The sequence below is a fragment of the Pseudomonas paeninsulae genome (assembly GCF_035621475.1).
Lineage (GTDB): Bacteria > Pseudomonadota > Gammaproteobacteria > Pseudomonadales > Pseudomonadaceae > Aquipseudomonas > Aquipseudomonas paeninsulae.
The window spans coordinates 5,177,709-5,232,742 of sequence record NZ_CP141799.1 but is presented as its reverse complement, the minus strand read 5'-3'; the positions used below and the strand labels follow the sequence as shown (position 1 = coordinate 5,232,742).

Genomic DNA, 55,034 nt, shown 5'->3' with positions numbered 1-55,034 from the left:
GAGAAAGAACGTTTCGTCGGCCTCGACAATGCCGCTTTCACGCGCATCGTGATGCGCCGCCACATCATGCAAAAACCGATGTCGCCAGCGAAATGAAGTGTTCTTGCTGACGCTGCAGTGTCGGGCCGCCGCTCTCACGGTCAATCCAGCAATGAGGGCTTGGGCATAATCCAGCCAGCAGTCCTTTTTGCGTAGGCGCGCCAAGGGTGTTCCAGTCAATGCATTGCACGTGCGCCGACAGACCTTGCAGCGATAGCGCTGCAAGCCACCACTGCGGCCCCATGAGGCCAGTTGCGCGGCGTCGGCGGCACAGTGCGGGCAGGCTTTCAGATCAGGGATGAGCTCTTCAAAGCCATCTCGCTGCACGTTGATCTGGAGAAAATGCTGAACGATGGACTTCTGTTTGATCGTGAGGCGATCAAGCCGAGCCAGTAGGTGTTGAAAGGGTTGGGCATCCATAACGGCACTCCTTGATGAGCACACGTCTTCAGTCTAGGCCTTGCAACAGTTAACGAGTACATAGCCAATAAAAAACGGGCCCCCACAGGTGCCCGAAAGTCCACACTCAACTTCTGCTTAGCCTTGCTTAGCGCTGATAAAGCGCTCCAGCAAGCGGTTCAGCTGGTCGGGCTGATCCAACGGCGTGGCATGCCCCGAATCGGTCACCACCTGCAGCTCAGCATTGCGCAACTGGGCGACGTAGGCCTGCTTGTAGCTCAAGGGGGTGTAGTCGCGATCACCCGCCACGATCAACATTGGCGTATCGACGCAGTTGACCGCCGGCAGGGCCGACCAACCGAGAGTCGCGCGAATGGCATGTAGGTAGGACACCGGGTCATTGGCACCGATGCGCATGGCGGTGCGCCGACGCAACTCACCCTGCTCGGCGTGGGGAAACAACGTGCGCGCCAATAGCCGCCCCATGGCCTTGAGGCCCAGCAGGCGGATCAGTGTCAGCCGCAGCAACACCTTGCCGCGTAGCGCCCAGGAGTCCAGGAGAAAGCTCGGCGCGCTGTTGATCGCCACCAACCGCCCGACCAGCTCCGGCTGCTGCGCCAGCAACTGGAAAGCGACCATGCCGCCCATGGAAATACCCACCAGCACGCAACCCTGGATACCCTGGGCACGAATGAACTCGGCCACATCATCGGCCAGTTCCCCCACGCTGACCGGGGCGCGCAAGGGTTCGCTGGCGCCATGACCCCGTAGGTCGAGGGCAAACACTTCGGCAAAGCGCGACAGCGCATCGATTTGCGGCTGCCAGTCCTGCCAGGATGAACCGAGGCCATGCAACAACACTACCGGTATGCCTTGGCCCTTGCGGATATAGGCGCAGCGGCCACTGTTCAATTGAATATAGAGCACAAATAAACCCTCTTTAATAATAACTATGAAGCACTACTGAACCTGCCCTCCTGGTCCGTCTCGGTTATCAGGAAGCAACTATTAATATATTGTATTTGCCAACTTAGTTATTAAGTTGATGTTTGCCTTATCTTGCCGAAAAAACTAGAATCGACCTGCTTGGTATAGAGAATTCATTCATGTATAGCATTTCCAGCCCGACTCAGGCCCGCAGTAAAAAAGCCTTAGAACGCTTCCTCAACGTGGCTGCCGAACTGCTTGCGGACAATCGCTTCGAAGACACCGGCATTTCCCAGGTTGCACAACTGGCCGAATCCTCGGTCGGCACCTTCTATCGCCTGCTGGGCGACAAGGACGTACTGCTCTACGCCGTGCATGAGCGCTTCGTCGAGCAAAGTCGCAGTGCCATCGATGCACTGGTCGCAGACCTTAGCCACAGCGAGCTGTCGCTGGCGGCACAGATCGAGGTATTCATCCAGGGCATGATCAATCTGTTCGCGGGCCACGAGGGCCTGCTCCGTGCCCTGATTCGCCGCAGCTCGGCCGACCTGCAGTTTCGCCAGCGCTTCCACCAACTCAATGCCTACATCGGCCAGACCTTCTGCGCCATTGTGCTGGCCAGGCGCAACGAACTGGGCCACCTACACCCGCAGCAGGCCGCCGATCTTTCTGCGCATATGCTGCTGGCCAGCATGAATTACTTAACCATGGTCGGTACACTGGGCGAAACGCCCCGGGAAGTGATTCCCGGAGAACTTTCCAAGTTGATCTGCAATTATCTGGAAATTGCCAAGCATTAACGGCGACTGTCCCGACGTAATTGGGCCGGGGTAAAGTCGGACGGTTTCAAGGCAATATCAAACTGATTGGCCGGTTCTTCATTGGACAATACGCCGATGACATAGCGGCCGCCGATCAAGTCATATACCGCATCGCCCTTGGTCCAGATCAATGGCTGGTCATACAGGTTGATGGTGTAAGACTCGCCAACTCGCCACAGGGTGTCGCGGTTGTCGTAGTGATCGACCACCAGCAGCTGATAGCTGTCCTCATCGAAATACATGTCGCGTTGCTTGTACTGGTGGCGCATGCCGGCCTTCAGCGTGGCCCGCACATGCCAGACCCGATGCAATTCATAGCGCAACAGCTCGGGGTTGATATGCCCGCGCTGGACGATGTCGCTGTACTTGTTGCTCTTGGCCGCCAGGCGATAGCTGTTGTAGGGCACATAGAGTTCCTGCTTGCCCAGCAGTTGCCAGTCGTACTTGTCCGGGGCGCCAGAGAACATGTCGAAGTTGTCGGTGGTGCGCATGCCATCCGATGAAGTGCCCGGCGAGTCGTAGGCTACATTGGGCGCACGTCGTACACGGCGCTGACCGGAGGCGTAGAGCCAGGCTAGGCGCGGCTCCTTAACCTGGTTGACCGTCTCATGCACCAGCAGCTCGGTGCCCGCCAGGCGCGCCGGGGCCAGGACCGACTGACGAAAGTAGAAGAGGATATTACCGTTACTCTGGTTGTAGTCGCCGGCTGCTTCGTTGAACAGGAACAGGTCTTCGATCTTGGTTATGAAGTAGTCACCGCTCGCCTGAGGTACGGCCTGTGCGTAGTAGCGCTTGACGCTGTCACCGCGGTAGCGCACCAGATGATTCCACAGCACCTCGAGCCCAGATTGTGGAAGCGGGAAGGGCGTGGCCAGCTTGAAGTCGGCGATGCCGTTGCCATTCTCGATCAGCTTGGCCGTGCGCGCATTGTGCTTGGCCGCGGCGTACACCTTGTCGGGGTAGGAAGCCGAACGGTGGGTTGGGTAGACGTTCAATTTCCAGCTGCCGCTGAAGCGCCTGAGCATGGCCAGTTGGCCGGGACTGAGCTGCTCGCGGTACTGCGCAGCATTCGCCGCGGTAATGCTGAACAGTGGTTGGTCTGCGCCATAGGGATCGCGATAACCCAGAGCGGGATCGAAGGCGCTGGCATCGCGGGCCAGGCCACCCTCCCAGGGCGGGATGGTGCCGGCGGCATTGCCGGCTTTTTCGGCACCGATTGGGGTCAGATCCTGACCGAGGCGCGCGGTCTTGGCCGCATCCACCTGGGCCTGCGCCAGACCGGCACTCAGCAGCAAAGTGCCGAACAAGCTGGCGCGCAACAATCCTGAAGTCTTCATGGTCTTCCCTTCCTAGAAACTGTATTTGATGTTGAGGCTGAGGTAGTCGCGATCACTGCTCTTGTTGGCCAGGCCAGCACCGCTGTAACCGACGTACTTGACGCCGAAGGTCAGGGCTTCCTGATAGATGGCATCGACACCCAGCGAGTAACTTTTGCGCTCTTCCAGCAGACCGTTGGTCAATTGCGGCGCAACGCCATTGATGCCGTATTGATAGCTGACACTGGGCACCAGATTGACCACGTTGAACACGTTGCTGTAGGTCAGCGCCAGGCTGCTCTGAGCCCCCCAGGCACTGGAGGTGGCCCCGTAATAGTCGATATCCGACTCGAGGCCCTGCACCCGGCTGCCCACTACCTCGGTCAGCAGCGTGGCCGCATTGGCTCCAAGCAGGTTGTTGAAGCTGTAAATACCCACCAACGAGGCTTGCCACATGGCCTTCTCGCGATAGCCATCGAGGCGCGTACCAGGCGCAATACCTTGGGCGCTACCCAATAGCGCAGTCGGCAGGTACTCAGCCAATCCCAGGGCAATAGGTGCATTGGGCCGATAGCTCAGCTCGCCGGCCAGAGACAAACCATTCAGCCAGCTGTCACCCCCAATACTGGTGTTGAAGCTGAGGCCATAGAGGTGACGTTTTTCCAGGTATTCGGCGTAATACTGCGAGGTGCTGGCGTTCGGTTGCGCACCGAGCACCGGGAGTACAATCGGCTGCGCAACGGTCAGGCCGATCATCGGCACATTCAGGTTGTATCGCAGGTAGTAGAAACCCAGTTCGCTGTCGTTCAGCTCCGGCACCATCCAGCGCAAGGCCACACCGTATTGCGCAGCATCATCGGCTTTAATGTCTCTGCCACGGGGTATGAAGGTGGTGGGCAGGTAAGCGCGGATCAGATCATTGACGAAGCCTGGGCCCAAACTGTTGGCATAGGCCTGGGCCGCCGCTGGATTGTCGAATCCCAGCCCCCCGGGTAAAACCTCCTGGAGCGGTGCTACCGAGAGATAGTCGCAGCCACCGCCCAGCGCATCCAGGGTGGAGAAATAGGTACCACAGGGGTCGATCTTGGTTTCTTCCCAGGCGCTGCCAGGCTGCCAGTAGCCCTCGATGGACAGGCCGTCGCTCAGCTCGAACGAGGCATAACCCATCAGGGTCGGCAGATAGGCTTCTTTCAACTCGGAGCCTGGCGCGCGTAGCGCGTTGAGGTCCACCGGGTTGGTCGCACCGATACCGTTCTGATAGAACAACCCTTCGCCCCAGTTGATCACCTGCCGCCCAAGGCGGGCGTTGAGGGCGCGGTCGGCCACCGTCCAGCTGCCATAAACGAAGGCATCCAGCAAGTCGATACTGGAACCGGCATCGTCCAGCCCCTTGTTGGGTATTTCACGGTGCCGACGATCATCGTCCTTCAACTCGAAATCGTAGAAACCACGGGCGCGCAGAAAGATGCCGTAATCGTCCTGAAAGTTCAGGTCCATTTCGGTGACCACCTTGGCCACCTCGGAGAACAGCTCGCCTTTCTTGAAGTTGAGGTTACCGTCGTCGGAGTTGATCAGCGCCCCGTTGTCGCCCTTGCCGCCATTGGCTCGGGCAATCAGCCGGCGGTCCTGGTTTTCCATGCGGTAATTGACCCCGTAGGACAGGGTGGTATCCAAAGACAGCGCCCAATCGTCCCCCGGGCGCACCTGAAAGGCATCTGCCTGACTGACCGCCAGCAGTGCCAAGCAACCTGCCGTCCATGCTGATCTCTGTGCTGCCACGACGATCTCCTGCTATGTTGTTTTTATCGGAACCGGAACATCGGTTCCGATAAAGTAGTAACACCATCGTCATTTGGCAAGCCCGGCAAAGATTTTTTCTGGCGACAGTGGCCGGCGCTAGAGAGGTCGCGGCGCTGTAGCGCCCAGATTGCGTGGCCTTACTTATTTGACGGAATCGGAATTTGGGTTTCTATTTGGCTATGTACTCGTTAACTGTTGCAAGGCCTAGACTGAAGACGTGTGCTCATCAAGGAGTGCCGTTATGGATGCCCAACCCTTTCAACACCTACTGGCTCGGCTTGATCGCCTCACGATCAAACAGAAGTCCATCGTTCAGCATTTTCTCCAGATCAACGTGCAGCGAGATGGCTTTGAAGAGCTCATCCCTGATCTGAAAGCCTGCCCGCACTGTGCCGCCGACGCCGCGCAACTGGCCTCATGGGGCCGCAGTGGTGGCTTGCAGCGCTATCGCTGCAAGGTCTGTCGGCGCACGTGCAATGCATTGACTGGAACACCCTTGGCGCGCCTACGCAAAAAGGACTGCTGGCTGGATTATGCCCAAGCCCTCATTGCTGGATTGACCGTGAGAGCGGCGGCCCGACACTGCAGCATCAGCAAGAACACTTCATTTCGCTGGCGACATCGGTTTTTGCATGATGTGGCGGCGCATCACGATGCGCGTGAAAGCGGCATTGTCGAGGCCGACGAAACGTTCTTTCTCGAGTCATTCAAAGGTCAGCGCGAGATGCCGCGCCCACCCCGTAAACGCGGGGGTGTGGGCAAGACACGCGGAACGGGGCCGGATCAGATACCCGTTTTGGTTGTTCGCGACCGTGAAGGACATACCGCTGACTTTCAGTTGGAGAAGCTCGACGCCGCCCATGTAAGTGCCGCGCTAAGGCCTTTGGTGGATAAAGCGTCGGTGCTCTGTACTGATGGCGCAGCAATCTATGCGGCATTTGCACGCCGCAACGGGATCACCCACAAGGTGGTGTATGCGAGGCCGGGGTTACGCGTCCAGGAAGCGGCTTTTCATATCCAGAACGTCAACGCTTATCACAGCCGGCTGAAGGGCTGGATGGCGCGCTTTCATGGGGTTGCGACCAAGTACCTCGTTAACTACCTAGGTTGGCGCCGCATGTTGGAGCGGTACACAAAGCGCATTCAGCCAGAGTTTTGTCTGCAGGAGGCGGTGGGCCGGCCCATGCAACAGTTAAAGGGTACATAGCCTTCTATTTAGCCCGTAGTGCCAGGGACTCCGCTACCCCTGTCAGGCGGGCAGCCCTTATAAAATTAATAATAATCGGAGAACCGTCATGCTAATCACTGCCAAACCAAGTATCCGCTGGCTGGGCTTGATCGCCCTGTTGGCGTGCTGTTTCACGACCCCGAGCTGGGCCGACTCGCCTTGTAGCGAGCGCAAGGAATCCCTGCTGCTGCCTGGCAAAATCAGCTGCAACCATCAATCGACCTGGATTGCTTCAGGACCACTGAGCACGCGCAAGGTGATCTACCAGAGACCGGTCGGCCCCCCACCGCCAGGCGGTTGGCCGGTGGTACTGTTCTACCAGGGCTCGTTCTTTGCCCTGGACGACTTCGTCTATTACAGCAACGTCTGGCTGGGCAAGCTGTACAACGAGGGCAAGACCATCAAGACCCTGCTCGAGCATGGCTATGCGGTGATTGCCCCCAGCGCGCCGGCCGACCTGTTCTGGCACACCAATATCCCCGGCTTGTCGGGCAGCCTTTACCAGACCAGCAGCGACTTCACCTTTCTGAGCAACCTGTTTCAGGCCATCGACAACGGCCATTTCGGCCCACTAAACGGCCAGCGCAAGTACGCCACCGGCATCTCCAGCGGTGGCTATAACACCAGCCGCATGGCGGTGTCCTTCCCCGGTCAGTTTAAGGCGCTGGTGGTGCATTCCGGCTCCTATGCCAGCTGCAGCGGACCACTCTGCACGGTGCCGGATACGCTCCCGGCCGATCACCCGCCGACCTACTTCATCCATGGTTTCCTCGACGCGGTAGTCCCTTGGTGGAGCATGGACCTGTACTACGACCGCCTGCTCCATCAGGGTATCCCCTCCGGTCGTTATACCGAGCCGCTGGGCCAGCACGAATGGTTCAGCACGTCACCGGGCAAGGTGCTCGCCTGGTTTAACGCCTACCCCTGACAACCGCGCGCAGGCAGCCGAACAGCAGGCTGACTAATCGGCAAGCAGGCAGTGCCGGAAAGCCGCCTGCAGGGCGGCGACATCCTGCGCCTCGGCAAAGATCAGCTCCAGGCGCGAATCCTTGCGCCATTCGCTGCTCTGCCAGTGCAGCGCCTGGCCCTCCAGGGCGTTGGCCGAGAGCCAGCCGGCGTTGGTCTGCAGCACCAGCTTGGCGCGGCGCCAGGGCAAACTCGCGAGCCAGAGCTGCACCTGCATCAGCTCGAAACACTGGCTGGGGTGCCAGCGCCAGCCGATGCTCCAGCCTTCAGGTTGCGCCTGAACCTGGCAGATCGGCTCGGCCGGCGTGCGCCAGACTTGTGGCATGGCTGCGGCGGCGCTGCGGGGCAGCTCATCCAGGCTCGTACCTGCTTCGGCCCGGGCGGCGAAACCGGGTAGTTGCGCCAGGGGCAAGGCCGCCTGAGTCGTCCACAATAGTGGCCGCGCTGGCAGTTGCGTCTGAATCCGCCCCTTTGCCGCATCGTCCAGGTGCTCGGCCTTGTTCAGCAGTAGCAAACCGGCACTGTTCAAGGTGGCCTGCTGGCTATCGGGCAAGCGTGCGCCGGCGGCCAGGGCGGCGGCGTCCAGCACCAGTACCGTCGGTTGCACGGCCAACACGCCCTCCCAGGGGGGCTCGCGCAATTGGCGCAACAACTCTAGCGGATGGCCCAGGCCGGACGGTTCGATCAGCAGGCGATCCGGCCTGGCCTTGCGCAACAGTCGGCTCAGGCCGACCTGGAAGGGCACGCCGTTGACGCAGCACAGGCAGCCGCCCGCGACCTCGGCCATGACGATGCCGTCGGCGTCGCTGCTGAGCAGGGCCGCGTCCAGGCCGATCAAGCCGAACTCGTTGATCAGCACCGCCCAACGCTCAGCGGCCGGACGCTGCGCCAGCAGTTGGCGGATCAGGCTGGTCTTGCCAGCACCCAGGGGGCCGGCGATCAGGTGGGTAGGGATATTTTTCAGCATGGGCCTATGGTGCGGTTGTGCAAGCGATAGGGGAAGGGCCTGTAGGAGGCGCGACGGTCCGACTCGGCGCCACGCAGACGTGAAAAAAGCGGCATGGTAGAGTCGCCAGCATATTCGTTTTTGGGGTAAATCGATGCGTGTTGTTCTGCTGCTGGGCATGCTCGCCCTATCCGGTCTGGCCTGGGGCGAAGCCTGCGTGATTCACAGTCAGGCCGAGCGCCTGGACATCAAGGTCTGCCAGCAGAATCGCAGCATTCCACCGAACCTGTTTCGCAGCGGTTTCTGCCAACCACAATTGAAAGGCCAGAAGGTCGAAGTAGCCTTCGTCGAGCAATGCCCGATCGGCGCCTACGGCGTCTGTCGCAACGCTCAGGTGGGCGGCATGCCCTACCAGCAGGACATTCACTATTACGGCGTGGCCAGCGACGCCGCTTACCTCAAGCCGTTCTGCGAACGGCAGAGCAAGGGCGTATGGATGGCGCGGTAGGGCGAACTCAGGAACGCAGCGAACAGTCCGCCACACGCCGCCGTCGCCGCACTGCGCCTTACGCCAACCAATCTAGAGTCAGCAATAACCGTCGCTCGCCGGCTGGCGGCTGTGGCGAGCGGTGGATCAGCCCACCACCTTCGTTGCCGGTCCATTTCTCGCCCTTGGCCAGCAGCACATGGCCGGCCGCCGCGCGTTCGATCAGAGCTGCATCCTCGGGCTCTGCGGCCGGGTCGCCGAGGCGACGGCGGGCCATCACGCCCTCGCGCAACCACTGGCTGCCGACCCCGGCATAGCTGGTGATCAAGCGCAGCGGCACATGGTCGACATGAAAACGCGGGCACATGGCCTTGTCCAACGCGCGCACGCGTAAGCCGATGCGCCTGCCATCGACCAGGCAAGCAAAGGCGCCGACCAGCCAGCCGACATCGGCGACAAAGGCCGCGTGGCCGGGCAGCTCCTGGTAACCGGCCAGCAGGCTACTCAGGTCCGGTTCGGTATCGGCGCCTGGCAGCTCCAGGGTCAGGGTTTGCGCCAGAGGCTCGTCCAGCGCCAGCAACTGGGTCGCAAAATCGGTGATCGCAGGCGGCAACCGACGCTGCCAGACCGCCAGATTTACCTGGTCGTTGAGCACTTCACAGAACACCTCAACCTGTTCGCCAGCCATCTGCGCCAGCGGTTGTCTGAGGATGGGCGTGAGCATCAGGCTGCCGCCTCTTCGACCCAGGGGCCGAACGGGTCGGGCAGCGCCCGCCAGGCGTCCATGCCCTGGGCCATTTCCGCGTCATCCAGCAGGCAGGCGTCCAGCTCTGCGGTGAGCTGGGCGAAGTCGATATTCTGGCCAATAAATACCAGCTCCTGACGGCAGTCGCCGCTCTGCGCCTCCCAGTTCTGCATGATCGCCTGCAGACCTTCGGCGTCCTCAGGCCACTGAGCTTTCGGTACAAAGCGCCACCAGCGCCCGGCAAAGCCATGACGCATCAGGCCGCCAGCCTGGGACCAACTGCCGGCTTCCTGGTATTTGCTGGCCAGCCAGAAGAAACCCTTGGAGCGCAGCAAGCGGCCGTTAGTCCACTCGCGATTGATGAAGCTGAAGAAGCGCTCGGGATGAAAGGGCCGCCGCGCACGGTAGGCGCTGGAGGCGATACCGTACTCCTCGGTCTCCGCGATGTGCTCGCCGCGCAACTCCTTGAGCCAACCCGGCGCCTCGGCCGCGCGGGCGAAGTCGAAGCGACCGGTGTCGAGGATCTTGGCCAGCGGCACCACGCCCATGGCCATGGGCAGAATCTCGGCATGGCTGTTGAGACCACGCAGGATGGCAATCAACTCTTCGCGCTCATGGCTGCTGATCAGATCGATCTTGCTGACCAAGATCACATCGGCGAACTCCACCTGCTCGATCAGTAGGTCGGTAATGCTGCGCTCGTCGTCCTCACCGAGGGTTTCGCCACGGCTGGCCAGGCTCTCGGCCTCGTGAAAATCGCGGAGGAAGTTGACCCCATCGACCACCGTAACCATGGTGTCCAAGCGTGCCAGATCAGCCAGGCTCTGGCCCTGTTCATCGCGGAAGGTAAAGGTCTCGGCCACCGGCAGCGGCTCGGAAATGCCGGTGGACTCGATCAGCAGGTAATCGAAGCGACCTTCGCGGGCCAGGCGGCCGACCTCTTCCAGCAAGTCTTCGCGCAGGGTGCAGCAGATGCAGCCGTTGCTCATCTCGATGAGTTTTTCTTCGGCGCGGTTGAGGCTGACATCGCGCTGGACTTCGCTGCCATCGATATTGATCTCGCTCATATCGTTGACGATCACCGCGACCTTGAGGCCCTCGCGGTTCTTCAGGATGTAGTTGAGCAGGGTGCTCTTGCCGGCACCGAGAAAGCCGGACAGTACGGTTACGGGAAGACGATTGGGCATGGTTTTAGGCTCCATCAGGGTTCGGCATGACGCAGATGCTTTTCGCGTTGTTCTTGGCGTTCTTTGGCCTCAATGCACAGGCTGGCGGTGGGCCGCAGCAGCAGACGCTTGAGGCCGATCGGCTCGCCAGTTTCACGGCACCAGCCGTATTCGCCACGGGCCAGGTGATCGACGGCTGCGTCGATCTTGTCGAGCAGTTTCTTTTCCCGTTCGAGCTGGCGCAGTTGCCACTGCCGCTGTTCTTCGGCGCTGCCGATATCGGCCGGGTCGCTGCTGGTTTCGTGCTCGCGCAGGGTTTCGAACTCCTCGGCGATGCGCGTCTGCAGATCGCCGCGCTGGCTCAGCAGCAAGGCACGGAAAAACTGCTGTTGGGCGTCGTTCATATAATCATCGGCCGGCTGGGCAAGCAGCTCGGTTGCGGTGAGCAGGGTCAAGCTCATGGTACGAATTCACTGGCATGCTGTTTGGATTGATATAACATAACATTTATCACTACTGCCTACTGCTGGATTTTTGATGCATGCCCTGACTCTGCCGGATATTGCCGCCCAAGCGACTCACTACCCACAAACCCTGGATTGGGTCGGCATGGGCGAAGTCGCCTTACCGCTGTTGTTTGCCAAGCAACGGATCAACGCCCGTGCCGATGCCGGGGTCAGCCTGGACGCTGGCAGCGTGCGCGGCATTCATATGTCGCGCCTGTACCTAGCGCTGCAGGCCCTGGAGGCCGAGGACCTCAGGCCACAGTTGTTAGAGCAGCTGCTGGGCGAGTTTCTCGACAGCCATCAAGGCCTGTCGCAGCAGGCCTATATCACCCTGCGCGGCGAGGCCTTGCTCAGCCGTCCGGCGTTGGTCAGTCCGCTATCGGGCTGGAAGGACTACCCCTTCGAAGTACGTGCACGCCAGGATTCATCGGGGTTCCACGTGGAACTGCAGGTTCAGATTGACTATTCCTCGACCTGCCCCTGTTCCGCTGCCCTGGCCCGGCAGCTGATCCAGCAGCGCTTTATCGAGGACTTCGCCGACCAGCCCCTCGACCATCAGCAACTGCTGAGCTGGCTCGGCTCGACCCAGGGCATTCTGGCCACACCACACAGCCAGCGCAGCACTGCCACTCTGCAGATACGCCTGAGCCCGCAAGCCAATGAGCTGCCGCTGATCGAGCTGATCGACTGCGCCGAACAGGCCCTCGGCACCGCCGTGCAGACCGCAGTCAAGCGTGCCGACGAGCAGGCCTTCGCCCTAGCCAACGGGCAGAATCTGATGTTCTGCGAAGACGCTGCGCGCCGCCTGCACAGTGCCCTGTTGCTGCAACCAGAGCTGAGCGCCTTCAGCCTGCGCGTGGTGCATGCGGAAAGCCTGCACGCCCACGATGCGGTGGCCGCGAGCAGCTGGAACTGGAGCCTGGCATGATCCGCTGCCGGCACCTGCAGTGGGGCCCAGGTGGCCAGCCGCTGACCCCGCCGTTGGATCTGCAGCTGCTCAGCGGCAGCCTGACGGGGTTGATCGGCGGCAACGGTTGTGGCAAAAGCAGCCTGCTCAAGGTGATTGCCGGCCTGCAACAACCACTGCGTGGGCGCCTCGAACTGGGCGTGCCGCGCCTGGGTGGTGTGGCCTATCTGATACAGCAGCAGGCCCTCGACCGGCAGTTTCCGATCAGCCTGCAAAGCCTGGTCAGTACGGGGTTCTGGCGCAGCCCGCTGAACCGTCGCGAACGCCAGGTTCGCCTGTGCCAAGTGTTGGACGACTGGGGCCTATATGGGTTACCGCACCAGTCGCTACAGGCGCTCTCCGGCGGCGAGCTGCAGCGCGCGCTGCTGGCGCGCCTGAGCCTGACCGATGCCAGAGTGTTGCTGCTGGATGAGCCCGAAGCCGCCCTGGACGATCATGGCCAGACGCTGCTCTGGCAACATATCCAGCGCTGGCAGGCCGAGGGTCGCACCCAGTTGCTGGTCAGCCATGACCTCACCAGCCTTAACCAGCGCCTGGACAACGCCCTGCAGCTGTCGCGCAATGCTTGCCTATTCGCGCCGATCAGCCAGCTGATCGGCCAGCGCCAGACATTGGAACAGGTGGCCTAGGGTGGAGCTGCTATGGGCGCCTTTCGTCGAATTCGCATTTATGCGCCGCGCCCTGCTCGGCGGCGTGGTGTTGGCGTTGAGCGCCGCACCGCTGGGGGTGTTTCTGATCCTGCGCCGCCTGAGCCTGATCGGCGACGCCATCGCTCACGGCATCCTGCCCGGTGCGGCCGTCGGCTTCTGGCTATTTGGCCTGAGCCTGCCGGCCCTGACCCTCGGCGGTTTGGTCGCCGGACTCGGCATGGCCGGCCTAGCCGCCTGGATCACCCGCCGCACCGGCCTGCGCGAAGATGCCAGCCTGGCGGCGATCTACCCGATTTCCCTGGCCAGCGGCGTACTGTTGCTGGGCCTGGCCGGGCGCAAGCTGGATCTGCTGCACCTGCTGTTCGGCTCGGTATTAGCCGTCGATCAGAGCACGCTCAACGGCATGCTGCTGGTGTCGCTCGGCAGCCTACTGGTCCTGGCGCTGATCTACCGCTGGCTGCTGCTGGACAGCCTCGATCCGCTGTTTCTTGCCAGCGTCAGCCGCTTCGGCCCGCTGGCCTATGGCCTGTTTCTGACCCTGGTGGTGCTCAATCTGGTGATCGGCTTCCAGGCCATCGGCGCGTTGATGGTGGTCGGACTGATGATGCTGCCGGCCGCCGCCGCACGTTTCTGGAGCCGCCATCTACCCAGCCTGCTACTGCTCGCCGCACTGACCGGTGCGACCTGCGTCTGGCTCGGCCTGCTGCTGTCCTACCACGCCAACCTGCCCAGCGGCCCCTGCATCGTGTTGCTGGCTGGCCTGGCCTATGCCCTTTCCGTGCTGTTCGGGCCGCTCAATGGTCTGCTGCGCACTACTTGCCCCTTACCTTCACCCTGAGGAACGCGCCATGCGTGTGTTGATCGCCCTATTCGCCCTGCTCGCGTCGCTGCCCTTGAACGCAGCAGAGAAGCTCAAAGTCGTCACCAGTTTCAGTATTTTGGCCGACATTACCCAACAAATAGCCGGAGATAAGCTCGAGTTGTACAATCTTGTCGGTGCTGATGCCGACGCTCATGTCTACCAGCCGAGCGCCGACGATGCCAAGGCGGTGCTCAACGCCGACCTAATCATCGCCAACGGTCTGGGTTTCGAGCCCTGGCTGCGGCGTCTGATCGCCAGCAGTGAAGCCCCCGGCAGACGGCTCGACGCCAGCGCCGGGGTGCTGCCGCTGATGCTTGATGAAGACGGCGAAAAGGTGCCCGACCCGCATGCCTGGCAGAACCTGGCCAATGCCGAGATCTATGTACAGAATATCGCCAAGACACTGAGCCAGGCCGACCCGGCCAACGCCGCCTACTACGGCAGCCGCCGCGATGCCTACCTGGCCGAAATCCGCGCCCTGCTCGTTGAGGCGCACCAGGGGCTCGGCCAGCTGCCACCGGCCCAGCGCACCATCATCACCAGCCACGATGCCTTCGCTTACCTGGGCCAGGCTTATGGCCTGAGCTTTATCGCGCCCCAGGGGCTAAGCACCGAGGACGAGCCTTCGGCCGCCGCAGTGGCGGCGCTGATCCGGCAGATCCGCGCCGACGGCGTGCGCGCGGTGTTCGTCGAAAACATCCGCGACCCACGACTGATCCAACAGATCGCCAACGAGGCCGGGGCCAAGGTCGGCGGCACCCTGTATTCCGACGCCCTGGCCAGGACCGGCCCGGCGAGCACTTACCTGGGCATGTTCAAGCACAACTGCGACACCCTGCTGGCTGCGTTGCGGCCATGAAGCCGTGGAGCCCATTGCTAATGGCGCGTCAGATCTTGCTGACGAACGTACGGGCTTGGTAGAGCGCGAAACCACTCAAGGCGATGATCACCACCACCGCCAGGATATCGGCCCCTGGATAACCCCAAAAATCAGACATGTTATTTCCCCTTCAGGCAGTTGCCTGCGTAGTGAGCGTATGGGTTTTGCTCAGATCAGCGCGGTATCGCGCATACGTTGCCGACCGAAATCGCTCAGACGAAATTTGAACAGCACCTTGCCGAGGCCGAAGTATTCCTGCTCATCCAGCTGCTCCTCGACACTTTCGATAATGCCGCTGGAATAGAGGTCGGTCAGGGTCACCCGCGTGGTGCCCCGCCAGTACGGGCCGGAAATGGCGTATTCGCGCTCAAGAATGTCCGATACCTGCCAATCCCATAATCCTTGCTCCAGCTGATCGTTGATCAACTGCAGGATACGGCCCTTCATATGCAGCTTTTTCATGAGCGGACCTCCTCTGCTTTGGTCTTGGACACGGCGCGCACCACTTCCAGCACCTCGTCGCTCTCGGTGTACATCACGAAACCACCGATGACGAACAGGGCAAGCCCGGCGAGGAAGTTCCACTCAGGAAACTCCAGGGTAAAGGCGGCCAGAAAGATCACCGCAAAAAGTCCGTACAAGGCAGCAATAGCCTGCCCGCGGCCCACGCCGATCAGAGGAAAGGACTTGTACCAGGACACATAACAGAAGGCGAAGGTGACCCCGGCCAACATCAACCAGCCGATTGCCGCCCAGTTGAACGTCGCCACTACCAGTTCCACCACCGGTTGATCGGTAAACAGGTAAATGGCGGGCAGAATCAGCGCGACCCAGTAGAGCACCTCGGCGGAGAAGCGCACGGTGATGCCCACGTCGGGGTCGGCAACATCCAGGCCTCGCCCAGCGATCGCCCCCTCAATACCCCAACCCAGTGCAGCCATGGCGCCGCCCAGATAGCCCAGCCAGCCACTGTCAGCGGTCCCCGTCAATTCACCGATAATCCCGGGCGCATAAACCGTCACACCGCCGGCCATGATGATGAAAATGCCGATCGCCGCCCGTTTGGTGATTTTCTCCTGATACCAGAGGCGAGCCAGGGTGGCGCCGATTATCGGGTACATCAGCGCGGCGATGGCGGCGAACGCACCACCGATATAACCCATGGCCAGATAAGAGCCGAAGATCGCCATGGGCCCACCAAAGATGGCGCCGATGAAGAACCACTTGGAAATATTGCGCATCTGGCGAATGGTGCGGCCGTATTCCCCCCATTTGCCGAGTACGCCATTCCAGAGAAACAGGAACAACAACACGGCGATGGCATTGAAGGTCGTCAGCACTGCCGCCGCCAACAGAAATTCGGAATTAGTCTCATAGGACAGATTGACATAGGGCGCTTCAAACCAGACGGCGGACCCAGGCACATACCAAGCCCCCCACAAAATAGCGCACCACAATGCCCAGATAAATCCCCAGCGAATACTACTGGCAGTAAAGCGCGTGCGCGCCTGCTCCAGACTTTTATGCATTATTATTGCCTCCTTGAAAATTGAAGGAGAGGCGCGCTGGCCACCGAATAATTTCGGCATTGTTAGCGAGTCGATGTATTGCATTCGACACTTCGTTACCCATAAATAGAGGTGGTAACTCCAGTGCAAAAAAACATGGCCAACTATTAAAATTGCCAAGCAGCACGTCGCTCCACGCTACAACGCTAACATGTGCTTCGCGAAACTGGCTAAGTATTTAACTATAAAAATTCAAACAAGCGGTCTGTTTGCTCAGTCATCAGCCAGTCAAAATTAGCTCATCTCTGGCTTGTTCGTGTGGTGGAATAAACGCTTGAGTGACTGGCCGTTGGGGTGGTCGTTGTCCGCCTCGGTGATGTGTAAAGCCCCGCGTATCCAGGCGCTTATTTACGCATCTCAAGGGCGCAATAAATCAGCATATTAATTGCAGTGGCCATATTTACCGAGAGTATATCCGGCTTATTTCTGTGCTCTTGCGCAACTATTTAAGGTGCGCCGTTCGCTGCCGTGATTTCTGAGTAAGCCCTTGCTGGTCGGGCATCTCAGCGAATTCAATGCCGAATAAAATACCGCCGTAGATTCCACTTTGCGCCGCTTCATGGGGCCACTCAGGCATCCCAGACTAATCTGCACGCTTGCTGTATGGTCTCACTTCATTTTCATGCATATCGAACCCGTGAATCTTGCGATTCAGGGTTCTTGATCTATTAACTCGTCTAGTTGATAGGCCGGTTTCTTTTTGTCTGTTCACGCGACAGCAAGACGCCTTATTCAGGGAGAAATTTATTACGACTCGAGTAGCCATTATTGGTGCCGGCCCCAGCGGTCTTGCACAACTTCGCGCCTTTCAGGCCGCCCAAGAAAAAGGTGCCGAAATCCCAGAGCTTGTATGTTATGAAAAGCAGGCGGATTGGGGGGGGTTGTGGAATTACACATGGCGCACGGGTCTGGATAAGCATGGCGAGGCGGTCCACGGGAGTATGTACCGCTATCTCTGGTCCAATGGCCCAAAAGAGTGCCTCGAGTTTGCCGATTACACCTTTGACGAGCACTTTGACCAGCCCATCGCCTCCTATCCACCGCGCGCAGTACTCTGGGATTACATCAAGGGCAGGGTCGAGAAAGCCGACGTCCGTCAGTATATCCGTTTCAATACGCCGGTTCGCCAAGTTAGTTATTGCCCGCAAAGTCGACAATTTACGGTAATTGCCCATGACCATGGCAGCGACAGTACCAGCAGTGAGCTATATGACCATGTGATCGTTGCGTCCGGTCATTTCTCGACACCCAGCGTGCCCTTTTTCGAGGGCTTCGAGGGCTTCAATGGCCGTATTCTGCATGCCCATGACTTTCGCGATGCAGTGGAGTTCAAGGACAAGGATATTCTCCTGATCGGCAGCAGTTATTCCGCCGAAGATATCGGTTCGCAATGCTACAAGTACGGCGCCCGGAGCATTACCAGCAGTTATCGCACCCGTCCCATGGGCTTCGATTGGCCGGAAAATTGGCAGGAAAAGCCCCTGCTGACCAAGGTCGATGGCGATACCGCCTATTTTGTCGACGGCAGTTCAAAGCGAATCGATGCCATTATTCTCTGCACCGGCTATCTGCATCACTTTCCGTTCCTTGATGAAGAGCTGCGCCTGAAAACCAGCAACCGTCTCTGGCCGCTGGGCCTGTATGAGGGCGTGGCCTTCGTCGAGCAGCCAGGCCTGTTCTACCTTGGCATGCAAGACCAGTGGTACACCTTCAACATGTTTGATGCCCAGGCCTGGTTTGTGCGGGATGTGATTCTGGGTCGTATCGTCACGCCCACCAAGCCGGCAATGGAGGCTGCCATCCAGACCTGGAGTCGGCGCGAAGCCCTGCTTAAAAGCGATGAGCAGATGATCCGTTATCAGGGCGACTACATAAAATCCCTGATCGAACAGACGGACTACCCGAGCTTCGACATCGAAGGTGTGAACCAGACTTTTCTGCAGTGGGAACAGCATAAGCACAACGATATTCTGACCTTCAGGGATCACTCCTATCGCTCCCTGATGACGGGTACGCAGGCACCGGCGCACCATACGCCGTGGCTCGAGGCGATGGATGACTCGCTAGACGCCTATCTGAACCCACCGAGCAAAGCGGAAGCTGAAAAGGCCATCTGAACCGGGGTCAATCAGGCCCTTCTCGACGGCTGATTAACGCTCTGCAATGTTCCGCCTGATCGTTGCAGAGCTTCATGGCATGCCCGCCTTGTTGCGGGCTCGCAGTTGTTCGCCCGGTCTGAGTTTCTCTGAGTACAGATCCCGCGGTTTACCACGCCTGCCGGGATCGGCTAGCGTTCAGGGGCACGGACCGCGTCGCGGCGTTTATTGGCAGACTCCATACGCCGGTAAACCCACCGGCTGCGCGAGGTGGCCACGGCAGGTTATCAACCTCCCCCCGCAACATCGGTCATGGCCTATGTCCAGCAAACCGAACATTTCCATCCGCGATTACCACCCCAGCGATCTCCAGGCTGTAGTCACGCTGTTCAGCACCTCCGTGCATGCTTTGGCGAGCGCTCAGTATGACGCCGCGCAGCGGCTGGCCTGGGCGCCAGAGAATGCCGATTTGCAGGCCTGGCAAGGGCGCCTGGCGACGTTGCAGGTCAGGCTGGCGCAACACCGGGGACAACTCGCCGGGTTTATCGGCTTCACTGCGAACGGTCATATCGAGCTGCTGTTCAGTGCGCCGTCGTACGTCCGGCAAGGGGTAGCGACGGCGCTGTATCGGGACGCCGAGGTCTGCTTGCGCAGCCTGGGCGTGGCGGCGCTGTGGACCGAGGCCAGCCTGACGGCGCGGCCATTCTTTACGCGGCAGGGCTTTTCTGTGGAGCAGGCACAGACGGTGGTGCGCGGCGCTGTTACCTTGCAGCGCTTTGCCATGCGCAAGTCGCTGCGTCCCTGAATTGCTGCGCGACAGCCCGCCACCCCGGAGTAACCATGACTCATCTGACCTGGACAGGACTTGCGCTGGTACTGCTGGCAGTCGCGGGGTTGGCCTACTGGAACTGGCGCAGTAACCGTCAACTCAGGCAGCTGGATCAGCGTGTCCGCCGACAGGGCGAATTGCTCGAGCAAATCGGCAGCGTGCTGGAAAACCCGCAACTCAGCGAAGACGAGCAACTCGCTAAAAGCGAAGCCCTACTGGCCAAGCTGCGGGAAAGCAGCAAGCCCTGAGTGGCAATCGCACAGCCTGCAACCGCAAGCCTGCAGGCGCCGCGCTGGTTGGCCCGCCTCTCGGCAGTGCATGGGCGCAGCGCCGTGCGCCGGCCATCTATACCTTAAGAGATATGGTCAAAGGCCGGCGGCGCGTGGCAGTGTGGCTTATCGCACCGCTCATTTTTCCGTACGGATGGACTGTCATGGATATTGCCGAATTCGCCGACCTGCTGGCCGCCGCCAAGGCCCAGCCGGAACCACAACGCTTGCTGCTGGTGTTCGTTAGCGCCGAGTTACCCGAAGACGCCAGCGCAGAAGAACGCCAGCGCCACGCCGAGAACCAGGGTGGCTCGCTCAAGCCGGTGCTGTGCGTCGACAAGCTGCCGGACGAACTGGTGGATTTTGCCGGGCTGCTGGCCGAGTCCAGCCGCACCGGTGTGGCCTGGGATCTGGTGTTCGCCGCCGGCCTGGCTGGGCGCGCAGGCATGGCGCCGAACAGCGACGAGGCCGAACAACCGCTGAAGATGATGGTCGGGGCCATCGAGGCCGGCAGTATCGGCAACTTCGTCGCCTTCGACCGTGAGGGCCATGCGGTCAACTTCTACTAGGCGCCGGTCACCGTACTACTGCGCAAATCGCAACAATCAAATAGCAGCGACTTAGTGCCAAGGTTCCCTGGCTCGCTGCGCGCGCCCATGTGAACGTTTCTGATGGGTAAAGCCCAACCGGGCGGTCCGGGTGCAAGACGCATAATTGTGCCGCTGGTTGCTGGGAGTGAACGAGCCCTGGGAGGTCAGCCGAGTCCGTGTCGACACCCGCCTGCCGTTGCTGGCCGACGACTGCGCAGCCATGGTCAATGTCAGCATCCAGTCGCTGGATCGCGAGCCGGGCCTGGTGTCCTTCTACGCGCCGGTGTTCGCCGGGGTGCACTACCGTTTTGCCGACGCGGTCGAGGACTATAGCAAGCGCTTCATGCAGGCCATGCCCAGCGCGGCGGCAGCATCCTGTTCGGCTGCAACTGCATCCTCAATTACCTCTATTCGCAGTTGCAGGGGAGCCAGACCGCGCGACTCATCGGCCCCATCATCTGCGGCGAAGTCGCGTACCAGCTGCTTAACCAGGCGGCGGTCTACCTGACGCTTGAGCAACGCTGAACCAGCGGCCTCGCACTGCCAGGATCGCGACCCGGCAGTGAAACAGTCGCGTGTCCGCCGCAGGACACGTTATGGTTAGGGCATGTCGCCCATTCGGCACAGTGCTGCCGGCGCTCGACCAGTTGGCAGTCATTTTCCCGGGCGAGGTCGACCCCGCGAGACCATAGGTTTGGACCCACCCAGACTCGTCCGTCCGCCCACTCTCAAGAGACCCGTATGCAGATCGAGTTGATCGAAATTCGCGACCACCTGCAGCGCTTCCCGCCCTTCGATGGGCTGCCCGAAGACAGCCTCGACGAGATCGCCCGCCAGGTCGAAGTCGGCTACTTCAAGGCCGGTAGCGAGATTCTCAGCTTCGGTGCGGAGATCCACGACCTGCACTATGTGCGCAGCGGCGCGGTGGAAATCTACCGGCGCACCGGGGCGCTCTACAATCGCCTGACCGAGGGCGATGTCTTCGGCCAGTTTGGCCTGCTGCGCGGGCATAAAGTACGTCTGCCGGCCCGGGCCATTGAAGACAGCCTGATCTATTTCATTCCCGGCCGCCTGTTCGAGCAACTCTGCGAGGCCCATGACTTCTTCGCCGACTTCGTCGAGGCCGAGGGCCAGTCGCGGCTGAAGTCGGCGGTGGAAAGCCAGGGCAACGCCAGCGATCTGATGAAGATCAAGGTGCGCAAGCTGGTCTCGCGGCGCACGGTCAGCGTGCCCCTGGGCACCTCGGTGCAGGAAGCAGCGCGGGTGATGACCGAGCACAGCGTGTCTTCCCTGGTGATCCTCGGACCGCCATCCGCCGCCGGGGCGCCCCTGAGCCAGGTGATGGTCGGCATTACCACCGATCGCGACCTGCGCACCCGGGTACTCGCCGAAGGCCTGGCCCTGGACACCCCGGTCGATCGGGTGATGTCACCCAACCCGATCACCATCAATGCCGACGACTCGGTGTTCGAGGCGATGCTGTGCATGCTCCGCCACAATATCCATCACCTGCCGGTGGTGTACCGTCAGCGCACGGTCGGAGTGATCAACCTGTCGGACATCATCAAATACGAGTCGCAGAGCAGCCTGTACCTGGTCAACAGTATCTTCAACAAGCAGTCGGTGGCCGAGTTGCAGGCCCTGTTGCCGGACCTGCGCACCACCTTCCTGCGCATGGTCAATGAACAGGCCACCGCCCACATGATCGGCAGCGCCATCTCGGGCATCGGCCGCAGCCTGACCCAGCGCCTGCTGGAGCTGGCCGAGCAAGAGCTCGGCCCGCCGCCGGTACCCTACTGCTTCATGGCGCTGGGCTCGATGGCCCGCGACGAGCAGTTGATCGTCACCGACCAGGACAACGCCCTGGTCCTCGACAACCGCTTCGATCCGCGAGTCCACGACGACTACTTCCTCAAACTGGCGACCTTCGTCAGCGACGGCCTGGCGGCCTGCGGATACAGCTACTGCAAGGGCGGGATCATGGCCACCAATCCCCAGTGGCGCCAGCCGTTGCGGGTGTGGAAGGGCTACTTCAACCAGTGGATCGACCGGCCCAACCCGGAAACCCTGCTCAACAGCTGCATCTTCTTCGACCTCGACAGCGTCTACGGCGAGGCCGAGCTGGTCGAAAGCCTCAAGGACCTGCTGGCGCAGAAAGCCAGCAGCAACCCGCTATTTCTCGCCAGCCTGGCGCGCAACGCACTCAACCGCACCCCGCCGCTGGGCTTCTTCCGCACCTTCGTGATGGAGAAGGACGGCCAACAGAACAACATCATCAACCTCAAGGGCCGCGGCACCGCCCCGCTGACCGACCTGATCCGCGTGCATGCCCTGGCCGCCGGCTCCAAGGCGCAGAATTCCCTGGATCGCCTGGACGCCATCGCCAGCACCAAGCTGCTGACCGAGGAAGCCATCACCAAGCTGCGCTACGCCCTGGAATTCCTCTCCATCGTGCGCATCCGCCATCAGGCCATGGACCTCGAGGCCAGCCGCGAGCCGGACAATTACATCGAGCCGGAAAAGGTCTCCGCCAGCGAGCGCTACAACCTCAAGGAAGCCTTCCAGGTACTCAGCAACGCGCAGAAATTTCTGCGCTTCCGCTACCCGGCGGGCGGGTCCCAGTGAAGCTGCCCACGGTCTCGCGTAATACCGCCCGCGTAGCGCCGACAGATTGGCCGAATATCTTCATCCGGCTCGCGCAAACGGCCAAGGATCCGCGCCTGGCCGCCTTCTATCAGGCCGGCGTGGTAGCCGCCGACACCCCGCTGGAACAGGTACCGCTGGTGGCGCTGGACGTGGAAACCACCGGTCTGGATTGCAATCGCCACTCGATCGTCAGCCTCGGTCTGGTGCCCTTCAACCTGGTGCGTATCCGCTGCGGCCAGGCGTTGTACTGGGTGGTGAAGCCGGTTTCCGAGCTGAGCAGCGAGTCAGTCACCTTCCATCACATCACCCACAGCGACATCCGCGACGCCCCCAGGCTGACGACTATTCTCGGTGAATTGCTGACGGCCATGGCCGGCAAGGTGATGGTGGTGCATTACCGCACGATCGAGCGCGGTTTTCTCGACCAGGCGGTACGTCAGCATCTGGGCGAGGCGCTGCACTTCCCGGTGATCGACACCATGGAACTGGAGGCTCGGTTACACCGCAGTCAGCGTCAGCCGGGCTGGTTCGACCGGCTGTTCGGCCGTCAGCCGACTTCCATCCGCCTGGCCGACAGTCGCCTGCGCTATGGCCTGCCGCTGTACCAGGCGCACCACGCCCTGACCGATGCCCTGGCTACGGCGGAGCTGCTGCAAGCGCAGGTAGCCACCCACTATTCGCCGACCACCCAGGTCGGCGAGTTGTGGAGCTGATGGATTGCTGCGGGGTACATTTTTGCGAGGGGCCACTGGATCACGCGGAGCTCTTGTAGGAGGGGCTTTAGCCGCGATGCTTTTGCCCACTCCCGTTGGCCAGCGTAGGATCGGTTGAGCGCAGCGATACCCATAATCCTGAGCGGGTGCCAGTCATTGCGCCGCGTTGACTGACCCTTCATGTTGCGCGCCCGAGGGGCGCAACCCGCATCAACCCACACGATGTAATGCCGAACATAAATAGCCGCGTCAGCACCCCACCAACCTGGTTAAGAACTCGCGGCTAATGCCCCTCCTACAAGAATTGCGGCGGTGACTCAAACGACCCAGCCCTGCGCAGCGCAGACAAAAAACGCGCCCGAAGGCGCGCTCTTGAATTGCCCAACAACAGCGGTCAGCGCGGCTCGCTCATCAAGCCTTTGACGATGGACACGCAGCCCACCAGCAAGACGATGGTGAACGGTAGTCCAGTGGACACCGCCATCGCCTGTAGGGCTACCAAGCCGCCGCCCAGCAGCAGGGCGATGGCGACCACGCCTTCCATGATGGCCCAGAATGCCCGCTGTGGAATCGGCGCATTGACCTTGCCGCCAGCGGTGATGGTATCGATTACCAGCGAACCCGAGTCCGACGAGGTGACGAAGAACACGATCACCAGGACGATGCCGATAAAGGAGCTGATCTCGGCCAACGGCAAATGCTCAAGCATGACGAACAGCTTCAGTTCCAGCGCGGCATCCTGCACCCCGGTGAAGCCATCGCCGACCAACTGGCCGATGCCGGTACCGCCAAAGGCAGTCATCCACAGCACCGAGGCCAGGGAAGGCACCAGCAGCACCGCGACCAGGAACTCGCGCACCGTGCGACCGCGGCTGACCCGCGCGATGAACATGCCGACAAAGGGCGACCAGCTGATCCACCAAGCCCAGTAGAAGGCGGTCCAGCCCTGGCTGAAGTTGGCGTCTTCACGCCCGAAGGGATTGGACAGCTCGGGCAGATAGACCAGGTAGCTCCCCAGATTGCTGAAGAAGCCGGTGATGATCGCCAGCGTCGGACCTACCAGAATGATGAAGCCGAGCAACAGGATCGCCAGGATCATGTTCAGCTGGGACAGGCGTTTGACCCCCTTGTCCAGGCCGGCCATTACCGACATCAAGGCAATCGCGGTGATCCCGATGATCAGCAGCACCTTGCTGGTATCGGTCGCGGCTATGCCGAACAGGTGATCGATGCCGGCTGCCGCCTGCTCGGCGCCCAGGCCCAGCGAAGTGGCGAGGCCGAACAGGGTGGCGAACACGGCGAGGATGTCGATCACATGCCCTGGCCAGCCCCACACCCGCTCACCCAGCAGCGGGTAGAAGATCGAGCGGATGCTCAGTGGCAGGCCCTTGTTGAACGAGAACAGCGCCAGCGCCAGCGCCACAATCGCGTAGATCGCCCACGGGTGCAGACCCCAGTGGAAGATCGTGGAGGCCATTGCCAGGCTCGCAGCCTCCTGCGCATTGCCGGCGGCAGCGCCCAACGGCGCCCAGTCGGTGCGCAGGCCATCTTCGCCGAGACTGGTCCCGCCCATGGCCGAGGCAAAGTGGGTCATCGGTTCAGCCACGCCATAAAACATCAGGCCGATGCCCATGCCGGCGGCAAACAGCATGGAAAACCAGCCGGCATAGGAATGGTCGGGCGTCGCATCTTTGCCACCCAGGCGTACCTTGCCCAGCGGCGAGACGATCAGGAACAGGCAGAGCAGCACGAAGATATTGGCCGAGGCGATAAAAAACCAGGCCAGGTTACTGGTCAGCCAACTACGTACGGCACTGAACAGCGGCTCGACTTCGCTTTGCAAAGCCAGCGCCAGGACCACGAACAGCACCACGGTCAGAGCCGAGATACTGAAGACCTTGCCGTGGATATCCAGGTTGAACAGGAACCTGCCTTTGATGTTGTCCTGGCCGACCACATAGTCGGTATCAATCAGGTTGGCGGCCCCGCTCGGGGCCGGAATGCCACCCTCTATTTCCGCTTGTGGCTGTGGCGTCGTGTCATGCGAAGGGGGTTTTTCCATGTGGAGTTCTCCTTGAGGCATTTAACTCGCTGGCAAGCACAAGAAGGACGGATTCGCCCAACTTACAACTCATCGCGACCGAAAATATTTTTTCGGTTAGCCGGTAAGGGTAACAGGCAAACCCCACGTTTGCTGGCCACAGGCCGTCATTCGCGGGCCAAATGCCGCCATTTACTGATTTTTGGCTAACTGCACGCGGCCCTGTTGATGCCACACTGCATGGGTAATAGGTTTAGCACCAACCCGGCGTCAGCGCACAGGAACCAGCATGCCTCTGGACTTCGCGATCCCCAATCTATTCGCCTACCTGATCGCCGCGACCCACGCCCTCGGCATGCTCGCGGCCGTACATGCCGTGCTGACCGTGCGCACCGCCCAGGGTGCGCTGGCCTGGGCGGTGTCGCTGTTCTTCATGCCTTACCTGACCCTGGTGCCCTACCTGGTGTTTGGCCGCAGTCGCTTCGATGCCTATATCAAGGCGCGCCGCCACGCCGACAAGCAGATGCACCAGGCCATGGCCGCGCTGAACTGGCGCCCGTGGGTCGACGAAGCCCTGAGCGCCAGCGCATCCCCGGCCTCCCAGCAACTGCGCGCCTTGCCCCGGCTGGGCCGGATGCCCTGCCTGGCGAACAACCAGGTGCAGCTGCTGATCGATGGCGAAGCGGCCTTCGCCGCGATCCTCGCGGCCCTGGGCCGCGCGCGCAAGGTGATCCTGCTGCAGTTCTTCATCATCCGCGACGACCTGCTCGGCCGGCGCCTGCAAGACCTGCTGCTGGAGCGCGCGGCTGCCGGCGTGCAGGTTTTCGTGCTCTACGACGGTGTCGGCAGCCACGCCCTGCCGCGTCATTTCAGCGATAAAATGCGCGTTGGCGGCATTCAGGTCCACTCTTTCACCACCGGTGGCGGGCTGCTCAGCCGCTTCCAGCTGAACTTTCGCAACCACCGCAAGATCGTGGTGGTCGATGGCGAATGCGGCTTTCTCGGCGGGCTCAACGTCGGCGTCGAATACCTCGGGCACAAGCCGCCACTGGCGCCCTGGCGCGATACCCATGTCGAAGTGCGCGGGCCGGTAGTCGCCTGCCTGCAGGAGTCCTTCGCCGAAGACTGGTTCTGGGCCAGCCACCAATTGCCACCGCTGCTGCTGCCCGAGGCCTACCCGGGCGAGGGCATGCTCTGCCAGGTGATCGCCAGTGGTCCGGCCGACCCGCAGGAAACCTGCGCGCTGCTGTTCGTCGAGGCGATTCACAGCGCCCGCGAGCGGGTGTGGATCACCAGCCCCTACTTCATCCCCGACGAGGCGCTGTTCGCCGCCTTGCGCCTGGCCGTGCTGCGCGGCGTCGATGTGCGCATCCTGCTGCCGGCGCGGCCCGACCACCGGGTGGTCTACGCCGCCTCCAGCCTGTATGCCTTCGAGGCCTTGCGCGCCGGGGTCCGGGTGTTCCGCTACCAGCCGGGCTTTCTGCACCAGAAGGTCATGCTGATCGATGACGATGTCGCCAGCGTCGGCAGCGCCAACCTGGACAATCGCTCGTTCCGTCTGAACTTCGAGATCACCCTGCTGACCTTCGACCCCGGCTTTGCCGCCGAGGTCGAACAGATGCTTGAGCAAGACTTCGCTCGCTCGCGCGAATTGCTCGCCGGCGACTACAAGAACCTGCATCGCCTGCAGCAACTGGGCATGCGCGTGGCGCGCCTGATCTCGCCGATTCTCTAATAGGCGGTTGGCGTCTCTGACATGAGCGGCCAGCAGCGCTGTGCGCCGAGGCTGACCGGCATGCGGCCGGCAGCTCAGCGCGGTTGCAAGCCGCCACAATCGGCCGCAATCCAACGCGCATGGCTTTCCATGCTGCTGCTCTGGCCGCCGTAGGTACCCTTCACCTGGGTGGCGAACTCGCGGTCGCTGATGAAGCGCGTCTCGCCCTCGCCCTGTCCATCCGGGCAACTGAAGCGGAACTTCCAGCGCTCGGCACTGCGCTCGGTGATCTCGTGGCTACACCCTGACGTGGGGTCTTGCAGGGGAATGTCCTGAGCCTTGATCTGCTCCTCGCTCAAACAGATGCGCACACCCTGGTCGCCCAGTTGCACACCCTGCTTGGCCATCATCTGCTCCATCATCTGGCGTTGTTCGGCCGGCAGGTTGTTCATCTGCTCCAGCATTTGCTGCATGCCGGGCAGCGCCTGACCGCCGACCTGCATATTGCTCGAGCTGATTTCCCACAGACCGGGCTGGATCTCCTGCGCCGTGGCCAGCGCGGGCAATAGGCACAGGGCCAAGGACAGGCTTTTTAATACTGAGATGTGCATGGCCAGACTCCAACGATTCATCGACCCTGCAAGCGTAGGCTGAGTTAGCGACGCAGGCCTGCACTGATGAAAACAACCGCACTCTGCGGGGCTGATGCACCCTAGACGGCCACGTCTTCGCGATAGAGCTGCAGGCCGCGCGCCTGGTAATTGGCCAGGGCGCTGGGATGATCGAGGCTGCAGGTGTGGACCCAGACGCGCGTTGTGCCTGGCCAGAGCCAGGCCGCTTGCAGCGCATGGCTCAGCAACGGGCCGCCGAAACCCTGGCCGAAAAATGCCTCGGCCAGGCCGAAATAGAGAATCTCCACTGCACCCTCGGCATCGCGCAATAGCTCGTAGTAGCCGGCGATTGCGCCCTGGTGATAGGCCACCCAGGTGCGGTGATTGGCTTGCTCGACCAACGCCCGCCACTGGGCATCGCTCCAGTTCAGCTTGTCCGTCCAGGCCCAGGGCTCGCCGACCAGCTGATAGAGAAAACGGTTGAACTGGAACTGCTTGATCCGGCATTCGACGATGTGCAGCTCCGCAGGCAGCGGCTTGGGCCGCAGCTGCTCGGGGCTGTGCATGTCCAGGTAATAGGTACAGGTGCCCATCGGCGGCAGGTCCTTGCTTGATAGTGGCCGAGACTAAACGAACAAAACCCCCACCGGCAAAGCCAAATGGGGGTTCTCCTCTTCTTGCCGCCAGCGCTTGTGACGCTGGGAGCGACAACGGCGTTAGCCGTTACCCGCATCGTTGACCGATAGGGGGGAGCCGAGCTCACAACTCCAGAGTTCCACCGCCGGCTGGGTCGCTTGTGGCGGGCCGAGCCAGTCGCTCATGGAGCGACAACGCTGGTTGAAACACAGTTGGTAATCCCCTGCCTCGGGGGTTCGCCCCAAGCGCAGTGGTTGCAGGGGCGCTAGCTGGCGTTGGTAATGCCAGCTGCCCTCACGCAGTTCGGCATCGGCAGGAATTTCCATGCCAGCACCAGAACCCTTGACCCGCGCCTCGCCGAGCAGCAAGCCCTCGGCGGTCACGCGGTAATCTTCTTCCCAGCGAATTTTCTCGATGGTGTGCCGCCAGGCCAGGGTGAACTCGACAACCGGCAGCTCGGCCCAGACCGCTCCGGCCAGGCCCATGCACAATCCGATCACGCCATAGTCGCCTGGGCACGGTGCGCACGCCAGAAGTGCTGTCCGAGGAACAGCGCCACCAGCACGAAGCCGATCTCATCACTCATCGGCGTGGCCAGGATCAGGCTGATACCCGCGGCGAAGCCCAGCGCGCGCTCCCACCAGGGCATCTTGCAGTGCAGGAACCCGGTGAACACCGCGCCCCAGATACCGATCGCCAGTGCCGCCTTGATCAGCACATAAATGATCGCCAGTAGGCTATCGCTCTGCAGCATCAGCGCCGGCTCATACACCGCCATGAAGGGGACGACGAAACCGGCGATGGCGATACGTATTGCCCACAGGCTGATCTTCAACCCGCTCTCCTTGGCGATAGGCGCCGCCGCGAAACAGGCCAGTGCCACCGGCGGGGTGAGGTCGGCCATGATGCCGAAGTAGAAGACGAACATGTGCGAGACGATCAGCGGCACGCCCAGTTCCAGCAGCGCCGGGGCGGCAATCGAGCTGGTGATGATGTAGTTGGGAATGGTCGGAATACCCATGCCCAGCACCAGGCAGGTGAGCATGGTGAGGATCAGCGAGAGGAACAGGTTTTCCTGGCCGATGGCGAGGATGTAACCGGCGAAGGTCGAGGCCACCCCAGTCAGCGAGACCACGCCGATGATCACCCCGACCAGGGCGCAGGCGATGCCCACCGGCACCGCGTGCCGTGCGCCTTCAACCAGCGCATGCAGGCAGACCACCAGGGTGTCGCGCCCGCCCTTGATGAACCAGCAGATCGCCACCAGCAGCGCGACCACCCCGAATACCACGCCGATACCCAGCTGGAAGAAGCCGGCGCAGAGCACCCCGAGGGCAATCCAGAAGGCCATGCGCAGAACGGTCGAGGAGACTCGCAGGATGATCGCCGAACCGAGAATGACGATGGCGGTCAAGGCCAGGCCGACCATCCCGGAAAACAGCGGCGTGCGCCCGGAGAACAGCAGGTAGATGAGGATGAACAACGGGATCAGCAGGTACCAGCGCTCTTTCACCGCGGCCCAGGGGTTCGGGCACTGGTCTTTCGGCAGGCCGCGCAGGTTGGCGCGCTTGGCCTCCAGATGAACCATCCAGAACACCGAGCCGAAGTACAGCAGCGCGGGCATCAAGGCGGCCTTGGCCACCTCGATGAAGGGCACGTTGATGGTCTCGGCCATGATGAACGCCACCGCGCCCATGATCGGCGGCATGATCTGGCTGCCCATGCTTGAAGTCGCTTCGACGCCGCCGGCGAAGGCCGGCTTGTAGCCGAAGCGCTTCATCAGCGGAATGGTGAACTGGCCAGTGGTGACCACGTTGGCCACACCGGAACCGGTGATGGTGCCCATCAGCGCCGATGACACCACCGAGACCTTGGCCGGGCCGCCGAGCTTGTGGCCGAACAGGCCCATGGCGAAGTCGGTGAACAGCTTGATCATGCCCGCTTGCTCGAGGAAGGAGCCGAACAGGATGAACAGAAAGATATAGGTGGCCGACACATAGGTCGGGGTGCCGTAGAAGCCCTCGGTGCCGAAGGCCAGCTGGTTGACGATCTGATCCAGGCCATAACCGCGGTGGGCCAGGTCCCCAGGCAGGTATTGGCCGAGCAGGCCATAGGCGAGGAACAGCCCGCAGATCAGCGGCAAGGCAATGCCCATGACCCGCCGCGCTGCCTCGAACACCAGCACTATCAGCACCAGGCCGACGACCATGTCGGCACTGGTCAGGTCGCCGGAGCGCTGGATCAGGTCCGCCTCGAACACCCATTGGTAGGCCGCCGTGCCCATGCCCGCCAGGCCCAGCAGCCAGGCCAGCGGTTGCCAGGGCTTGTGCTTGCCGACCAGCGGAATGCTGAGAAATACCACCAGCAGCAGGAAGCCGACGTGCACCGCCCGTAGGATCTGGCTGGACACCGGATGAAAGGCCGCGGTGGTGATCTGGAAGATCGAAAACAGCAGCGCCACATAAAACAGCGCTTTCGGCCAGTCGCCCGGACCTGCCGCGAGGCCGTGGTTTTGTTCAGTCATGGAGCTTATGCCCTCATTGCAACGTCGATAAGGCGCAAGAGTCGCCAATAAAACCTGCCGTACTCAGCACGCTGGTTTTATTCGCAGCTCTACTTGCAGGATGGCGCATGGGTGGCAGGGTAGGATGGGTTAGCCGCGCAGCGGCGTAACCCATCGGGCCGTGGCCATGGGTATCGCTTCGCTCAACCCATCCTACGGGCTCAGTCTGTGCGAGCCCCAACCCACCCGCGTTTTTTACAGCGCGCCGACTTCCTTGTAGAAGCGCTCGGCACCCGGATGCAGCGGGATCGGCAGGTTCTTCGCCGCGCCGTCCAGCTTGATGTCCTTGGCCGCGGAATGGGCGTTGCCCAGACGCTCGAGGTTGTCGAACATCAGCTTGGTCATCTGGTAGGCCACTTCCTCGGACACGTCTTCATGGCTGACCAGGATGTTCTTGATCGCGACAGTCGCGATGTCGACATCCTGACCGTCGTAGGTGCCGGCTGGAATCACGGCTGGCTGATAGGCCGCATTGCCGATCTTGGTGGTCACGTCGGCCGGAATGGCGACGAAATTGATCGGCAAGGTGGCGGCCAAATCGCGGATCGCCGCCATGCCCAGTCCCGAGGATTGCAGGGTGGCATCCAGCTGACGATTCTTGATCAGCTCGACCGACTCGGCGTATGGCAGGAACTCGACCTTGGCCATGTCGTCATAGCTCAGACCGGCCGCGGCGAAGATCGCCCGAGCATTCAGCTCGGTGCCGGACTTCGGCGCGCCGACCGAGATGCGCTTGCCTTTGAGGTCAGCCAGGTTGGCGATGCCGGACTCCTTGTTGGCGACGATCTGGATGTAGTTCGGGTAGGTGCCGGCAATCGCGCGGAGCTTTTTTAGCGGGTTTTTGAAGCCGGCATCTTCCACGCCATTCCAGGCATCGGCGACCGAGTCACCCAGGGCCAGGGCCAGTTCGCCACGGCCGCTCTGCAGCAGGTTGAGGTTTTCCACCGAGGCCTTGGTGGCCTGTACCGAGGTTTTCGCGCCGTCGATACCGTTGCTGTAGAGCTGCGACAGGGCCACCCCGATCGGGTAGTAGACTCCGCTGGTGCCGCCGGTGAGGATGTTGATGAAGGTTGGTGCGGCAAATGCCGCAGTGCTGGCCGTCAGGGCCGCGGCAGCAGCGAGCAGGCTGAAACGCTTGGTCAATCGCATGGAGTATCTCCGTCGTTGTTATGGCTTTATGCAGCGTTTTTTTACTGTAGACGATGCATGGCCGCCGCAGCGGATATGCAGGTCGGGGGCCGATCAGAATGGGCGAAAGTGGCGAATGCCCGCACCCGGCCGAGGCCTGGCACGCGAGAGGCGGCATAGCGGAGCTGGGCGAGACAGGCTCGCGGGGGACGTACGGCAGTTCATAAGCACACCTCTGGTCTTTCTTATAATCGCCGACGCAAACAACGCGTATGGCGTAGCAGAGCTATAGCAGATGCCGTGCCAAGGGTTGCAACGCCCGGTTTAGAGCACGTTGGCCGAAGATCCTCGGACGCAATGGGCGGAATCATGCCTATTGGCGCACAGTAATAAGCGTAAATCCGCCGAAATTTCCCGCCGCAGCCTGGATAAATCCGAGTGCACTCCGGGAGCAGTGCGTGTGATCAGTAATAGCTGCCTGGCGTCTAGGGTAGGTCGCCCGAGGTTTGCTCGGGCATTGCGGCGAGTCTGAGCATGCAAGCGCTGTTGAACGAAATCCTCGATCAAGTCCGCCCGCTGATCGGCCAGGGCAAGGTGGCCGATTACATTCCGGCGCTGGGCGATGTGCCGGGAAACCAGCTGGGCATCGCGGTGTACAGCAACGAGGGCGAGCTGTTCAGTGCCGGCGCTGCGCGTACGGCGTTTTCCGTGCAGAGCATCTCCAAGGTGTTCAGCCTGGTGCAGGCCATCGGTCACTCCGGCGAGGATATTTGGCAGCGTTTGGGCCACGAGCCGTCCGGCCAGCCGTTCAACTCGCTGGTGCAGCTGGAATTCGAGCGCGGCCGGCCGCGCAACCCGTTCATCAACGCCGGTGCGCTGGTGATCTGCGACATCAACCAATCGCGCTTTGCCACGCCGGTGGTGTCGATGCGCGATTTCGTCCGCCGCCTGGCCGGCAACCCCGAGATAGCGGTGGATAACCGGGTCGCCGATTCGGAATACCAGCATCGCGCGCGCAACGCCGCCGCAGCCTACCTGATGCAGTCTTTCGGCAACTTCCATAACGATGTCGAGACGGTGTTGCGCAACTACTTCAGTTACTGCGCCTTGCGCATGAGCTGCGTCGACCTGGCCCGCGCCTTCTGCTTTCTGGCCAACGATGGTTTTTGCCTGCACAGCGGCGAGCAGATCCTCACGCCGCGGCAGACCAAGCAGGTCAACGCCATCATGGCCACCAGCGGCCTGTACGACGAGGCCGGCAACTTCGCCTACCGAGTCGGCCTGCCGGGCAAGAGCGGGGTCGGCGGCGGCATAGTCGCGGTGGTGCCGGGGCGTTTCAGCGTCTGCGTCTGGTCACCGGAACTGAACGCCGCCGGCAACTCCCTGGTCGGCATGGCGGCGCTGGAGCTGCTCAGCGAGCGGATCGGCTGGTCGGTGTTCTAGAGGGCAGCGCCGGTGGATGTAAGCTACAACAGCTTGCGGAACTGCAAGAAGCCCGAGCGCTCGGCAACCCGTTCGTACAGCAGCATGGCCTTGCTGTTGCTGTCGTGGGTCAGCCAATGCACCCGCGCGCAGTCGGCCTGGCGGGCCTGGTCGTAGACGTGTTCGATCAGCTGGCGGCCGACGCCGCTGCTGCGCACGTCCTTGGCGATGAACAGATCCTGCAGGTAGCAGTAGTCGCCAACGGTCCAGGTCGAGCGGTGGTAGATCCAATGCACCAGGCCGATGGCCTTGTCTTCGTGCCAGGCCAGGGCGGCATGCATCGGCTCGGCCGGATCGAGAAAGCGCTGCCAGGTGACGTCACTGGTGGCAGCGGGAATCTCGGTCATGTAGAAGCGCTGATAGCGCTGCCACAGGGGCAACCAGGCCGCCTGGTCGGCGGCGCTGACGGGACGGATCTCGGCGGGAATGCGAACGGCCATCGTGCGACCTCCTGTAGGTAGGATCAGTCATCCTGAAACTGTTATGGCTGCGCTGCAAGTCCTGCCCATCTGGCTAGTCGGCACGCTCGCCACACAGGTCCAGGGCGAACCAGTGTTCCGTCTCGGCCTGGCTGAGGCCGGCGCCGAGCAGGGCGAACAGCTTGCCCAGGGCGGCTTCGCGGGTCATGCCGCCAGCCGAGACCAGACCGGCGCTGGCCAGTTTGCTCCCTGCAGCATAGACGCCGAACTCGACATGGCCATGCGCGCACTGGCTGATCGCCGCGAGCACCACGCCACGCTCATGGGCCGCCTTGAGCGCGGCGAGCAGTTCGGCGTCATCCGCGGGCCCGGTGCCGCTGCCGTAGCATTCCAGCAGCAGGCCGCGTACGCCGCTGTCGAGCAGGGCGCTGACATGCGCGGCCTGGATGCCGGGGAAGCACGGCAGCACCGCGAGATTGACCGGTTGGCGCGGCTGGCGGTAATCGAGGCTGGCCGGGATGCTCTCGACGCGCGGGCTCTGGCGCTGGCGAGGCAGTTCGGCGAAGGCGCCGAAGGTAGCGCTGGCCAGTTTGCTGACTCGCGCGCCATGCATCAGGGTGCCGTTGAAGTACAGGTGCACGCCGGGCGCAACGCCCTGTTGCAGCGCCTGCATGGCACCGAACAGATTGGCCCAGGCATCGCTGCCAGCAACGCCGGCCGGCAGCATCGAACCGCTCAGCAGCACTGGTACCGGCAGGCCGAGCAGCAGGAAACTCAGGGCCGCGGCGCTGTAGGCCAGGGTGTCGGTGCCGTGCAGCACCAGCACGGCATCGCAGCCGTCGTGCTCGACGCCTGCGCGGATTGCCGCGACCATCGCCAGCCAGCTGGCCTGGCTCATATTGGCGCTGTCGATCGGCGGCAGCAGTTCGCGGAAGATCCAGCTGGGCAGTTGACGCGCCTGTTCCTGCGCTTGCTGGGCACGCAGCCGCGCCTCGAAGCCGGAGGCGGGCGCCAGGCCATCTGCGCTCATCTGCATGCCGATGGTGCCGCCGGTGTAGAGCACCAGGAGTTTTGTTATAGCCATGACGGCTCTCCTCAGAGGTTGTGAACATATCGAGCAGCCGTCGCGAGGCTGCCGCAGTAGGCGGGAGTTTTTTCACAGCCTCGCATATAAAAAACAGGGGGCCATAGCCCCCTGTGTATCGCGTCGTTAGCGGCTCAGCGCTGGTGCACGCGGTGGCCGATTTCGGCGCTCAGGGTCTGCGGCGCTGTCGACGGCTGGGCGGGCCAGACTGCCGGATCGAGGTCCAGATCAGCGAAGGCTTTCGGGTCGAAGACGGGCGACTTTACCCCCGCCTTGATCTGGTCGTCGTAGTCGCGCATCAGGCGCAGGCCGACCTTGAACAGCAGGGCCAGGGCGATCAGGTTGGCGATGGCCAGCAGGCCCATGGTCACGTCGGCGAAGGCAAACACCGTACCCAGATCCTGCACCGAGCCCCAGAGTATCAGGCCGACTACCAGCACGCGGTAGACCTGTACCGGCCAGCGCTTGCTGGTGAAGAAGCCCAGGGCGTTCTCGCCGAGGTAGTAGTTGTAGATCAGGGTGGTGAAGACGAACAGCAGCAGGGCGACGCTGACGAATACCCGGCCCCATTCGCCGACTACCGCGGCCATGGCGGTCTGGGTCAGGACCACACCGGCCATCTCGGTGCCCGGCTGATACACGCCGGAGAGCAGGATGATCAGCGCGGTGCAGCTGCACAGGATGATGGTGTCGATGAACACGCTGAGCGACTGCACGATGCCCTGGGCGACCGGGTGCTTGACCTCGGCTACCGCGGCGACGTTGGGCGCGCTGCCCAGGCCGGCTTCGTTGGAGAACAGGCCGCGCTTGACGCCCATGAGGATCGCCGCGCCGATGCCACCGGCAAAGGCTGGCTCGAGGCCGAAGGCACTGTTGAAGATCAGCGTCAGGGTGGCCGGAATCGCGTCGAAGTTACTGCCGATTACGTACAGCGCCATAGCGATGTAGGAGAAGGCCATTGCGGGCACCAGTACGTCGGCGAACTTGGCGATGCGCTTGATGCCGCCGAAGATGATCAGGCCGATCACCACTACCAGGGCGATGCCGCTGACATAGGTGGGCAGGCCGAAGGTGTCGTGCAGCGAGCTGGCCACGGTGTAGGACTGTACGGCGTTGAAGCCGAAGCCGAAGGTCGCCAGCAGCAGCAGCGACACCACGATACCCAGCCAGCGCTGGCCGAGGCCGTGCTGGATGTAGAAGGCCGGGCCGCCACGGTAGCCGCCGTCGGGCTCGCGGCGCTTGTACAGCTGGGCCAGGGAGCATTCGAAGTAGCTGGTGGCCATGCCAACCAGGGCGACCATCCACATCCAGAAGATCGCGCCTGGGCCGCCGAGCATGATCGCCACGGAGACCCCGGCGATATTACCGGCGCCAACCCGGCCGGCAACGCTGAGCATCAGCGCCTGGAACGAGCTGAGCTGGCCGGGCTGGTGCTTGAAGGCTTCGCTGAAGATGCGGAACATGCTGCCGAAGTAACGAAACTGGACGAAACGCGAGGCGATGGTGAAGTACAGACCAAGGCCGATCAGCATGACGATCAGCAGCTTGCTCCAGATAAGGTCGTTGAGAATATCGAGCATGACGGGGAGGTCTCTCTTGTTGTTCTGTCAGGAAAAAATGCTAGGGACGAATGGTTGAGCAGAGCGGCCTGTCATGCAATTGCGCGGGTGGCGGCGACCTGATGCGAGTTGATGCTACAATCGCGTCGCTCGCGCCATTAGTCAGCGCCTTGCGCAGCGACGAGTGTCTGGTATTCGTCTGCCCTGACAGACGGTGGCGCGAAGCGCCGGATGAGGGGGCGGCTATGCCGCCAAGGCTTTCATGATTCGGCTATGGCGCTCGCGGCCTACCCGTTAGGAACAACTGCATGTCGGAATATCTGGGGTCCAATCTCAAGCTGCTGTGCAGTCACTACCGCTCGATTGCCGAGGTGTGCCGCAAGCTGGCGATCAATCGCGCCCAGTTCAATAAATACCTCAGCGGGCAGAGCCGACCGACCGCCTACAACCTCAAGCGCATCTGCGATTTCTTCGGAGTCGAGGCCTACGAGCTGAGCCTGCCGGGCGAGCAGTTCGCCGACCTGGTCGGTGCGCGCAGTGCCGGTCAGGCCCCGCGGCTGGCCGGCGACCCGTTGCTGGACTTCTTCCAGCCGTTGCGTGAGCACGCCAGCAGCCTGTCGCGCTATTGCGGCTACTACTTCGAGTACGCCAACTGCATGTCGGTGCCGGGGCAGATCCTGCTGTCGCTAGTACACCTGCGCGAAGAGCGCGGCAGCTTCCTGTTCGAGCGCCAGGAGCGCCAGGAGCCCTCGCGGGCCGACAGCGGCAAGGCCGAGGACTGGGTGCGCTGCCGCTACCTGGGCGCGGCGTTCTACCTGCAGGACCGGCTGTTCCTGATCGACTACGAGTCGCTGACCGGCAACGAGATGAGCCAGACCATCCTGATTCCCAGCTTCAAGAGCCGCATCAGCCGCCTCAATGGCCTGAAGACCGGGGTCTCCAGCGGCGACCTGCGCACCCCGGCCTGCACCCGGGTGGTCTGGGAGTTCCTCGGCAGCGAGATCAATCGGGTCAATGCCTATCGCCAGGTGATGCTCTACAGCCCGGACGACCCGCGCATCGACGCCGACATCCGCCAGCGCCTGGCCGGCGCGCAAATCCGCAACGGCCTGTTCGAGATCGAATAGTCGGCGTGGCGTCTCGTTGTGGTCGGCCGGGCCTTGAGGAGGCGGAGTTAGGTCGAACAGACCTAGTGTTAGAGCTAAGCGATCCTATGGTCAGCGTGCGACGGACTAGCCTGTGAGAAATGGCAGGAGGATCCGACTGGAGGCCGATATGAGCGATGACGTATCCCGTGACGCGATTGAGGCGGTGGTTCAAGACTTTGTGGTTGCCATGTTGGCGGCTGATGAGAGTCTGTTACGCCGTTGCTTCCATGCGGACTGCCGGATCATTGGGCATTTCCATGATGAGCTTGAGTGGCTAACGCTGGACGATTTTATTGCTTCGCTAACTGCAGAAGGTCCGCAGCAAGAAGAGCCTTACTGCGATATCCAGCAGCTGGATGTGAGTGGTGACGCCGCCAGCGTCAAACTGATCGATATGTATGCGGGCATGCGCTTTACCGACTATCTGGCGTTACTCAGGCATGACGGCAGATGGCAGATCGTCAACAAGCTCTACTATTACCACGCCTAGTTCTTGGTAGCCTGAGGGCACCACTTGGTGCTAGACCTTTCTGCTGCTTTTCGGCACTGCACGAGTGCGCGCAGTGGCCGTAATCTTTGCGGTGCATCCGCTCAAGGGTTGTTTGCAGGCGCTGGCTAGCGAAAGCTTGTCTGCAAAGTGGCGGTGACGGCGCGTTCGGCGCAGTGCCTACAACTTGTTTGAGGTTAGGGCGTTTGTTTAGCCGTGTAGTGTTTTCAGTTGACTGAGTTGCTTTCCATCGGCATCGAAGTTGTCCACTGCCAGCCAGCGCTCATAGGCCTTGGCAAGCGTCGGCCATTCGCGGTCGAGGATGGAGAACCAGGCGCTGTCGCGGTTGCGCCCCTTGATCACCATATGCTGGCGGAAGGTGCCTTCGTAGACGAAGCCCAGACGCTCGGCGGCGCGCATCGAGCGAGCGTTGAGGGCATTGCACTTCCACTCCAGGCGGCGGTAGCCGAGCGTGGCCATGGCCAGCTCGGCCAGCAGGTAGACCGCCTCGGTGGACGCCGGGCTGCGCTGCATGGCGCGGCCGAAGGCAATATGGCCAATCTCGATGCAACCGTCCCTGGGCGCGATGCGCAGGAAACTGAGCAGGCCGACGGCGCGCTGGCTGGCGCGTTCGAGCACGGCGAAGAACAGCGGGTCGCTGCTGGCCGCGTTAGCCGCCAGCCAGGCATCGAAGCCCGTGCGCTCGGGAAACGGGCCATAGGGCAGGTAGTCCCACAGCCGGGGGTCGGACTGCGGGCCTTGCAAGGCCAGCCACAGGTCGTCGCCGTGGGCGGCGAGTTGCAGCGGCTCCAGGCGCACGTAGTGGCCGTTCAGTGGCGCGCGGGCTGGGCTGGATACGGGTTGCCAGTCGAGGTGCATTGCGTCGGTCATGGGGCGACTCCCGATTAGAGCAGTTTGCGGTACTGGATAAAGCCGGAACGCTCGGCGATGCGCTCGTACAGCTGCATGGCCTCGCTGTTGCTCTCCTGGGTCAACCAATGCACTCGGGCGGCGCCCGCAGTCTTGGCGGCCTGGTAGACGTGTTCGATCAGCCGGCGGCCGATGCCGGCGCCGCGCAGGCCTGCGCCGACGAACAGGTCCTGCAGGTAACAGTAGTCACCCTCGGTCCAGCAGGAGCGGTGGTAGATGAAGTGCACCAGCCCCACGGCGCGGTCGTCCTGCCAAGCCAGGGCGGCGTGCATGGGTTCGCTTGGGTCGGGCAGGCGTTGCCAGGTGCGCGCGCTGGTGGCCGCGGCGATTTCGGTTTGGTAGAAGCGCTGGTAGCCCTGCCACAGCGGCAGCCAGGCGGCGTGGTGGTCGGGAGTGACGGGGCGGATCTCGCTGCTCATGGGTCTTCCTTGGTCTGGGCTACTGAGGGGTGTTCATGCGCGCGGCCAGCTCGCGGTCGCGGGCGTCAAGGCTGGCATTCAAGCCCTCGCGCACGCCGCTCTGGTCGGCGGCGCTGCGGTTCTGCCCAAGCTTCCACTTGCCGTCGAGGCGCTGGATCGGCAGGGCAAAGCCGACGATGGCGCGCAGCATGCTGTCGATATAGTCCTGCGGCGCCTCGCTGACCGCCCAGGGTTGGGCGCGGCCGGCTTCGTGACGCTCGCTGAGGCGGCTGACCAGCGCCAGCAGCCGCTCGGCGTCGTCGAACACCTCGGCTTGGCCGTAGGCATGCACGGCGATGTAGTTCCAGGTCGGCACCACCTTGCCGTGCTCGGCCTTGGCCGGGTACCAGGCCGGGCTGACGTAGGCGTCCGGGCCGCTGAAGATCGTCAGCACTTCGCCGCCGTTGGCCAGTTCCTGGCACTGCGGGTTGGCTCGGGCGAAATGGCCGTAGAGGGTGCCGAACTCACCTTCAGCGGGTTCCAGTAGCAATGGCAGGTGGCTGGCCTGCAGGCCACTGGGGCCCTGGCTGACGACTGTGGCCAGGCGGCAGGCGGCGATCTGCCGGTGCAGCGTGGCGAGATCGTCCTGGCGGAAGGCGGTGGGCGAGTACATGGCGGCTTCTCCGAAACGTGGCCTGGCGTGATGGAGCCATGCTAGGCAGGATATTGGACTGTTGTAAGATCCATTTATCGCGACATTGATAGAGCCAATTTATGCCGTTGCCTGCGCCGCTACCCGTCGATCTCTCCGGCATTCGCCTCGACCCGGCCCAGGGTCTGGCGCGCCAGCTGTACCAGGCGCTGCGCGAGCGCATCCTCGATGCACGTCTGGCCAGTGGCACCCGCCTGCCAGCCAGCCGCGACCTGGCCGGTCTGCTGGGCATTTCACGCAATACCGTGACCCGCGCCTTCGACCAGCTATATGCCGAGGGTTATGTGCAGGGCCGCGTCGGCGCGGGCACCTATGTCGCCGAGCTGGCGGCCGTCGCGCGCCCGGCACCGCCCGTTGCTCGTCAAGTCGCGACTCCGGCGCTGCAACGCCTCGCCAGCCATCACCTGAGCCCGCCGCCGAGCGGTCCGCCACGGGCCTTCCGGGTCGGCGTACCGGCCTTTGACCTGTTCCCCTTCGAGACCTGGGCGCGGCTCAGTGCGCGCTTCTGGCGCAAGCCGTCGCCGGCACGCCTGGGTTATGGCGACCCGGCTGGCGACGCGCAGCTGCGCGAGCTGATTGCCGCCTACCTGCGCAACAGCCGCGGCCTGCACTGCGATCCGGCGCAGATTCTGGTCACCTGCGGCGCCCAGCAGGCGATCAGCCTGTGCGCCCAGCTGCTGATCGAACCGGGTGACCGGGTAGCCATCGAGAACCCCGGCTATCGCGCCGCCGGGCATGCCTTCGCGGTGGCGGGGGCGCAGCTGGTGGGCATTCCGGTGGATGGCGAGGGACTGGATACGGCAACGCTGGAACGGGCGGGGCGCTGCCGCCTGGCCTATGTCACGCCTTCGCATCAGTACCCGACCGGGGTGACCCTGTCGCTGGCGCGGCGCCTGGAACTGCTGGACTGGGCCGAGCGCCACGACAGCTGGATAATCGAGGACGACTACGATGGGGAGTACCGCTACAGCGGCACGCCGTTGGCGCCGCTGGCGGCCCTCGACCGCCAGGGCCGGGTGCTCTACGTCGGCACCTTCTGCAAGATCGCCTTCCCGGCGCTGCGTCTGGGCTATCTGGTGCTGCCGGCCGGCCTGGCCGAATCCTTCGCCCGCCGTCGCGCTTTGGACATGCGCCATTCGGAGATCGGCACCCAGGCGGTGATGGCCGAGTTCATCGCCGCGGGCCATTTCCAGCGGCATATCAGGCGCATGCGCGGCGCCGCGCGCAGTCGTCGCGATGCCCTGCTGGCCGGTTGGCCGAGCGCTGTGCCCGGCTGCGCGCCGTTGCCGGTGGTGGAGGCCGGTTTGCACCTGTGCGTGCGGGTGGACAGCCTGGCGCGCGAACGCGAGTTGATTGCTGTGGCCGCCGCGGTGGGGGTGGAGTTGAATGCCCTCAGCGACTACTGGCTGGCGGACAGCACCGAGCCCGAAGCTCAGCGCGCCGGGCTGGTGTTGGGCTTCGCTGCCGTGCCCGAGGCGCAGATCGGCGAAGCCCTGCAGGCGCTGCGTCGTGCCTGGCGGCTGTGAGCGTGTTGGTCACCACGGGCACTGTACACATGCCCAAAGGATGGCCGCAGCCATCCCGGTAGCAACGCAGAGCCGGGGCTACTGGGCGCTGGCTCAGGTCTGCAGCGGCAGCAGGTGCGGGGCGATCAGGATGTCGCCCAGTTTGGCGTCGTCCAGCTGTCGCCCCTCAACGGCATCGCGCGCCCATCACTCCTTATCGCTGGAGTTGTAGATATCCAGGTCCAGCTCGTTCTCGCTACGGCCGACCAGGGTGGTGGTCATCAGGTCGCCGGCGACGTTCACCGTGGTGCGCGCCATGTCGAGGATGCGGTCGATCCCGGCGATCAGCGCCACGCCTTCGAGCGGCAGGCCGACCGAGCTGAGTACCAGGCCGAGCATGATCAGGCCTGCACCGGGCACGCCAGCGGTGCCGATCGAGGCCAGGGTGGCGGTGAGGATGATCATCAGGTACTGGCCGGCATTCAGGTCGATGCCGAAGGCCTGGGCGATAAACAGCGCCAACACGCCCTGGTAGATGGCGGTGCCGTCCATGTTGATGGTGGCGCCCACGGGCAGCACGAAACCGGCTACGCCCTCGGATACGCCGAGGTTCTTGCGCGCGCACTCGATGGAGACCGGCAGGGTGCCGGAGCTGCTGGAGGTGCTGAAAGCGACTACCAGGGCGTCGAGGATGCCCTGGAAAAAGCGCAGCGGGTTGAGCCGCGCCAGTAGGCTGAGCAGGCCGCCGTAGACCAGCAGCACGTGGACGATGCTGGCCAGGTAAATGACCCCGATGACCTCGGCCAGTGGCAGCAGCACTTCGGCGCCGTGGCTGCCGACTACGCCGGCGATCAGGGCGAACACGCCGTAGGGTGCCAGACGCATGACCAGGTCGGTGAGCTTGTAGAGGGTCTCGGCCAGGCTGTTGAACAGCTTGATCGCCGGCTCGGCCTTTTCACCGATCAGGTTCATGCTCACGCCCAGGCCGATGGCGAAGACGATGATTTGCAGCACATTGCCCTGGGCAAAGGCGTTTACCGGATTGCTCGGCACCATGGCGACCAGGGTGTCGATCAGCGACGGTGTCTGCGCCGCACTGGGCGCCTCGCTGGCCACCATGTTGAGGCCTTCGCCGGGGGCGAACAGGCCGCCGAACAACAGGCCGATGCTTACCGCGAAGGCGGTGGTGACCATATAGATGGCGATGGTCTTGGCGCTGATCCGGCCAAGCTTGCTGGTGTCGCGCATGGAGGTGATACCCGCCACCAGGGACACGAAGACCAGCGGCACGATGAGCATCTTGATCGCATTGAGGAACAATTGGCCGAGCGGGGCCAGGCTCAGGGCGTCCTTGCCGAAGGCTATGCCGACCAGCACGCCGAGGGCCAGGCCGGTGACAATCTGTTGCCACAGCGGCAGGCGCGCCCACAGGCGCAGAGGGGCGGTCAGGGAAGAGGTTGCAGTCATCGAGTCACCTGTCTTGTTGTTGTCGTGGGTGCGCAGGCTTAGCTGCGTGCCCTCGTGAGTAGGCAGTCAGACCGGGCGCCAGGCTGGCGCCGGGTAAAAAAAATCGATGCCGGCGGGCGGCATCGGGGCTGGGATCGAGTGCTTAGGCCTGCAGCGGCACCAGGCGCGGGGCGATCATGTTCTCCGGGCGGAGGATGTCGGCCAGGGTGGCGTCGTCCAGCAGTTTCTCTTCGCGCACCAGCTCCAGCACGCTGCGGCCGCTTTCCAGGGCCAGCTTGGCGATGCGCGTGGCGTTCTCGTAGCCGATGTAGGGGTTGAGCGCGGTGATCAGGCCGATGGAGTTTTCCATCAACGCCCGGCAATGCGCCTCGTTGGCGGTGATGCCGACGATGCAATGCTCGCGCAGCATGTCCATGGCGCGCTGCAGCAGGCGGATCGAGTCGAAGATCTTGTAGGCGATCAGCGGCTCCATGACGTTGAGCTGCAACTGGCCGCCCTCGGCGGCGATGGTCAGCGCCAGGTCGTTGCCGATGATCTCGAAGGCCACCTGGTTGACTGCTTCCGGGATCACCGGATTGACCTTGCCCGGCATGATCGAGCTACCCGGCTGACGCGCCGGCAGGTTGATCTCGTTGATCCCGGTGCGTGGGCCGCTGGAGAGCAGGCGCAGGTCGTTGCAGATCTTCGACAGCTTGACCGCGGTGCGCTTGAGCATGCCGGAGAACAGCACGAAGGCGCCCATGTCCGAAGTCGCTTCGATCAGGTCGGCGGCCGGCACCAGCGGCTGGCCGCTGATCGCCGCCAGGCGGTCGACAGCGAGCAGCTGATAGCGCGGGTCGGCGTTGATCCCGGTGCCGATCGCGGTGCCGCCCAGGTTGACCTCGGTGAGCAGTTCCGGCGCCAGGCTGCGCAGGCGCGCCAGGTCTTCGCCGAGGGTATTGGAGAAGGCGCGAAATTCCTGGCCGAGGGTCATCGGCACCGCGTCCTGCAACTGGGTGCGGCCCATCTTCAGGACGTGGGCGAATTCCTCGCCCTTGGCGGCGAAGGCGCCGATCAGGCTGTCGAGGCTGGCCAGCAGGGTGTCGTGGCCGAGCAGCAGGCCGAGGCGGATGGCGGTCGGGTAGGCGTCGTTGGTCGACTGGGCCATGTTCACGTCGTTGTTCGGGTGCAGGTACTGGTACTCGCCCTTGGCGTGGCCCATGGCTTCCAGGGCGATGTTGGCGATCACCTCGTTGGCGTTCATGTTGGTCGAGGTGCCGGCGCCGCCCTGGATCATGTCGACCACGAATTCTTCATGGAAATCGCCGCGGATGATGCGTGCGCAGGCTTCGCTGATCGCCGCGTGCTTGGCCGCGCTGAGATGCCCCAGTTCGCGGTTGGCGTCGGCCGCCGCCTGCTTGACCATGGCCAGTGCCGTCACCAGTTTCGGATAGTGCGCCAAGGGTACGCCGGACAGGCGAAAGTTGTGCACGGCGCGCAAAGTCTGGATGCCGTAGTAGGCCTCGGTGGGAACTTCTAGGGTACCGAGCAGGTCTTTTTCGACACGAAATAATGCAACAGCGGACATGATGGCTAGGTTCTCTTGGGGAGGCGACGAGTGCCGCGATGCCTTCTAGAATAAGGGTTGCGCTCGAATACAGGCCAATGCTGTTAAGCGCTGGGGTATGCATAATCGGCATAATGTCGGCGTGACGGCGAATTGACGGCGAGCGTAGTAGGGTGGGTTGGCGGCGCCGTACTCCGGCCTAGATTCAGCATGCGCTTGTGGCGCGGCGTGTAACCCACCAGGCGATCGACCGCGTTGCGCCGGCCACGCCGCGTCTCGAGTGGCGTGATGCTTGGCAATGGCGGCAGGCGGCAACCTGCGCGGCCCGACCCAGCCTACGGGACGGGCTGAGGCTTGACGTTCAACAGAGTATCTACGGAAACGATCCATGAACCTGGAAACCAAATGGCTGGAGGACTTCGTTGCCCTGGCCGCCACCCTCAGCTTTTCCCAGGCCGCCAAGAAGCGCTTCGTCACGCAGCCGGCCTTCAGTCGACGGATCAAGGCGCTGGAGCAGATGCTCGGCCTGACCCTGGTCAATCGTTCGTGCACCCCGGTGGAGCTGACCGAGTCGGGGCAACTGTTCCTGGTTACCGCGCGCAGTCTGGTCGAGCAACTCGGTGAGGTGGTGCGCCATCTGCACAACATCGAGGGCAAGCAGGGCGAGATGTTGCAGATCGCCGCCGCGCACTCGCTGACCCTGGGCTTCTTTCCCGAGTGGATCGCCCGCTTGCGCCGCGAAGGCCTGCCGCTGGCTACCCGTCTGGTGGCGACCAACGTCGGCGAGGCGGTGCATGCGCTGCGCGAAGGCAGTTGCGACCTGATCCTCGCCTACTACGACCCCGACGCCGCCCTGCAAATGGACCCGGAGATCTTTCCCTCGCTGCACCTGGGCCTGACCTCGATGCTGCCGGTGTGCGCGGTGGACGAGGCGGGGCAGCCCTTGTTCGATCTCGACAGCGGCCACAGTGTGCCGTTGCTGGCCTATACGGCTGGCGCCTTCCTCGGTCGCTCGGTCAACCTGCTGCTGCGCCAGCGCGTGCTGCGCTCGACCACGGTGTACGAGACGGCGATGGCCGATAGCCTGAAGAGCATGGCCCTGCAAGGCATGGGCGTGGCCTGGGTGCCGCGCCTGAGCGTGACCGCCGAACTGGCCCGCGGCGAGCTGGTGGTGTGTGGCGGGGAACCCTGGCAGGTGCCGCTGGAGATTCGCCTGTACCGCTGCGCCCTGGTGCGTAAGGCGGCGGTGCGCCTGCTCTGGCGCAGGCTGGAAAGCGGTGAACTGGGGCGCTGAGGCGGCGGCATGCCGTCCTGGAAAACGGAAAATGCCCGTCTCTCACGAGGCGGGCATTGTCTATTTCTTCAGCCGGGTTGCCGCGCGTGCAATCAGGTCGCTGCGCCACCAGTCTGGCGGGCGGTGACCCGCAGGGCCGACTCGACCATGTCGTAATCGACATAGCAGCCCTGCAGGTGGCGGCGTCCGGTTTGCGGATCGAAGCTCTTGCGCCCGTGCATGACCCGGCGGTTGTCGAAGGCGACCATCTCGCCGGCGGCCAGGCGCAGGTCGAGGCGGTAACGTGGCGAGCGCAGAATCTTCCAGAAGGCCAGGTAGGCACGGTACCAGGGCATGATCTGCTCCGTCGGTAAGCGCAGGCTGTCACGCAGCCAGTTGTTGAAGCGCACCTCGATGACTTGGTCGTGTTCGTCGAGGTGAATCACCGTGGCGCGCACCACCAGGTCGGTCTCCTCGTCGGCGAAGCGGCAATCGATGGCCGTTTCGGCCAGCAGGCGGAAGGCCTGCGGGTCCTGCGCGCGCAGGGCCTCGGCCACGGCAACGCCGTCGGCGAAGATCGACTCGCCGCCCTGGGCGTCGTTGGCCAGGCAGTAGAGCATCTGGATATCCGGCGGATTCTTCCAGTTGGTCAGGTCGGTATGACACTCCAGGCCCAGCGCGGTGTAGGCAGCATTATTCGGCTTGGGCTTGCTGAAGACTTCGAAGCGACCGCCGAAATTGCTGGCGCGAATCGGGCCGATGGTGGCCGCGACCTGATCGATCTCGCCGCCTTCGCTCGGACCGTTCTGCAGGATCGCGAAGCCGTCGCGGCACAGCGCATGCAGCCAGTCCAGGCGGGCGCTGCCGCCGGCCATGTAGTCGGCGAAGTCGCTGCGATGAGCGCTGAAGTCTTCCGCCCAGGCGACGTTCGCCGGCACCAGGCTCGGCTGCCAGGCCTGCTGCTGCGGGCGCAGCCGATACAGCCAGCCGGAATCGAAGCGGCTCAGGTGGCCGTCGCTCCAGGTCAGCGCCAGATGGCCGCCTTCTATGCTGATGGCCGGGGCAACCTCCAGGCAGCTGGGGTCGAGGTCGATGATGAACTGGGTGCGCTCGTAGGTCTGTGGATGCCGGCAGGCGTCGCAGGCGCAGTGGTCGCGCAGCCACAGCAGCGGAAATGCCGCACTTTCGCGGGTCTCCAGCAGCTGCCAGTCGACGTGCACGCAGTCGTCTGCGCAGTGGGCGGCCACGATCGGCAGTGCATGGGCGTAGGCGCCGTATTCCTTCATGTCGACTGAGCTGCTCAGGCTATCGGCGGCGGCAGCTGGGGGGGGGAGGCAGTCAGTCATCAGGTATCTCCGCTAAAGCGCAGCGCGCGTAAAAGTGGCTCGGTTGGCCGTGAAGTGGGGTGTTCGGCGCATGTCCGGTGCAATCAAGCGTGAGGCTTGGCGGGGAGGGTGACAAACGATCAATTCGCGCTCTAAGGCCAAGCTAGGCTAATACCTTTCTTTGTCATAAGGCGCTATCGTCGCTGCACCGTCCCTGTTCCAGGAGCCATCACGATGAGCGACTCCCCTCGACCCGTTTCGGCCAGTGCCAGCACAGCCATGATCGATCATTTGGCTTTGCCGGGGCTGACCCATGACCTGCCGCCTCTGCTCTGGCTGGAGGCCTTCGAGGTGGCCGCGCGGACCTTGAGTTTCACCGCCGCCGGCCGCGAGCTGAACATCACCCAGTCGGCCGTTAGCCAGCGCATCCGCCTGCTGGAGGATCGTCTCGGTCAGCCGCTGTTCGTGCGCCATCCGCGCAGCCTGAGTCTGACCCTGGCCGGCCAGGCCTGGCTGCCCTCTATCCAGACCGCCTTCGTGCGTATGCGTGACAGCACGGCCGAGGTGTTCGGGCTGTCGCGCGATGCGCCGGTCACCTTGCGCGCCACGCCACTGGCGCAACAGGCGTGGTTGGCGCCGCGACTGGTGGCTTTTCATAAGGCCCATCCCGAGGTGGCCCTGCACCTGGCCAGCGGCTTCTGGACCACCGACTTCGGCAGCGAGGGCGCTGACATGGAAATCCGTTACGGTCGCGGCGATTGGGGCGAACTGGAGTGCATCGCGCTGGGCGAGGGCGAGGAACAGATGATGGCGTTGGCGGCGCCGGAGTTGGCGGCTCGCTTGCAACGTCCGGAGGATCTGGCCGGCGAGACGTTGCTGCACTCGGTCGGTTTCGCCGTCGGTTGGCGCGCCTGGCTGCAGGCGGCGGGTGTGGCCGAGCTGGAGCGGCGAACCCGCCGGGTCAGCTGCGACACTCAGGTGATGGCCTTGGAGCTGGCGCGCCAGGGCATGGGTATCGCCCTGGCGCACCGCAATCTGTTTATGCGCTGGCAGCGCGAAGTGCGCCACGGTTTGGTGCCGGTGTTCGATCTGTGCGTGAGCACGCCGGAGCGTTTCTGGTTGGTGCGTCCGCTGCGCCGTCAGTTGCGCGAGCCGGCACAGAAACTCTGGGACTGGCTGGTGAGCCACAGTAAGAGCTGGCCTGATTAGCAACGACCTTCAGCTAGGGCTTCATACTGACCCATCGTTGCCCGCACTGTGCGCATAAACAGCGTGCGAGGTGAGCGTCATGCCGATGAACCGTATCCAGTTCCAACTCGGTCTGTCTTTGCCTGGGTTTCTCAAGCATTGCGGAACCGAAATACAATGCGCGATAGCATTGGAGCAAGCGCGTTGGCCACAGGGCTTTCGTTGTCCCCGCCGTGCTGGCACCGTGATGCAGGGCAGCACGTTGCCGCAGACCTTATGGTTCCTGGCGATCTACCTCATCAGTCAGGCCAAAACCGGGCGCTCGGCGCTCTGCCAGGCGATGACCACCTCGCGGGCGGCGCGCCGCCTCGGAACGCGCCTGCCGCCCGGAAGAGCGCAGTGTGATTCGCAGCATCACCCTCGGTGGATACAGGCCGAGGAACCCCGAAAGGGCTCCTCAGGGCTCTATGACAGGTCGGCGATCTCCCGCTCGATCATGCGTTTGGTGTGCTCTTCGCTGCCAATCATGGTTTCACCGTCGTGGCGCAGCGACTTTATCAGCCCCACCATCATGCCTAGCAGTACGAAGCTAAAGGGCAGGGCGCCGGCGGTCGACGCCGCCTGCAGCGACTTCATGGCCTGGTCACCGCCGAGCAGCAGCAAGATGAGCGTGACTGCGCCCAGCACCGAGCCCCAGATGATGCGCTGCTGCACCGGAGGGCGACGGCCGAACGCCAGCAGCCGACCCAGCACTAAGGTACCGGAGTCGGCGGAGGTAACGAAAAAGATCACTACCACCACCAGCGCCAAAGCCTTGGCCAGCGTGCCGATGATGCCCGGCGTCAGCACGTCGAATGTGGCATATAAAGCACCGGCATAGTCCGAGTTGTTGACGGCGGTATCGTAGATCCGCATGTCGGCGCCGTAGATGGATTCGTAAATACCGGCGGAACCAAGCACGCCAAACCAGACCAGAGCCACGAGCGATGGGACGAACATGACGCCGAGCATGAACTCGCGGATGGTGCGGCCGCGGGATATGCGCGCGATGAACATGCCGACGAAACCGGACCAGGCGATCCACCAGCCCCAGTAGAAAATGGTCCAGCCGCCCTGCCAGGCGCGCTCTTCGGGGCTGCGCGCGGTCCAGAGCATCATGGAAGCGGCGTCGGAGATGTAGTCACCAAGGGCGGTGGCCGTACTGGCGATCAGGTAATTGGCGTCGCTGGCCAGCATGAAGTAGGACAGCATCGCGATACAGATCCAGGTGTTCGCCGTCGACAGCATCTTGATGCCCTTGGCGACCCCGCTGGTCGCCGAGGCGGTGGCGGCTATGGTGATGATGACGATCGTTAGCACGGTGACGGTCTGGGATTTTTCCGCCAACAGGCCTAGCGATATCAGCCCGGCTGAGATCTGCTCGACCCCAAGTCCGAGCGTCGTGGAGATGCCGAAGATGGTGCCGAATACGGTCAGGATGTCTACGGTATGGCCGATTGGACCGTAGATCTTGTTGCCGATCAACGGATAGAGCGCTGAGCGCATCGACAGCGGCAACCCCTTGCGGAAGGCGAAGTAGGCCAGCGATACGCCGACGATGCCGTACATGGCCCAGGCGCTGACGCCCCAGTGGAAGATCGTCAGTTTGATACCGCCGACTGCAGCTTCGGCTACTAGGTCACTGGGCACCGGAAAGCCCGCATCACCGGGCCGTAGACCCTGTTCCAGAGCGACTTGCTTAGCCTCGAAGAAGGCGGCGACTGCGGACTTGACCTCATGGCTGAGGAAGGGATTACCACCGCTCCAGTCGCTGGCGAAATGAGTCATCGGCTCGGATACGCCGAAGAACAGCAAGGCGGCGCCGGTGCCGCAGCCGAAAAGCATCGAGAACCAGGCGAAATTGCTGAACTCAGGCCTTTCGTCATCGCGCCCGAGGCGTATTCTGCCGAGGCGGGAAAATGTGATGTACATGCAGACCGCGAAGGCCAGAAACATCATCAGCACGTAATACCAGCCCAAGGTGCTTTCGATCCAGGTCTTCAGCCCAATAAACTGTTCGCTGGCCGTCTTGCCGAGCAAGATCGCATAAAGCATGAAAAACACGATCATGGTGATGGCGGTTATGCCAAGTGTGGGGTTCAATCCTTTTAATATGCCCCTCTGCTCGATAAGCGCATCTAGACGTTCGTTGGGGAACATGGAGTTTTCTCGTCAGAATGTGTTGGGTGAGTTTTTTCTGATTAGCAATGATCTTCAGCTACTACCGCCAGCGGCCCTACACGAACGGACCGGGAGACGAAAAATACGGACTTACCTGCAGTTCATTGGCACGGTTAGCCGGAAAAACGCCGCATTGTGATCCCCGCCCAGTTTGCAATGGCGCGGGCTGAGCTTCATTGCTAATTAGGAGAGCTGATCTGCTGCTCTCAATGAACCGTGCTCGGGCAGCGCGCGCCGGACGCTGGCCCGGCGCACGCTCAGCGGATTACAGCTTCAGGTGCTTGATCACTGCGGCTTTGCCATCCTGACCGTCGAAGGTCGTCACGCCCTCCAGCCAGGTGTCCAGCCACTGCGGATTCTTCGCGATCCATTGCTTGGCGACCTGCACAGCAGGCTCCTTGGCCATGATTCTTTCCATCATGTGCGACTCCATCGGGATGTCGAACTTCATGTTGCTCACCAGCTTGGCGGCATTCGGGCAGCGCGTCTGGTAGTCGTTGGCCATCACGGTGTGGACCTTGGCCGCGCCACCGCCCGGTCCCCACAGGTCGTCGGCACCGCTGAGGTAGGTCATGTCGAACTGCAGGTTCATCGGATGTGGCGCCCAGCCCAGGAAGACGATCGGCTCCTGCTTGCGGATGGCCCGCGCGACTTGCAGGCGCATGGCCGTCTCGCTGGACTCCACCAGCTGGAAGTCGCCGAGGCCGTAGCGGTTTTCGTCGATCATGGTCCTGATCAGCTGGTTGCCGCCGGCTCCAGACTCGATGCCGTAGATTTTGCCTTTGAGTTGATCCTTGTAGCGGGCGATGTCACTCATGTCCTTGAGTCCGTCTGTCGCCAGGTAGCTCGGCACCGCCAGGGTGAATTTGGCCCCGGTCAGGTTGGGTTCCGGCAGCAGGGTTACGCTGTTGTTCGCCGCCGCCGGCTGGAACAGTGGGTCGGAGGCCGGCGACCAATAGTCGAGGAAGACGTCGATATCTTTCTTCTGCAAGGAAATCAGAATGATCGGCAGGCTCAGGGTCGTGACTTTCGTCTCGTAACCCAGCCCCTCGGCCACGGCCATGGTCAGGCCGTTGATGGCGCCATTGTCCACCCAGCCTACGTCGGCCATGCGCAGGGTCTGGCATGACGGCGCTTCCTGGGCCCATGCTGGGCTGGCGCCTAGCGTCAGTGCAAGTGCCAATAAAGCAGAGCGATTGGTTTTTGTCATTGTTGTCGTCTCGTGTGGTTGAGGCTGTGGCGAGGGCGCCGATCACGGCCCGGCGCCGCAGGCGCGGAGATGGCCCCGTCTGGGGGCGCGATGGGCAGTGCCGGCCGGCGGGTACACTCGGCGCCGTGCGGCTGTGCAATGGCACGGGTGGCGTATTGTTCAATGTCGACTGGGCTGCCCATGTTTTCTGCGGGAGCAGCGGGGGAGGTGGGCCGTCATCGGGTCTCTCCGTTCAAGTACAGCGATAGCAATGCAGCCCGACCGTCCGTGAGGGGTGCACTCGGCTCAAATCTTGATGCAGATCAAGAGTGCGGCCTGGCAGGGTGGCTGACAAACGATCAAATCGCAGGCTAAGGCCAAGTTAGGCTAATGCCTGGCTTGTCCATATAGCGTTATTTTCAACGCAGCGATCTTGCGGAGTCCTCGGCATGAGCGATTGCCAGCGACTTTCTGGCGTCGGCAACCGCCCTGCTCCGGGCACCCCGAGGGGTCAGATGTGGACGTAGATATCCTCGCCCTCGACGCTGATCGGATAGGTCTTGGCCTTGATGCTGCGGTCGACGATGAACTCGCCGGTCTTGATCTCGAATTCCCAGCCATGCCAGGCGCAGCGCACCAGGTCATCCTTCTGGCCGTAGATGAACTCGTAGTGCGGCGTCTCCTGCGTGGTGCCGCACTGCGGTCCCTCGCAGAGCGACGCGCCACGGTGCGGGCAGACATTGAGCATGGCGTGGTATTCGCCGCCGACGTTGAAGATGCCGACCGGCAGGTTGCCGAGCTTGACGATCTTCTGCTTGCCGGTGGCGACTTCATGGGTCTTGCAGGCCAGAACTTTCTTCGCATTCATGGGCGTCTCCTCTCTATCAGGCGGTTTTGGCCAGGGTCTGGGGCTGAGGCAGGCGTGAGTACACCTTCAGGGCGTTGCCGCCGAGGATGCTGTCGCGCCACTGCGGCGGGATGTGCAGGGATTCGACGCTGTCGTAGTCCCAGTGCGGGTAGTCGGAGGCAAACAGCAGGGTGTTCTCGCCGTCCATTGCCTCGAGAATCGCCCACAGGTGCTCGACCTTGGTGCCCGGTTGCTCCAGTGGCTGGGTGGTGAAACGGATGTTGCGCTTGAAGTACTCGCTGGGCAGCATTTTCAGCCACGGCGTTTCCTTGCGCAGTGCCTTGTAGTTGGCATCCAGGCGCCAGAGCAAGCTCGGCACCCAGGCCACGCCACACTCGATAACCACGAAGTACAGGTCCGGCCATTTCTCGAACACGCCCTGGGCGATCATGCTGGCCACGTGGGTCATGGCCGACTGCGGCAGCAGTGCATGGGTTTCCCAGAAGAAGGTGGTCGGCCCCGCGCCGATCGGATTGCTGTTGACCCCGCCCTGGCCGCCCAGGTGAATGGCGAACGGCAGGCCCATCTCCGCACAGGCTTCGTATATGGGGTGGTAGAACGGGTCGCCGTAGGGGCGCTGGGAGCCATGCGAGGCCAGTACCTGAACGATATCCGGATGGCCGCCGAGGCGACGGATTTCCGCGGCCGCACCATGCGGGTCGGTCGGGCTGATTACCAGTGAGCCCTTGAGGCGGCTGTCCTTGGGCAGCCAGTAATCGACCATCCAGTCGTTATAGGCACGCACCAGCGCCGCTGCGTAATAAGGGTTGGCCAGGGTCGAGGCCTCCAGGGCCTCGTCGCCGGTGAGGATCGCATAGTCGATGTTGAAACGATCGAGATGCTTCTCCTTCATGATGCTGTAGTGCTCTTCCTGGGTCGTCGGGTTGATGTCCGCACGCTTGAAGCCTTCCGGGTGCAGCCAGGGACGATGGCCGTGGGGGAAGGCGCCAACCGGGCCGGGCTGTTCACCGCGGATGAAGAAATCCTTGAAGATCCCGTCCATGTAGGGAAGCAAGACCTCCGCCGACATCCAGTAGTTGTGGCAATCGCAGTCGATGATCGTGGTCATCTTTCAGGCTCCTGTGGTTATTCGCAGTGGCAGGTCAACGCTGACCCCGGCCACCACGACTGGGTGATGACTGCCATCCTAAGAGCTTGATTTAAATTTTTATAATGAATTAAGAATGCCGTATAAATGCAAAATAACGATTGATTGACCTGCCTGGGATACCGCGGATGAAGATCGAATTTCTGGACACCTTTGCCGATCTGGTGGAGACGCGAAACTTCAACCGCACTGCCGAGCGCCTGTGCGTCACCCAGTCCACGGTGAGCATGCGCATCCGCAGCCTGGAGGCGGCCGTAGGTGCCCAGCTGTTCATCCGCGGACGTTCTGGCGCCGAACTGACCGCCGAGGGTCGGCGCTTCGAGAGCTACGCCACCAACCTGCGGCTGTGCTGGAACCAGGCCCGCCAGGACATCAGCATGCCGCGCGACTATCAGGGCCGGCTGCGCATCGCCACCCAGGTGAGCCTGTGGCAGCGCCTGATCAGCAAGTGGGTGTTCTGGCTGCGCCAGGAGTTCCCCAAGACGGCCATCCACGTCGAGGCGGACTACTCGAAGACCATGATCGACGAGCTGAGCTTCGGCAACTTGGACATCGCGGTGATCTACACCCCGCAATACCGCCCAGAACTGGAGATCCAGCACCTGTTCAACGAGCGCTTCATGATGGTTTCGTCACAACCGCAGGCGCTCGCCGAGGTCAGTGTGGAAAGCTACGTGTTGGTCGCCATCTCCCCGCATTTCGTAGCCCGGCACGGTGAATTGCTGCCGCAGCTGCAGCTGGCACCGGTCTCCATGGGCCTGGGAGTGATGAGCGTCGAGTATCTACGCGGGCGCGGTGGCGCGGCCTACCTGCCGGCCGACTTGGCGCAGTCCTATATCGAGCAGGGCGAATTCTTCCCGGTGGCCGACGCGCCGCAGATTGAGCAGCCGGTGTTCGTCTCCTTCCTCAGCAAGAACCGCCACCGGCCGCAGATCAGCAAGGCGCTCAAGGCCCTGCGCCTGATCGCCCTCGACTGAG

General features: G+C 62.6%; 52 protein-coding genes and 2 pseudogenes (1 of these 54 only partly in view). 25 read left to right on the top strand and 29 right to left on the bottom strand.

Translation table 11 applies throughout. The annotated features are described in order from the left end of the window. Together VCJ09_RS24145 and VCJ09_RS24140 are read right to left on the bottom strand one after the other, a co-directional pair. Positions 1–459: the beginning of an IS1595 family transposase gene (locus tag VCJ09_RS24145; protein ID WP_324732510.1), read on the bottom strand. Its footprint begins 507 nt before the window's first position; 459 of the gene's 966 nt are visible here — the first part of the coding sequence; it begins with the start codon at positions 457–459; its stop codon lies off the left edge, out of view. Positions 460–576: 117 nt separating this feature from the next. Beyond that, a complete protein-coding gene (locus VCJ09_RS24140; RefSeq protein ID WP_324732509.1) occupies positions 577–1,365 on the bottom strand; it encodes an alpha/beta fold hydrolase in 789 nt (262 codons plus the stop codon). 179 nt (positions 1,366–1,544) lie between these two features. Here VCJ09_RS24140 and VCJ09_RS24135 point away from each other — a divergent pair, with 179 nt between their 5' ends. Continuing rightward, positions 1,545–2,165: a TetR/AcrR family transcriptional regulator gene (locus VCJ09_RS24135; protein ID WP_324732508.1), complete on the top strand. Its 621-nt coding sequence runs from the start codon at positions 1,545–1,547 to the stop codon at positions 2,163–2,165. On the opposite strand, the gene VCJ09_RS24130 is transcribed toward VCJ09_RS24135, so the two are convergent. Together VCJ09_RS24130 and VCJ09_RS24125 are read right to left on the bottom strand one after the other, a co-directional pair. After that, entirely contained in the window at positions 2,162–3,523 is a 1,362-nt protein-coding gene (locus VCJ09_RS24130; protein ID WP_324732507.1) for a DUF1329 domain-containing protein, read from the bottom strand. The two genes, VCJ09_RS24135 and VCJ09_RS24130, sit on opposite strands and share 4 nt — an antisense overlap. 12 nt (positions 3,524–3,535) lie before the next feature. Then, a complete protein-coding gene (locus tag VCJ09_RS24125; protein WP_324732506.1) occupies positions 3,536–5,281 on the bottom strand; it encodes a DUF1302 domain-containing protein in 1,746 nt (581 codons plus the stop codon). A 262-nt stretch (positions 5,282–5,543) separates the two neighbouring features. Here VCJ09_RS24125 and VCJ09_RS24120 point away from each other — a divergent pair, with 262 nt between their 5' ends. Both VCJ09_RS24120 and VCJ09_RS24115 read left to right on the top strand, forming a co-directional pair. Further along, positions 5,544–6,509, top strand: coding sequence for an IS1595 family transposase (locus VCJ09_RS24120; protein ID WP_324732505.1), 966 nt, complete (start codon positions 5,544–5,546; stop codon positions 6,507–6,509). Between the two features lie 88 nt (positions 6,510–6,597). Then, positions 6,598–7,458 carry an extracellular medium-chain-length polyhydroxyalkanoate depolymerase gene (locus VCJ09_RS24115; RefSeq protein ID WP_324732504.1) on the top strand — a complete coding sequence of 287 codons (861 nt, stop codon included), beginning with the start codon at positions 6,598–6,600 and terminating at the stop codon, positions 7,456–7,458. Positions 7,459–7,491: 33 nt separating this feature from the next. Here the strand turns inward: VCJ09_RS24115 and VCJ09_RS24110 are convergent, their stop codons facing one another. After that, complete coding sequence (locus VCJ09_RS24110) at positions 7,492–8,463, bottom strand: CobW family GTP-binding protein (RefSeq protein WP_324732503.1); 972 nt, start codon at positions 8,461–8,463, stop codon at positions 7,492–7,494. A 133-nt stretch (positions 8,464–8,596) separates the two neighbouring features. Between VCJ09_RS24110 and VCJ09_RS24105 the strand changes: the two genes are divergently transcribed. Further along, positions 8,597–8,950, top strand: coding sequence for an NADH:ubiquinone oxidoreductase (locus VCJ09_RS24105; protein WP_177345246.1), 354 nt, complete (start codon positions 8,597–8,599; stop codon positions 8,948–8,950). A 58-nt stretch (positions 8,951–9,008) separates the two neighbouring features. Here the strand turns inward: VCJ09_RS24105 and VCJ09_RS24100 are convergent, their stop codons facing one another. Genes VCJ09_RS24100 through dksA form a run of 3 tightly spaced genes read right to left on the bottom strand, consistent with a single transcriptional unit; the run spans position 9,009 to position 11,301 of the window. After that, complete coding sequence (locus VCJ09_RS24100) at positions 9,009–9,653, bottom strand: DUF1826 domain-containing protein (protein WP_324732502.1); 645 nt, start codon at positions 9,651–9,653, stop codon at positions 9,009–9,011. Beyond that, the gene (gene zigA, locus VCJ09_RS24095; RefSeq protein WP_324732501.1) at positions 9,653–10,861 is read right to left on the bottom strand and encodes a zinc metallochaperone GTPase ZigA; all 1,209 of its coding nucleotides are present in this window, start codon (positions 10,859–10,861) and stop codon (positions 9,653–9,655) included. The genes VCJ09_RS24100 and zigA overlap by 1 nt, the downstream gene beginning before the upstream one ends. Before the next feature lie 14 nt (positions 10,862–10,875). Next, complete coding sequence (gene dksA, locus VCJ09_RS24090; protein ID WP_324732500.1) at positions 10,876–11,301, bottom strand: RNA polymerase-binding protein DksA; 426 nt, start codon at positions 11,299–11,301, stop codon at positions 10,876–10,878. Between the two features lie 76 nt (positions 11,302–11,377). Here dksA and folE2 point away from each other — a divergent pair, with 76 nt between their 5' ends. The 4 genes from folE2 to VCJ09_RS24070 are packed head-to-tail and all read left to right on the top strand — an operon-like array spanning position 11,378 to position 14,684. Beyond that, positions 11,378–12,274 (top strand): GTP cyclohydrolase FolE2, encoded by an 897-nt coding sequence (gene folE2, locus VCJ09_RS24085; RefSeq protein ID WP_324732499.1) that lies wholly within the window; start codon positions 11,378–11,380, stop codon positions 12,272–12,274. Further along, a complete protein-coding gene (locus VCJ09_RS24080) occupies positions 12,271–12,942 on the top strand; it encodes a metal ABC transporter ATP-binding protein (protein WP_324732498.1) in 672 nt (223 codons plus the stop codon). The genes folE2 and VCJ09_RS24080 overlap by 4 nt, the downstream gene beginning before the upstream one ends. 40 nt (positions 12,943–12,982) lie before the next feature. Then, positions 12,983–13,801, top strand: a complete 819-nt coding sequence (locus VCJ09_RS24075; RefSeq protein ID WP_324734728.1) for a metal ABC transporter permease — start codon at positions 12,983–12,985, stop codon at positions 13,799–13,801. Positions 13,802–13,811: 10 nt separating this feature from the next. Beyond that, complete coding sequence (locus tag VCJ09_RS24070; protein ID WP_324732497.1) at positions 13,812–14,684, top strand: metal ABC transporter substrate-binding protein; 873 nt, start codon at positions 13,812–13,814, stop codon at positions 14,682–14,684. A gap of 189 nt (positions 14,685–14,873) precedes the next feature. Here the strand turns inward: VCJ09_RS24070 and VCJ09_RS24065 are convergent, their stop codons facing one another. Together VCJ09_RS24065 and VCJ09_RS24060 are read right to left on the bottom strand one after the other, a co-directional pair. Next, complete coding sequence (locus VCJ09_RS24065) at positions 14,874–15,167, bottom strand: hypothetical protein (protein WP_324732496.1); 294 nt, start codon at positions 15,165–15,167, stop codon at positions 14,874–14,876. Beyond that, positions 15,164–16,318, bottom strand: a complete 1,155-nt coding sequence (locus VCJ09_RS24060; RefSeq protein WP_324732495.1) for a DMT family transporter — start codon at positions 16,316–16,318, stop codon at positions 15,164–15,166. Before VCJ09_RS24060 ends, VCJ09_RS24065 begins: the two co-directional genes overlap by 4 nt. Positions 16,319–17,019: 701 nt before the next feature. Between VCJ09_RS24060 and VCJ09_RS24055 the strand changes: the two genes are divergently transcribed. The 8 genes and pseudogenes from VCJ09_RS24055 (at position 17,020) to VCJ09_RS24025 (ending at position 23,416) form a co-directional block, all read left to right on the top strand. Continuing rightward, the gene (locus VCJ09_RS24055; RefSeq protein WP_324734727.1) at positions 17,020–18,390 is read left to right on the top strand and encodes an NAD(P)/FAD-dependent oxidoreductase; all 1,371 of its coding nucleotides are present in this window, start codon (positions 17,020–17,022) and stop codon (positions 18,388–18,390) included. Positions 18,391–18,688: 298 nt separating this feature from the next. Then, entirely contained in the window at positions 18,689–19,174 is a 486-nt protein-coding gene (locus VCJ09_RS24050) for a GNAT family N-acetyltransferase (RefSeq protein WP_324732494.1), read from the top strand. Between the two features lie 35 nt (positions 19,175–19,209). Then, the gene (locus VCJ09_RS24045) at positions 19,210–19,446 is read left to right on the top strand and encodes a hypothetical protein (protein WP_324732493.1); all 237 of its coding nucleotides are present in this window, start codon (positions 19,210–19,212) and stop codon (positions 19,444–19,446) included. A 185-nt stretch (positions 19,447–19,631) separates the two neighbouring features. Then, positions 19,632–20,036 carry a ribonucleotide reductase subunit alpha gene (locus tag VCJ09_RS24040; RefSeq protein ID WP_324732492.1) on the top strand — a complete coding sequence of 135 codons (405 nt, stop codon included), beginning with the start codon at positions 19,632–19,634 and terminating at the stop codon, positions 20,034–20,036. A 166-nt stretch (positions 20,037–20,202) separates the two neighbouring features. Next, a pseudogene (locus VCJ09_RS24945) lies at positions 20,203–20,424 on the top strand (DUF6976 family protein); the annotation flags it as partial. Between the two features lie 50 nt (positions 20,425–20,474). Beyond that, positions 20,475–20,582 carry a DUF6976 family protein gene (locus VCJ09_RS24940; protein ID WP_407692998.1) on the top strand — a complete coding sequence of 36 codons (108 nt, stop codon included), beginning with the start codon at positions 20,475–20,477 and terminating at the stop codon, positions 20,580–20,582. A 216-nt stretch (positions 20,583–20,798) separates the two neighbouring features. Continuing rightward, entirely contained in the window at positions 20,799–22,682 is a 1,884-nt protein-coding gene (locus VCJ09_RS24030) for a DUF294 nucleotidyltransferase-like domain-containing protein (RefSeq protein WP_324732490.1), read from the top strand. Next, on the top strand, positions 22,679–23,416 hold the full coding sequence (locus VCJ09_RS24025) for a 3'-5' exonuclease (protein WP_407692997.1): 738 nt from the start codon (positions 22,679–22,681) through the stop codon (positions 23,414–23,416). The genes VCJ09_RS24030 and VCJ09_RS24025 overlap by 4 nt, the downstream gene beginning before the upstream one ends. Before the next feature lie 394 nt (positions 23,417–23,810). Here VCJ09_RS24025 and VCJ09_RS24020 read toward each other — a convergent pair whose 3' ends face one another. Continuing rightward, positions 23,811–25,478 carry a BCCT family transporter gene (locus VCJ09_RS24020; protein WP_324732489.1) on the bottom strand — a complete coding sequence of 556 codons (1,668 nt, stop codon included), beginning with the start codon at positions 25,476–25,478 and terminating at the stop codon, positions 23,811–23,813. Between the two features lie 268 nt (positions 25,479–25,746). On the opposite strand from VCJ09_RS24020, the gene cls reads away from it, so the two are divergent. Next, positions 25,747–27,192 carry a cardiolipin synthase gene (gene cls / locus VCJ09_RS24015; RefSeq protein WP_407692996.1) on the top strand — a complete coding sequence of 482 codons (1,446 nt, stop codon included), beginning with the start codon at positions 25,747–25,749 and terminating at the stop codon, positions 27,190–27,192. Positions 27,193–27,266: 74 nt separating this feature from the next. On the opposite strand, the gene VCJ09_RS24010 is transcribed toward cls, so the two are convergent. From VCJ09_RS24010 to VCJ09_RS23990, 5 genes are all read right to left on the bottom strand, one after another. Beyond that, positions 27,267–27,782 carry a DUF3617 domain-containing protein gene (locus tag VCJ09_RS24010; RefSeq protein ID WP_324732488.1) on the bottom strand — a complete coding sequence of 172 codons (516 nt, stop codon included), beginning with the start codon at positions 27,780–27,782 and terminating at the stop codon, positions 27,267–27,269. A gap of 101 nt (positions 27,783–27,883) precedes the next feature. Then, positions 27,884–28,375 carry a GNAT family N-acetyltransferase gene (locus tag VCJ09_RS24005; protein WP_324732487.1) on the bottom strand — a complete coding sequence of 164 codons (492 nt, stop codon included), beginning with the start codon at positions 28,373–28,375 and terminating at the stop codon, positions 27,884–27,886. Positions 28,376–28,498: 123 nt separating this feature from the next. Beyond that, complete coding sequence (locus VCJ09_RS24000; protein ID WP_324732486.1) at positions 28,499–28,918, bottom strand: DUF1850 domain-containing protein; 420 nt, start codon at positions 28,916–28,918, stop codon at positions 28,499–28,501. Then, positions 28,915–30,942, bottom strand: a complete 2,028-nt coding sequence (locus VCJ09_RS23995; RefSeq protein ID WP_324732485.1) for a TRAP transporter permease — start codon at positions 30,940–30,942, stop codon at positions 28,915–28,917. Before VCJ09_RS23995 ends, VCJ09_RS24000 begins: the two co-directional genes overlap by 4 nt. A 234-nt stretch (positions 30,943–31,176) precedes the next feature. Beyond that, positions 31,177–32,130, bottom strand: coding sequence for a TAXI family TRAP transporter solute-binding subunit (locus VCJ09_RS23990; protein ID WP_324732484.1), 954 nt, complete (start codon positions 32,128–32,130; stop codon positions 31,177–31,179). Between the two features lie 513 nt (positions 32,131–32,643). Here VCJ09_RS23990 and glsB point away from each other — a divergent pair. Continuing rightward, complete coding sequence (gene glsB / locus VCJ09_RS23985) at positions 32,644–33,552, top strand: glutaminase B (protein WP_324732483.1); 909 nt, start codon at positions 32,644–32,646, stop codon at positions 33,550–33,552. 23 nt (positions 33,553–33,575) lie between these two features. Here the strand turns inward: glsB and VCJ09_RS23980 are convergent, their stop codons facing one another. The 3 genes from VCJ09_RS23980 to VCJ09_RS23970 all read right to left on the bottom strand — a co-directional run bounded on the left by VCJ09_RS23980 (position 33,576) and on the right by VCJ09_RS23970 (position 36,674). Next, entirely contained in the window at positions 33,576–34,031 is a 456-nt protein-coding gene (locus tag VCJ09_RS23980; protein WP_324732482.1) for a GNAT family N-acetyltransferase, read from the bottom strand. A gap of 73 nt (positions 34,032–34,104) precedes the next feature. After that, complete coding sequence (locus VCJ09_RS23975) at positions 34,105–35,094, bottom strand: asparaginase (protein WP_324732481.1); 990 nt, start codon at positions 35,092–35,094, stop codon at positions 34,105–34,107. A 134-nt stretch (positions 35,095–35,228) separates the two neighbouring features. Continuing rightward, entirely contained in the window at positions 35,229–36,674 is a 1,446-nt protein-coding gene (locus tag VCJ09_RS23970) for an alanine/glycine:cation symporter family protein (RefSeq protein ID WP_324732480.1), read from the bottom strand. 287 nt (positions 36,675–36,961) lie between these two features. On the opposite strand from VCJ09_RS23970, the gene VCJ09_RS23965 reads away from it, so the two are divergent. Both VCJ09_RS23965 and VCJ09_RS23960 read left to right on the top strand, forming a co-directional pair. Further along, positions 36,962–37,780 (top strand): helix-turn-helix domain-containing protein, encoded by an 819-nt coding sequence (locus VCJ09_RS23965; RefSeq protein ID WP_324732479.1) that lies wholly within the window; start codon positions 36,962–36,964, stop codon positions 37,778–37,780. Between the two features lie 148 nt (positions 37,781–37,928). After that, positions 37,929–38,291 carry a nuclear transport factor 2 family protein gene (locus tag VCJ09_RS23960; protein ID WP_324732478.1) on the top strand — a complete coding sequence of 121 codons (363 nt, stop codon included), beginning with the start codon at positions 37,929–37,931 and terminating at the stop codon, positions 38,289–38,291. Positions 38,292–38,498: 207 nt separating this feature from the next. Here VCJ09_RS23960 and VCJ09_RS23955 read toward each other — a convergent pair whose 3' ends face one another. Genes VCJ09_RS23955 through VCJ09_RS23945 form a run of 3 tightly spaced genes read right to left on the bottom strand, consistent with a single transcriptional unit; the run spans position 38,499 to position 40,289 of the window. After that, on the bottom strand, positions 38,499–39,179 hold the full coding sequence (locus VCJ09_RS23955; protein ID WP_324732477.1) for a GNAT family N-acetyltransferase: 681 nt from the start codon (positions 39,177–39,179) through the stop codon (positions 38,499–38,501). 14 nt (positions 39,180–39,193) lie between these two features. Further along, on the bottom strand, positions 39,194–39,637 hold the full coding sequence (locus VCJ09_RS23950) for a GNAT family N-acetyltransferase (RefSeq protein WP_324732476.1): 444 nt from the start codon (positions 39,635–39,637) through the stop codon (positions 39,194–39,196). A 19-nt stretch (positions 39,638–39,656) separates the two neighbouring features. After that, complete coding sequence (locus tag VCJ09_RS23945; RefSeq protein ID WP_324732475.1) at positions 39,657–40,289, bottom strand: FMN-binding negative transcriptional regulator; 633 nt, start codon at positions 40,287–40,289, stop codon at positions 39,657–39,659. 101 nt (positions 40,290–40,390) lie between these two features. Between VCJ09_RS23945 and pdxR the strand changes: the two genes are divergently transcribed. After that, complete coding sequence (gene pdxR / locus VCJ09_RS23940; RefSeq protein ID WP_324732474.1) at positions 40,391–41,854, top strand: MocR-like pyridoxine biosynthesis transcription factor PdxR; 1,464 nt, start codon at positions 40,391–40,393, stop codon at positions 41,852–41,854. A gap of 186 nt (positions 41,855–42,040) precedes the next feature. Here the strand turns inward: pdxR and VCJ09_RS23935 are convergent, their stop codons facing one another. Continuing rightward, complete coding sequence (locus tag VCJ09_RS23935) at positions 42,041–43,300, bottom strand: dicarboxylate/amino acid:cation symporter (RefSeq protein WP_324732473.1); 1,260 nt, start codon at positions 43,298–43,300, stop codon at positions 42,041–42,043. Positions 43,301–43,442: 142 nt separating this feature from the next. Further along, on the bottom strand, positions 43,443–44,867 hold the full coding sequence (locus VCJ09_RS23930; protein ID WP_324732472.1) for an aspartate ammonia-lyase: 1,425 nt from the start codon (positions 44,865–44,867) through the stop codon (positions 43,443–43,445). 367 nt (positions 44,868–45,234) lie between these two features. Between VCJ09_RS23930 and VCJ09_RS23925 the strand changes: the two genes are divergently transcribed. Further along, positions 45,235–46,140: a LysR substrate-binding domain-containing protein gene (locus VCJ09_RS23925; protein WP_324732471.1), complete on the top strand. Its 906-nt coding sequence runs from the start codon at positions 45,235–45,237 to the stop codon at positions 46,138–46,140. A gap of 92 nt (positions 46,141–46,232) precedes the next feature. Here the strand turns inward: VCJ09_RS23925 and VCJ09_RS23920 are convergent, their stop codons facing one another. Further along, positions 46,233–47,465 (bottom strand): TauD/TfdA family dioxygenase, encoded by a 1,233-nt coding sequence (locus VCJ09_RS23920; protein WP_324732470.1) that lies wholly within the window; start codon positions 47,463–47,465, stop codon positions 46,233–46,235. 213 nt (positions 47,466–47,678) lie between these two features. Between VCJ09_RS23920 and VCJ09_RS23915 the strand changes: the two genes are divergently transcribed. Both VCJ09_RS23915 and VCJ09_RS23910 read left to right on the top strand, forming a co-directional pair. After that, positions 47,679–48,653 (top strand): LysR substrate-binding domain-containing protein, encoded by a 975-nt coding sequence (locus VCJ09_RS23915; RefSeq protein WP_324732469.1) that lies wholly within the window; start codon positions 47,679–47,681, stop codon positions 48,651–48,653. A gap of 79 nt (positions 48,654–48,732) precedes the next feature. Then, a pseudogene (locus VCJ09_RS23910) lies at positions 48,733–48,963 on the top strand (transposase); the annotation flags it as partial. Between the two features lie 134 nt (positions 48,964–49,097). On the opposite strand, the gene VCJ09_RS23905 reads toward VCJ09_RS23910, so the two are convergent. The 4 genes from VCJ09_RS23905 to VCJ09_RS23890 all read right to left on the bottom strand — a co-directional run bounded on the left by VCJ09_RS23905 (position 49,098) and on the right by VCJ09_RS23890 (position 54,017). Continuing rightward, positions 49,098–50,831: a BCCT family transporter gene (locus tag VCJ09_RS23905; RefSeq protein ID WP_324732468.1), complete on the bottom strand. Its 1,734-nt coding sequence runs from the start codon at positions 50,829–50,831 to the stop codon at positions 49,098–49,100. 286 nt (positions 50,832–51,117) lie between these two features. Continuing rightward, positions 51,118–52,062: a choline ABC transporter substrate-binding protein gene (gene choX / locus VCJ09_RS23900; protein ID WP_324732467.1), complete on the bottom strand. Its 945-nt coding sequence runs from the start codon at positions 52,060–52,062 to the stop codon at positions 51,118–51,120. Between the two features lie 490 nt (positions 52,063–52,552). After that, positions 52,553–52,909: a Rieske (2Fe-2S) protein gene (locus VCJ09_RS23895; protein WP_324732466.1), complete on the bottom strand. Its 357-nt coding sequence runs from the start codon at positions 52,907–52,909 to the stop codon at positions 52,553–52,555. A gap of 16 nt (positions 52,910–52,925) precedes the next feature. Beyond that, a complete protein-coding gene (locus VCJ09_RS23890; protein ID WP_324732465.1) occupies positions 52,926–54,017 on the bottom strand; it encodes an amidohydrolase family protein in 1,092 nt (363 codons plus the stop codon). A 167-nt stretch (positions 54,018–54,184) separates the two neighbouring features. Between VCJ09_RS23890 and VCJ09_RS23885 the strand changes: the two genes are divergently transcribed. After that, positions 54,185–55,033 (top strand): LysR family transcriptional regulator, encoded by an 849-nt coding sequence (locus VCJ09_RS23885; RefSeq protein ID WP_324732464.1) that lies wholly within the window; start codon positions 54,185–54,187, stop codon positions 55,031–55,033. The last annotated feature ends 1 nt before the right edge of the window (position 55,034 follow it).

Excerpts from the sequence above, each read along its gene's own strand:
- choX (WP_324732467.1), bottom strand. The coding sequence starts at position 52,062 with ATGACAAAAACCAATCGCTCTGCTTTATTGGCACTTGCACTGACGCTA.
- VCJ09_RS23950 (WP_324732476.1), bottom strand. The coding sequence starts at position 39,637 with ATGAGCAGCGAGATCCGCCCCGTCACTCCCGACCACCACGCCGCCTGG.
- VCJ09_RS23935 (WP_324732473.1), bottom strand. The coding sequence starts at position 43,300 with ATGACTGCAACCTCTTCCCTGACCGCCCCTCTGCGCCTGTGGGCGCGC.
- VCJ09_RS24040 (WP_324732492.1), top strand. The coding sequence starts at position 19,632 with ATGGATATTGCCGAATTCGCCGACCTGCTGGCCGCCGCCAAGGCCCAG.
- folE2 (WP_324732499.1), top strand. The coding sequence starts at position 11,378 with ATGCATGCCCTGACTCTGCCGGATATTGCCGCCCAAGCGACTCACTAC.
- VCJ09_RS23980 (WP_324732482.1), bottom strand. The coding sequence starts at position 34,031 with ATGGCCGTTCGCATTCCCGCCGAGATCCGTCCCGTCAGCGCCGCCGAC.
- VCJ09_RS24060 (WP_324732495.1), bottom strand. The coding sequence starts at position 16,318 with ATGCAATACATCGACTCGCTAACAATGCCGAAATTATTCGGTGGCCAG.
- VCJ09_RS23990 (WP_324732484.1), bottom strand. The coding sequence starts at position 32,130 with ATGCGATTGACCAAGCGTTTCAGCCTGCTCGCTGCTGCCGCGGCCCTG.
- VCJ09_RS23915 (WP_324732469.1), top strand. The coding sequence starts at position 47,679 with ATGAGCGACTCCCCTCGACCCGTTTCGGCCAGTGCCAGCACAGCCATG.
- VCJ09_RS24135 (WP_324732508.1), top strand. The coding sequence starts at position 1,545 with ATGTATAGCATTTCCAGCCCGACTCAGGCCCGCAGTAAAAAAGCCTTA.
- VCJ09_RS24075 (WP_324734728.1), top strand. The coding sequence starts at position 12,983 with ATGCGCCGCGCCCTGCTCGGCGGCGTGGTGTTGGCGTTGAGCGCCGCA.
- VCJ09_RS24080 (WP_324732498.1), top strand. The coding sequence starts at position 12,271 with ATGATCCGCTGCCGGCACCTGCAGTGGGGCCCAGGTGGCCAGCCGCTG.
- dksA (WP_324732500.1), bottom strand. The coding sequence starts at position 11,301 with ATGAGCTTGACCCTGCTCACCGCAACCGAGCTGCTTGCCCAGCCGGCC.
- VCJ09_RS24070 (WP_324732497.1), top strand. The coding sequence starts at position 13,812 with ATGCGTGTGTTGATCGCCCTATTCGCCCTGCTCGCGTCGCTGCCCTTG.
- VCJ09_RS23885 (WP_324732464.1), top strand. The coding sequence starts at position 54,185 with ATGAAGATCGAATTTCTGGACACCTTTGCCGATCTGGTGGAGACGCGA.
- VCJ09_RS23970 (WP_324732480.1), bottom strand. The coding sequence starts at position 36,674 with ATGCTCGATATTCTCAACGACCTTATCTGGAGCAAGCTGCTGATCGTC.
- pdxR (WP_324732474.1), top strand. The coding sequence starts at position 40,391 with ATGCCGTTGCCTGCGCCGCTACCCGTCGATCTCTCCGGCATTCGCCTC.
- VCJ09_RS23975 (WP_324732481.1), bottom strand. The coding sequence starts at position 35,094 with ATGGCTATAACAAAACTCCTGGTGCTCTACACCGGCGGCACCATCGGC.
- VCJ09_RS24110 (WP_324732503.1), bottom strand. The coding sequence starts at position 8,463 with ATGCTGAAAAATATCCCTACCCACCTGATCGCCGGCCCCCTGGGTGCT.
- VCJ09_RS24005 (WP_324732487.1), bottom strand. The coding sequence starts at position 28,375 with ATGGGCACCTGTACCTATTACCTGGACATGCACAGCCCCGAGCAGCTG.
- VCJ09_RS23945 (WP_324732475.1), bottom strand. The coding sequence starts at position 40,289 with ATGTACTCGCCCACCGCCTTCCGCCAGGACGATCTCGCCACGCTGCAC.
- VCJ09_RS24010 (WP_324732488.1), bottom strand. The coding sequence starts at position 27,782 with ATGCACATCTCAGTATTAAAAAGCCTGTCCTTGGCCCTGTGCCTATTG.
- VCJ09_RS24065 (WP_324732496.1), bottom strand. The coding sequence starts at position 15,167 with ATGAAAAAGCTGCATATGAAGGGCCGTATCCTGCAGTTGATCAACGAT.
- VCJ09_RS23995 (WP_324732485.1), bottom strand. The coding sequence starts at position 30,942 with ATGACTGAACAAAACCACGGCCTCGCGGCAGGTCCGGGCGACTGGCCG.
- VCJ09_RS24020 (WP_324732489.1), bottom strand. The coding sequence starts at position 25,478 with ATGGAAAAACCCCCTTCGCATGACACGACGCCACAGCCACAAGCGGAA.
- VCJ09_RS23920 (WP_324732470.1), bottom strand. The coding sequence starts at position 47,465 with ATGACTGACTGCCTCCCCCCCCCAGCTGCCGCCGCCGATAGCCTGAGC.
- VCJ09_RS24130 (WP_324732507.1), bottom strand. The coding sequence starts at position 3,523 with ATGAAGACTTCAGGATTGTTGCGCGCCAGCTTGTTCGGCACTTTGCTG.
- VCJ09_RS24050 (WP_324732494.1), top strand. The coding sequence starts at position 18,689 with ATGTCCAGCAAACCGAACATTTCCATCCGCGATTACCACCCCAGCGAT.
- VCJ09_RS23960 (WP_324732478.1), top strand. The coding sequence starts at position 37,929 with ATGAGCGATGACGTATCCCGTGACGCGATTGAGGCGGTGGTTCAAGAC.
- VCJ09_RS23925 (WP_324732471.1), top strand. The coding sequence starts at position 45,235 with ATGAACCTGGAAACCAAATGGCTGGAGGACTTCGTTGCCCTGGCCGCC.
- VCJ09_RS24030 (WP_324732490.1), top strand. The coding sequence starts at position 20,799 with ATGCAGATCGAGTTGATCGAAATTCGCGACCACCTGCAGCGCTTCCCG.
- VCJ09_RS23955 (WP_324732477.1), bottom strand. The coding sequence starts at position 39,179 with ATGACCGACGCAATGCACCTCGACTGGCAACCCGTATCCAGCCCAGCC.
- VCJ09_RS24100 (WP_324732502.1), bottom strand. The coding sequence starts at position 9,653 with ATGCTCACGCCCATCCTCAGACAACCGCTGGCGCAGATGGCTGGCGAA.
- zigA (WP_324732501.1), bottom strand. The coding sequence starts at position 10,861 with ATGCCCAATCGTCTTCCCGTAACCGTACTGTCCGGCTTTCTCGGTGCC.
- cls (WP_407692996.1), top strand. The coding sequence starts at position 25,747 with ATGCCTCTGGACTTCGCGATCCCCAATCTATTCGCCTACCTGATCGCC.
- VCJ09_RS23905 (WP_324732468.1), bottom strand. The coding sequence starts at position 50,831 with ATGTTCCCCAACGAACGTCTAGATGCGCTTATCGAGCAGAGGGGCATA.
- VCJ09_RS23930 (WP_324732472.1), bottom strand. The coding sequence starts at position 44,867 with ATGTCCGCTGTTGCATTATTTCGTGTCGAAAAAGACCTGCTCGGTACC.
- VCJ09_RS23895 (WP_324732466.1), bottom strand. The coding sequence starts at position 52,909 with ATGAATGCGAAGAAAGTTCTGGCCTGCAAGACCCATGAAGTCGCCACC.
- VCJ09_RS23965 (WP_324732479.1), top strand. The coding sequence starts at position 36,962 with ATGTCGGAATATCTGGGGTCCAATCTCAAGCTGCTGTGCAGTCACTAC.
- glsB (WP_324732483.1), top strand. The coding sequence starts at position 32,644 with ATGCAAGCGCTGTTGAACGAAATCCTCGATCAAGTCCGCCCGCTGATC.
- VCJ09_RS23890 (WP_324732465.1), bottom strand. The coding sequence starts at position 54,017 with ATGACCACGATCATCGACTGCGATTGCCACAACTACTGGATGTCGGCG.
- VCJ09_RS24120 (WP_324732505.1), top strand. The coding sequence starts at position 5,544 with ATGGATGCCCAACCCTTTCAACACCTACTGGCTCGGCTTGATCGCCTC.
- VCJ09_RS24115 (WP_324732504.1), top strand. The coding sequence starts at position 6,598 with ATGCTAATCACTGCCAAACCAAGTATCCGCTGGCTGGGCTTGATCGCC.
- VCJ09_RS24105 (WP_177345246.1), top strand. The coding sequence starts at position 8,597 with ATGCGTGTTGTTCTGCTGCTGGGCATGCTCGCCCTATCCGGTCTGGCC.
- VCJ09_RS24045 (WP_324732493.1), top strand. The coding sequence starts at position 19,210 with ATGACTCATCTGACCTGGACAGGACTTGCGCTGGTACTGCTGGCAGTC.